Source organism: Amycolatopsis alkalitolerans, assembly GCF_006152065.1.
GTDB classification, from domain to species: Bacteria; Actinomycetota; Actinomycetes; order Mycobacteriales; family Pseudonocardiaceae; genus Amycolatopsis_E; species Amycolatopsis_E alkalitolerans.
Genome location: NZ_VDFW01000040.1, coordinates 1 through 55,561, shown reverse-complemented (window position 1 = coordinate 55,561; position 55,561 = coordinate 1). Strand labels below are relative to the sequence as shown.

At 70.9% G+C, this 55,561-nt stretch carries 60 protein-coding genes and 1 pseudogene (1 of these 61 cut by a window edge); 32 read left to right on the top strand and 29 right to left on the bottom strand.

Going from position 1 to position 55,561, the window contains the following annotated elements:
- Positions 1 to 187, bottom strand: partial view of a GtrA family protein gene (locus tag FG385_RS30260; RefSeq protein WP_139100215.1) — the 5' end (the start) only. 362 nt of this gene lie to the left of the window's left edge; the window shows 187 of its 549 coding nt (coding positions 1-187); the start codon lies at positions 185 to 187; the stop codon falls past the left edge of the window.
- Between the two features lie 24 nt (positions 188 to 211).
- A complete protein-coding gene (locus tag FG385_RS30255; protein WP_139100214.1) occupies positions 212 to 2,398 on the bottom strand; it encodes a sigma-70 family RNA polymerase sigma factor in 2,187 nt (728 codons plus the stop codon).
- 218 nt (positions 2,399 to 2,616) lie between these two features.
- Between FG385_RS30255 and FG385_RS30250 the strand changes: the two genes are divergently transcribed.
- From FG385_RS30250 to purE, 5 genes are all read left to right on the top strand, one after another.
- Positions 2,617 to 3,480 (top strand): GGDEF domain-containing protein, encoded by an 864-nt coding sequence (locus FG385_RS30250; RefSeq protein WP_407645571.1) that lies wholly within the window; start codon positions 2,617 to 2,619, stop codon positions 3,478 to 3,480.
- Positions 3,481 to 3,555: 75 nt separating this feature from the next.
- Positions 3,556 to 4,872, top strand: coding sequence for a glycosyltransferase 87 family protein (locus tag FG385_RS30245; protein ID WP_235022880.1), 1,317 nt, complete (start codon positions 3,556 to 3,558; stop codon positions 4,870 to 4,872).
- Positions 4,850 to 5,992: a glycosyltransferase 87 family protein gene (locus FG385_RS30240; RefSeq protein WP_139100213.1), complete on the top strand. Its 1,143-nt coding sequence runs from the start codon at positions 4,850 to 4,852 to the stop codon at positions 5,990 to 5,992. Before FG385_RS30245 ends, FG385_RS30240 begins: the two co-directional genes overlap by 23 nt.
- Before the next feature lie 6 nt (positions 5,993 to 5,998).
- On the top strand, positions 5,999 to 7,195 hold the full coding sequence (locus FG385_RS30235) for a 5-(carboxyamino)imidazole ribonucleotide synthase (protein WP_139100212.1): 1,197 nt from the start codon (positions 5,999 to 6,001) through the stop codon (positions 7,193 to 7,195).
- A gap of 42 nt (positions 7,196 to 7,237) precedes the next feature.
- Positions 7,238 to 7,708, top strand: coding sequence for a 5-(carboxyamino)imidazole ribonucleotide mutase (gene purE, locus FG385_RS30230; RefSeq protein WP_139100223.1), 471 nt, complete (start codon positions 7,238 to 7,240; stop codon positions 7,706 to 7,708).
- On the opposite strand, the gene FG385_RS30225 is transcribed toward purE, so the two are convergent.
- Complete coding sequence (locus tag FG385_RS30225) at positions 7,688 to 9,316, bottom strand: class I adenylate-forming enzyme family protein (RefSeq protein WP_139100211.1); 1,629 nt, start codon at positions 9,314 to 9,316, stop codon at positions 7,688 to 7,690. The genes purE and FG385_RS30225 overlap by 21 nt on opposite strands.
- 91 nt (positions 9,317 to 9,407) lie before the next feature.
- On the opposite strand from FG385_RS30225, the gene FG385_RS30220 reads away from it, so the two are divergent.
- Positions 9,408 to 10,577, top strand: coding sequence for an acyl-CoA dehydrogenase family protein (locus tag FG385_RS30220; RefSeq protein WP_200834732.1), 1,170 nt, complete (start codon positions 9,408 to 9,410; stop codon positions 10,575 to 10,577).
- 19 nt (positions 10,578 to 10,596) lie between these two features.
- On the opposite strand, the gene FG385_RS30215 is transcribed toward FG385_RS30220, so the two are convergent.
- Genes FG385_RS30215 through FG385_RS35365 form a run of 3 tightly spaced genes read right to left on the bottom strand, consistent with a single transcriptional unit; the run spans position 10,597 to position 11,758 of the window.
- A complete protein-coding gene (locus FG385_RS30215; RefSeq protein WP_139100209.1) occupies positions 10,597 to 11,160 on the bottom strand; it encodes a hypothetical protein in 564 nt (187 codons plus the stop codon).
- Positions 11,161 to 11,205: 45 nt separating this feature from the next.
- Positions 11,206 to 11,613, bottom strand: a complete 408-nt coding sequence (locus FG385_RS30210) for a hypothetical protein (RefSeq protein WP_139100208.1) — start codon at positions 11,611 to 11,613, stop codon at positions 11,206 to 11,208.
- A 13-nt stretch (positions 11,614 to 11,626) separates the two neighbouring features.
- On the bottom strand, positions 11,627 to 11,758 hold the full coding sequence (locus FG385_RS35365; RefSeq protein WP_268815957.1) for a hypothetical protein: 132 nt from the start codon (positions 11,756 to 11,758) through the stop codon (positions 11,627 to 11,629).
- A gap of 61 nt (positions 11,759 to 11,819) precedes the next feature.
- On the opposite strand from FG385_RS35365, the gene FG385_RS34110 reads away from it, so the two are divergent.
- Positions 11,820 to 11,963 (top strand): hypothetical protein, encoded by a 144-nt coding sequence (locus FG385_RS34110; RefSeq protein ID WP_160148921.1) that lies wholly within the window; start codon positions 11,820 to 11,822, stop codon positions 11,961 to 11,963.
- Between the two features lie 63 nt (positions 11,964 to 12,026).
- A complete protein-coding gene (locus FG385_RS30205) occupies positions 12,027 to 13,421 on the top strand; it encodes an MFS transporter (protein WP_235022879.1) in 1,395 nt (464 codons plus the stop codon).
- Between the two features lie 10 nt (positions 13,422 to 13,431).
- Here FG385_RS30205 and FG385_RS30200 read toward each other — a convergent pair whose 3' ends face one another.
- The 3 genes from FG385_RS30200 to FG385_RS30190 all read right to left on the bottom strand — a co-directional run bounded on the left by FG385_RS30200 (position 13,432) and on the right by FG385_RS30190 (position 16,762).
- Positions 13,432 to 14,103, bottom strand: coding sequence for a TIGR03089 family protein (locus tag FG385_RS30200; RefSeq protein WP_139100207.1), 672 nt, complete (start codon positions 14,101 to 14,103; stop codon positions 13,432 to 13,434).
- Positions 14,104 to 14,159: 56 nt separating this feature from the next.
- Positions 14,160 to 15,380, bottom strand: coding sequence for an LCP family protein (locus tag FG385_RS30195; protein WP_407645570.1), 1,221 nt, complete (start codon positions 15,378 to 15,380; stop codon positions 14,160 to 14,162).
- Between the two features lie 86 nt (positions 15,381 to 15,466).
- A complete protein-coding gene (locus FG385_RS30190) occupies positions 15,467 to 16,762 on the bottom strand; it encodes an LCP family protein (protein ID WP_139100206.1) in 1,296 nt (431 codons plus the stop codon).
- A gap of 117 nt (positions 16,763 to 16,879) precedes the next feature.
- Between FG385_RS30190 and rfbB the strand changes: the two genes are divergently transcribed.
- Positions 16,880 to 17,872 carry a dTDP-glucose 4,6-dehydratase gene (rfbB, locus tag FG385_RS30185; RefSeq protein WP_139100205.1) on the top strand — a complete coding sequence of 331 codons (993 nt, stop codon included), beginning with the start codon at positions 16,880 to 16,882 and terminating at the stop codon, positions 17,870 to 17,872.
- 7 nt (positions 17,873 to 17,879) lie between these two features.
- Positions 17,880 to 18,770 (top strand): dTDP-4-dehydrorhamnose reductase, encoded by an 891-nt coding sequence (gene rfbD, locus FG385_RS30180; protein ID WP_139100204.1) that lies wholly within the window; start codon positions 17,880 to 17,882, stop codon positions 18,768 to 18,770.
- Here the strand turns inward: rfbD and FG385_RS30175 are convergent.
- Genes FG385_RS30175 through FG385_RS30165 form a run of 3 tightly spaced genes read right to left on the bottom strand, consistent with a single transcriptional unit; the run spans position 18,746 to position 23,313 of the window.
- A complete protein-coding gene (locus FG385_RS30175; protein ID WP_139100203.1) occupies positions 18,746 to 19,831 on the bottom strand; it encodes a glycosyltransferase family 4 protein in 1,086 nt (361 codons plus the stop codon). The two genes, rfbD and FG385_RS30175, sit on opposite strands and share 25 nt — an antisense overlap.
- Complete coding sequence (locus FG385_RS30170) at positions 19,824 to 22,328, bottom strand: glycosyltransferase (protein ID WP_139100202.1); 2,505 nt, start codon at positions 22,326 to 22,328, stop codon at positions 19,824 to 19,826. Before FG385_RS30170 ends, FG385_RS30175 begins: the two co-directional genes overlap by 8 nt.
- Before the next feature lie 37 nt (positions 22,329 to 22,365).
- Positions 22,366 to 23,313, bottom strand: a complete 948-nt coding sequence (locus tag FG385_RS30165) for a glycosyltransferase family 2 protein (RefSeq protein ID WP_139100201.1) — start codon at positions 23,311 to 23,313, stop codon at positions 22,366 to 22,368.
- Between FG385_RS30165 and FG385_RS30160 the strand changes: the two genes are divergently transcribed.
- A complete protein-coding gene (locus tag FG385_RS30160) occupies positions 23,294 to 24,313 on the top strand; it encodes a glycosyltransferase family 4 protein (RefSeq protein ID WP_139100200.1) in 1,020 nt (339 codons plus the stop codon). The genes FG385_RS30165 and FG385_RS30160 overlap by 20 nt on opposite strands.
- A 42-nt stretch (positions 24,314 to 24,355) precedes the next feature.
- Complete coding sequence (locus FG385_RS30155) at positions 24,356 to 25,504, top strand: glycosyltransferase family 4 protein (protein ID WP_139100199.1); 1,149 nt, start codon at positions 24,356 to 24,358, stop codon at positions 25,502 to 25,504.
- 67 nt (positions 25,505 to 25,571) lie between these two features.
- Here the strand turns inward: FG385_RS30155 and FG385_RS30150 are convergent, their stop codons facing one another.
- The gene (locus tag FG385_RS30150) at positions 25,572 to 26,114 is read right to left on the bottom strand and encodes a DUF3800 domain-containing protein (RefSeq protein ID WP_139100198.1); all 543 of its coding nucleotides are present in this window, start codon (positions 26,112 to 26,114) and stop codon (positions 25,572 to 25,574) included.
- 192 nt (positions 26,115 to 26,306) lie between these two features.
- Between FG385_RS30150 and FG385_RS30145 the strand changes: the two genes are divergently transcribed.
- Complete coding sequence (locus tag FG385_RS30145) at positions 26,307 to 27,176, top strand: glycosyltransferase family 2 protein (protein WP_139100197.1); 870 nt, start codon at positions 26,307 to 26,309, stop codon at positions 27,174 to 27,176.
- 2 nt (positions 27,177 to 27,178) lie between these two features.
- Here FG385_RS30145 and FG385_RS30140 read toward each other — a convergent pair whose 3' ends face one another.
- Positions 27,179 to 27,526, bottom strand: coding sequence for a hypothetical protein (locus tag FG385_RS30140; protein WP_200834731.1), 348 nt, complete (start codon positions 27,524 to 27,526; stop codon positions 27,179 to 27,181).
- Between the two features lie 141 nt (positions 27,527 to 27,667).
- Here FG385_RS30140 and manB point away from each other — a divergent pair, with 141 nt between their 5' ends.
- Both manB and FG385_RS30130 read left to right on the top strand, forming a co-directional pair.
- The gene (manB, locus tag FG385_RS30135; protein ID WP_139100196.1) at positions 27,668 to 28,747 is read left to right on the top strand and encodes a mannose-1-phosphate guanylyltransferase; all 1,080 of its coding nucleotides are present in this window, start codon (positions 27,668 to 27,670) and stop codon (positions 28,745 to 28,747) included.
- Positions 28,747 to 29,643 carry a DNA-3-methyladenine glycosylase family protein gene (locus tag FG385_RS30130; RefSeq protein ID WP_139100195.1) on the top strand — a complete coding sequence of 299 codons (897 nt, stop codon included), beginning with the start codon at positions 28,747 to 28,749 and terminating at the stop codon, positions 29,641 to 29,643. The genes manB and FG385_RS30130 overlap by 1 nt, the downstream gene beginning before the upstream one ends.
- Here the strand turns inward: FG385_RS30130 and FG385_RS30125 are convergent.
- From FG385_RS30125 to FG385_RS30105, 5 genes are read right to left on the bottom strand one after another with little or no spacing between them, the layout of a single operon-like run.
- A complete protein-coding gene (locus tag FG385_RS30125; protein WP_139100194.1) occupies positions 29,636 to 29,995 on the bottom strand; it encodes a GntR family transcriptional regulator in 360 nt (119 codons plus the stop codon). The two genes, FG385_RS30130 and FG385_RS30125, sit on opposite strands and share 8 nt — an antisense overlap.
- The gene (locus FG385_RS30120) at positions 29,992 to 30,519 is read right to left on the bottom strand and encodes an NUDIX hydrolase (protein ID WP_139100193.1); all 528 of its coding nucleotides are present in this window, start codon (positions 30,517 to 30,519) and stop codon (positions 29,992 to 29,994) included. Before FG385_RS30120 ends, FG385_RS30125 begins: the two co-directional genes overlap by 4 nt.
- Positions 30,516 to 31,910 (bottom strand): coenzyme F420-0:L-glutamate ligase, encoded by a 1,395-nt coding sequence (locus tag FG385_RS30115; RefSeq protein WP_139100192.1) that lies wholly within the window; start codon positions 31,908 to 31,910, stop codon positions 30,516 to 30,518. Before FG385_RS30115 ends, FG385_RS30120 begins: the two co-directional genes overlap by 4 nt.
- Positions 31,846 to 32,841: a 2-phospho-L-lactate transferase gene (cofD, locus tag FG385_RS30110; protein ID WP_139100191.1), complete on the bottom strand. Its 996-nt coding sequence runs from the start codon at positions 32,839 to 32,841 to the stop codon at positions 31,846 to 31,848. The genes FG385_RS30115 and cofD overlap by 65 nt, the downstream gene beginning before the upstream one ends.
- A complete protein-coding gene (locus FG385_RS30105; protein WP_139100219.1) occupies positions 32,838 to 33,566 on the bottom strand; it encodes a GNAT family N-acetyltransferase in 729 nt (242 codons plus the stop codon). The genes cofD and FG385_RS30105 overlap by 4 nt, the downstream gene beginning before the upstream one ends.
- Positions 33,567 to 33,674: 108 nt before the next feature.
- Here FG385_RS30105 and fdxA point away from each other — a divergent pair, with 108 nt between their 5' ends.
- Positions 33,675 to 33,995: a ferredoxin gene (gene fdxA / locus FG385_RS30100; RefSeq protein ID WP_139100190.1), complete on the top strand. Its 321-nt coding sequence runs from the start codon at positions 33,675 to 33,677 to the stop codon at positions 33,993 to 33,995.
- Positions 33,992 to 35,077, top strand: coding sequence for a succinyldiaminopimelate transaminase (dapC, locus tag FG385_RS30095; RefSeq protein ID WP_139100189.1), 1,086 nt, complete (start codon positions 33,992 to 33,994; stop codon positions 35,075 to 35,077). Before fdxA ends, dapC begins: the two co-directional genes overlap by 4 nt.
- A gap of 69 nt (positions 35,078 to 35,146) precedes the next feature.
- On the opposite strand, the gene dapD is transcribed toward dapC, so the two are convergent.
- Both dapD and FG385_RS30085 read right to left on the bottom strand, forming a co-directional pair.
- Positions 35,147 to 36,127: a 2,3,4,5-tetrahydropyridine-2,6-dicarboxylate N-succinyltransferase gene (gene dapD / locus FG385_RS30090; RefSeq protein ID WP_139100188.1), complete on the bottom strand. Its 981-nt coding sequence runs from the start codon at positions 36,125 to 36,127 to the stop codon at positions 35,147 to 35,149.
- Between the two features lie 76 nt (positions 36,128 to 36,203).
- Positions 36,204 to 36,617: a hypothetical protein gene (locus tag FG385_RS30085; protein ID WP_235022877.1), complete on the bottom strand. Its 414-nt coding sequence runs from the start codon at positions 36,615 to 36,617 to the stop codon at positions 36,204 to 36,206.
- 87 nt (positions 36,618 to 36,704) lie between these two features.
- Here FG385_RS30085 and dapE point away from each other — a divergent pair, with 87 nt between their 5' ends.
- Genes dapE through FG385_RS30070 form a run of 3 tightly spaced genes read left to right on the top strand, consistent with a single transcriptional unit; the run spans position 36,705 to position 39,119 of the window.
- Positions 36,705 to 37,763 (top strand): succinyl-diaminopimelate desuccinylase, encoded by a 1,059-nt coding sequence (gene dapE, locus FG385_RS30080; protein ID WP_139100186.1) that lies wholly within the window; start codon positions 36,705 to 36,707, stop codon positions 37,761 to 37,763.
- A 16-nt stretch (positions 37,764 to 37,779) separates the two neighbouring features.
- On the top strand, positions 37,780 to 38,550 hold the full coding sequence (locus FG385_RS30075) for an LOG family protein (RefSeq protein WP_139100218.1): 771 nt from the start codon (positions 37,780 to 37,782) through the stop codon (positions 38,548 to 38,550).
- Entirely contained in the window at positions 38,550 to 39,119 is a 570-nt protein-coding gene (locus FG385_RS30070) for an LOG family protein (protein ID WP_139100185.1), read from the top strand. The genes FG385_RS30075 and FG385_RS30070 overlap by 1 nt, the downstream gene beginning before the upstream one ends.
- Positions 39,120 to 39,143: 24 nt before the next feature.
- On the opposite strand, the gene FG385_RS30065 is transcribed toward FG385_RS30070, so the two are convergent.
- Positions 39,144 to 39,815, bottom strand: a complete 672-nt coding sequence (locus FG385_RS30065; RefSeq protein WP_139100184.1) for a lysophospholipid acyltransferase family protein — start codon at positions 39,813 to 39,815, stop codon at positions 39,144 to 39,146.
- A 109-nt stretch (positions 39,816 to 39,924) separates the two neighbouring features.
- On the opposite strand from FG385_RS30065, the gene FG385_RS30060 reads away from it, so the two are divergent.
- The 3 genes from FG385_RS30060 to FG385_RS30050 are packed head-to-tail and all read left to right on the top strand — an operon-like array spanning position 39,925 to position 41,236.
- Positions 39,925 to 40,221 carry a DivIVA domain-containing protein gene (locus tag FG385_RS30060; RefSeq protein ID WP_139100183.1) on the top strand — a complete coding sequence of 99 codons (297 nt, stop codon included), beginning with the start codon at positions 39,925 to 39,927 and terminating at the stop codon, positions 40,219 to 40,221.
- A complete protein-coding gene (locus FG385_RS30055; protein WP_139100182.1) occupies positions 40,218 to 40,673 on the top strand; it encodes an SRPBCC family protein in 456 nt (151 codons plus the stop codon). Before FG385_RS30060 ends, FG385_RS30055 begins: the two co-directional genes overlap by 4 nt.
- Complete coding sequence (locus FG385_RS30050; protein ID WP_139100181.1) at positions 40,670 to 41,236, top strand: DNA-3-methyladenine glycosylase I; 567 nt, start codon at positions 40,670 to 40,672, stop codon at positions 41,234 to 41,236. Before FG385_RS30055 ends, FG385_RS30050 begins: the two co-directional genes overlap by 4 nt.
- A gap of 2 nt (positions 41,237 to 41,238) precedes the next feature.
- Here FG385_RS30050 and FG385_RS30045 read toward each other — a convergent pair whose 3' ends face one another.
- Positions 41,239 to 42,033, bottom strand: a complete 795-nt coding sequence (locus FG385_RS30045) for an enoyl-CoA hydratase-related protein (protein WP_139100180.1) — start codon at positions 42,031 to 42,033, stop codon at positions 41,239 to 41,241.
- Positions 42,034 to 42,207: 174 nt separating this feature from the next.
- Here FG385_RS30045 and FG385_RS30040 point away from each other — a divergent pair, with 174 nt between their 5' ends.
- Together FG385_RS30040 and FG385_RS30035 are read left to right on the top strand one after the other, a co-directional pair.
- On the top strand, positions 42,208 to 42,375 hold the full coding sequence (locus FG385_RS30040) for a DUF3117 domain-containing protein (RefSeq protein ID WP_081617745.1): 168 nt from the start codon (positions 42,208 to 42,210) through the stop codon (positions 42,373 to 42,375).
- 72 nt (positions 42,376 to 42,447) lie between these two features.
- Positions 42,448 to 43,839, top strand: a complete 1,392-nt coding sequence (locus FG385_RS30035; protein WP_139100179.1) for a leucyl aminopeptidase family protein — start codon at positions 42,448 to 42,450, stop codon at positions 43,837 to 43,839.
- Here the strand turns inward: FG385_RS30035 and FG385_RS30030 are convergent.
- The gene (locus FG385_RS30030) at positions 43,830 to 44,747 is read right to left on the bottom strand and encodes a LysR family transcriptional regulator (protein ID WP_139100178.1); all 918 of its coding nucleotides are present in this window, start codon (positions 44,745 to 44,747) and stop codon (positions 43,830 to 43,832) included. The genes FG385_RS30035 and FG385_RS30030 overlap by 10 nt on opposite strands.
- Positions 44,748 to 44,855: 108 nt before the next feature.
- On the opposite strand from FG385_RS30030, the gene FG385_RS30025 reads away from it, so the two are divergent.
- On the top strand, positions 44,856 to 45,992 hold the full coding sequence (locus tag FG385_RS30025) for an MFS transporter (RefSeq protein ID WP_139100217.1): 1,137 nt from the start codon (positions 44,856 to 44,858) through the stop codon (positions 45,990 to 45,992).
- On the opposite strand, the gene FG385_RS30020 is transcribed toward FG385_RS30025, so the two are convergent.
- Both FG385_RS30020 and FG385_RS30015 read right to left on the bottom strand, forming a co-directional pair.
- On the bottom strand, positions 45,967 to 46,740 hold the full coding sequence (locus FG385_RS30020) for a helix-turn-helix transcriptional regulator (protein WP_139100177.1): 774 nt from the start codon (positions 46,738 to 46,740) through the stop codon (positions 45,967 to 45,969). The genes FG385_RS30025 and FG385_RS30020 overlap by 26 nt on opposite strands.
- A 91-nt stretch (positions 46,741 to 46,831) precedes the next feature.
- Positions 46,832 to 47,464 carry an O-methyltransferase gene (locus FG385_RS30015; protein ID WP_139100176.1) on the bottom strand — a complete coding sequence of 211 codons (633 nt, stop codon included), beginning with the start codon at positions 47,462 to 47,464 and terminating at the stop codon, positions 46,832 to 46,834.
- 176 nt (positions 47,465 to 47,640) lie between these two features.
- Here FG385_RS30015 and sigE point away from each other — a divergent pair, with 176 nt between their 5' ends.
- From sigE to tatB, 4 genes are all read left to right on the top strand, one after another.
- Positions 47,641 to 48,264 carry an RNA polymerase sigma factor SigE gene (sigE, locus tag FG385_RS30010; RefSeq protein WP_139100175.1) on the top strand — a complete coding sequence of 208 codons (624 nt, stop codon included), beginning with the start codon at positions 47,641 to 47,643 and terminating at the stop codon, positions 48,262 to 48,264.
- Positions 48,261 to 48,908: a zf-HC2 domain-containing protein gene (locus FG385_RS30005; protein ID WP_139100174.1), complete on the top strand. Its 648-nt coding sequence runs from the start codon at positions 48,261 to 48,263 to the stop codon at positions 48,906 to 48,908. Before sigE ends, FG385_RS30005 begins: the two co-directional genes overlap by 4 nt.
- An 80-nt stretch (positions 48,909 to 48,988) precedes the next feature.
- The gene (locus FG385_RS30000; RefSeq protein WP_139100173.1) at positions 48,989 to 50,506 is read left to right on the top strand and encodes a S1C family serine protease; all 1,518 of its coding nucleotides are present in this window, start codon (positions 48,989 to 48,991) and stop codon (positions 50,504 to 50,506) included.
- 42 nt (positions 50,507 to 50,548) lie between these two features.
- Entirely contained in the window at positions 50,549 to 50,950 is a 402-nt protein-coding gene (gene tatB / locus FG385_RS29995) for a Sec-independent protein translocase protein TatB (RefSeq protein WP_139100172.1), read from the top strand.
- A gap of 15 nt (positions 50,951 to 50,965) precedes the next feature.
- Here the strand turns inward: tatB and FG385_RS29990 are convergent, their stop codons facing one another.
- Genes FG385_RS29990 through FG385_RS29980 form a run of 3 tightly spaced genes read right to left on the bottom strand, consistent with a single transcriptional unit; the run spans position 50,966 to position 53,980 of the window.
- The gene (locus FG385_RS29990) at positions 50,966 to 52,120 is read right to left on the bottom strand and encodes an Mrp/NBP35 family ATP-binding protein (RefSeq protein ID WP_139100171.1); all 1,155 of its coding nucleotides are present in this window, start codon (positions 52,118 to 52,120) and stop codon (positions 50,966 to 50,968) included.
- Positions 52,121 to 52,176: 56 nt separating this feature from the next.
- Complete coding sequence (locus FG385_RS29985) at positions 52,177 to 52,695, bottom strand: DUF1003 domain-containing protein (RefSeq protein ID WP_139100170.1); 519 nt, start codon at positions 52,693 to 52,695, stop codon at positions 52,177 to 52,179.
- The gene (locus tag FG385_RS29980; RefSeq protein WP_139100169.1) at positions 52,688 to 53,980 is read right to left on the bottom strand and encodes a magnesium transporter MgtE N-terminal domain-containing protein; all 1,293 of its coding nucleotides are present in this window, start codon (positions 53,978 to 53,980) and stop codon (positions 52,688 to 52,690) included. The genes FG385_RS29985 and FG385_RS29980 overlap by 8 nt, the downstream gene beginning before the upstream one ends.
- Positions 53,981 to 54,303: 323 nt before the next feature.
- On the opposite strand from FG385_RS29980, the gene FG385_RS29975 reads away from it, so the two are divergent.
- Together FG385_RS29975 and FG385_RS29970 are read left to right on the top strand one after the other, a co-directional pair.
- Positions 54,304 to 55,128, top strand: a complete 825-nt coding sequence (locus FG385_RS29975) for a slipin family protein (RefSeq protein ID WP_139100168.1) — start codon at positions 54,304 to 54,306, stop codon at positions 55,126 to 55,128.
- 311 nt (positions 55,129 to 55,439) lie between these two features.
- A pseudogene (locus tag FG385_RS29970) lies at positions 55,440 to 55,561 on the top strand (acyl-CoA dehydrogenase family protein); the annotation flags it as partial.

Genomic DNA, 55,561 nt, shown 5'->3' with positions numbered 1-55,561 from the left:
CGGCCAGGATCAGGGCCGTGACCGGATTCCCGCGCAGGATCGTGAACTTCAGCGTGTAGTTCACGACGTTGGTCAGGATGAAGGACACCCCGCCGACCACCGCGAACTTCAACAGCTCACGGTGCTTGATCAGCAGTGCGCGCACGGGCCGGGGCAGCACCCCGAGAACCGTGTCGATGGCGGTCATGATGCCGGAGCGTACTCCGGCCGATCACCACGGGATCCACGGCAGCCACCACCACGGCCGGTGCTTCGACGGTTCGGCCGGTGTCGTGGTCGTCGTGGTGGTGGTGGTGCTCGACGTGGTGGTCTCGTCCGGCGTCGAAGACGTCGTGGTCGTCGTCGCCGTGGTCGTCGTGGTGGTCGTCGTCGTTTCGTGCGGCAGCGGCAAAGGCGCAACCGGCGTCGAGGCCGGGGGCGTGCTCGTCGGCTGCACGCCCGGCGTCGGCGCGACCGGCTGGCAGAGCGGGTTGTCCCAGCCCCAGCAGCCGCATTCGACCGTCTTCGACTGCGACGCCTTCCCGAGCGTGGCCGTCACGGTGACCGGCTGATCGTCGTACGGGAACGATTCGAGCCAGAACCACAGCTTCAGATGATCCCCCGGCGCCAGCGGCTCGTTGCTCGTGCAGGTGGTGGTCGGACCGGAGGTGCAACTCGCCCGCGGGCCGGGCGCGACCTGGGCCCGCTGGTCGATCGTCACGGTCGCGGGCTTCGTGCTCTCACCGGTGTTCGTGACGTCCACGCTCACCCAGGACGGATGCTCCCAGGGCCACGGCGCGTTCCAGCTTGCTTCGACCGCCAGGCTCACCCCGTCCGCGGGCTGTGGCTTGACCTCGACCGGGACGGAGACGGCGACCCTGATCGCCGACCCAGCCGAGACGGTGCCGGTGACCTCGCCCGGCTGGGCGTCGGAATCGGCGAGCAGCCGGAACGTCAGTACGGCTGTCTCGCCGGGCTGCAGCCCGCGGGCGGTGGAACAGGTGACCGAGCCGGTGCCCGACGGGCAGTCGACGTTCAGGGGACCGCTCTGATCCTGGGCCTGCACGGCGAAACCGCGGCTGCCGACCGTGCCGCCGCCACCGCCGGGGCCGACCGCCTGGACGCCGTTGGGCAGGGTGAGCGTCGCCGAAACGGGATCCGACACGCTGCCGCCGTCATTGCGCACCGTGATCGGCAGCTCGACCGGGGTGCCGGAGTTCGGGTCGAGTTCGACCCCACCGGGCGGCGCCTGCGCGGTCAGGTGCGGCGGCGCCGGCGCAGGTGGGGGCGGCGGCTGCGGGGCAGGCGTCGGCGCAGGCGGGTTCGGCGCCGGGGGCGGGACGACCGCGGGGGCCGGTGGTGGTGCCGGCTGCGCCGGTGGTGCGACCACCGCGGGCGGGGGAGCCGGCTGCGCGGCGGCCGACGGGATCTGCTGGTTGCCCCCGCCGGCGGTGAGCGCCACGGCGACCGCGGCGGCGATCGCCACCCCGGAGGCGGCGACACCGAGGAACTGCCGGGGACCGGCGGCCGCGGCACTCGCGGCCCCACCCGCCGAGCCGGCCGACGCGGCGGCCACCGTCGCCGTCGCGGCGGACGCCTTGGCGCCCGAGGCCGCGAGGTAGGCGAACACCGCGCCGCCGAGCACGATCGGGGCGACGACGGCGCGCAGCGCGCCGTTGACGTCGGCGAGTTCCGCAGCCAGGGCCCGGCACCGGTCGCATTCGTCGAGATGGGTCTCGACCTGGGCACGCTCGCGTTTGGACAGACCGTCGCGCGTCCAGGCGCCGAGCCGGTCCGCGGTGGCACGGCACCGTTCCGTGGAGGTCTCGGCGAGGTGCACCTGCAGGTACGCCTGCCGCAGCCCCTCACGCGCGCGGTAGGCCAGGGCCGACACGCCGTTGGGGGTCAGGCCCAGCAGCGGCGCGACCTCGGCCGGGGTCTGCCCTTCGATCTCGGTGTGCCACAGCACGGCCTGCCACCGCTCGGGCAGCCGGGCGTACGCCTTCGCGGCCATCGTGCGCTCGAGGCCCGCGACGGCGGTGTCGGAGAACGGCACGGTCAGCGCCTCTGTCGCGGCTCCGCCGGCCCCGCTCAGCGTGGTCATGTCGTCGTTGAGGTCGAGACGCTTGTCCTTGCGCGTCTTGTCGTAGGCCGTATGCCGCAGCGCGGTCAGCAGGTACGCGCGGAACGCGGTGTCCGGGCCCTTGCCGGCGCGCAGCGTGTCGAGCACCTTGGCGAACGCGTCGGAGACCAGGTCGTCGGACTCCGCCTTCGAGCGGGCAAGCTGGCGAGCGAGGTTGTAGGCGGCACCGACGTGGCGTTCGTAGAGGGTGCCGTACGCGGCCAGATTCCCGCTGCGGACCGCGGCGATCAGTTCGGCGTCACTCTTGTCGTCGAAATCCGCAGGAACGGTGGACACTGGTCTCCTTCTGTCCAGGCATTTGTAACGGCGGCCCCCGCTCCGCCTATCAATCCTGACGTCGCGCACCGATCAGTGTGACGGACGTTGTCACGCAGGTCACGCTCCGGGGTCGCGGATGACACCAAGGGTGCAACGAGATCACCGGAAATCCCGTCACAGCGGCGGGCTTGCGGCGTCACCTCGATGCCAGGACGGGAGCGAAAGGACGGTCGCGAGTGGATGTACCGGCCAGCGGCGGGGACGAGCCCCGGCGGGGGAGCTGGAGGCCGCGCGGTGCGCTGACCGCCCCGGAGACCGATCGCAGCCTGCGCGAGCTCCGCGCGAAATGGCGCACGGCGAGCCTTGCCTCGGGGTGGCGCTTCCCGAGCGACTGGGCGCTGCCCGAGGTGGACGCGGTGTGCGCGGCGGCGATCCGCGGCGGCGCGACGGAGGTCCCGCTGGCCGGGCTCGCCAGGGCGAGGGCGGCCGCTGGCGCCGGGCTCGCCGAGGTCCTGACCGATCTCGCGGCGTTACACGCCGTGCTCAGCGACCCCGACGCGGAGGACGGATTCGTCTCACCGGATGTCGACGCCCTCCCCTCCCGGATGCTCAGGGTGACGGCACTCGCGTGGGCCGACGTCGCGATGGACCAGCTCGCGCATCTGGAGGTCGTGGACCCGCTCACCGGACTGCCGACCGCCGCGTACCTGCGCACCCGGCTCGACGAGATCTACCGCGAGGCCGCGGCCGGCGAGCGGGCGGTGGGCGAGGACTACACCCTGCTCGTGGTCGGGCTCGACCTGTCCACTGTGGCCGGCTGGCACCGGGCCACCGGGATGATCCTGCTCGCGGAGGCGTTGCGCGCGGTCCTCGACGGCGGCGAGACCATCGCTTCGCTCGGCCCGTCCACGCTCGTCGCGGTACTGCCCCGGGACGGCCAGATCACCTCGAGGGCGATCCATCTGCGTCGCGCGCTGCACGAGCGGTTGAGCGTCGACAGCCAGCTGGACGGCATGGCGGGGCCACGGATCCGGCTGGTGCGGCTGCCCGGAACCCACCACGCGGCCTGCGAGCTGCTGCACCGGCTCGCCCGTTCTTGACCTTCGCGCCCGGTTCGGCGACGCCAACCTGGGGCTTGTGCGCCGGCAGCTGCCGATTCGTGATTTCCTGAAGGGGTGACCCAGTCAGTGCCCGCAGCCGGCAGCGAGACGCTGGAGCGCCCGTCACCACGTTTGGCGCTGCGCACGTCGCTCGCCCGCCTGTCGATGCGGCCGCGGTCGATGACGCTGCTCGCCGCCGGGCCCGCGATGGCCATCCTGATCGGGGTCGTCGCCTGGATCCTGGACTGGCGGCTGGGCGTGGACAGCGCGGTGTATCGCGCGGGCGCTCTCACGCTGCTGCACGGTCAGCCGCTCTACGAGTCCAGCACGCTGGCGCCCGAGCCGTGGTGGGCGCTGCTGCCCTTCACCTACCCACCGACGGCCGCGCTGCTGTTCGTGCCGCTCGCGATACTGCCGACGCAGGTCGCATGGGGTGTGCTGACCGCCGTGTCGGTGCTGGCGATGGCGCTGGTCATCCGGGTGGCGATCGGTTCGCTGCCCAAACCGGTCGCCGGACCGCGCTGGTGGTCCTCACCCGCGCGCGCGACGCTCGTGTTCTCCGTCGTGCTGGTGGTCCTGGAGCCGGTGTGGCGCACCATCTTCCTCGGCCAGATCAACCTGGTGCTGATGGCGCTCGTGGTGCTCGACGTCCTCGTCGTGACCGCGCGCGGCGTCCCCGTCGGGGGGATCATGGTCGGCGTCGCGGCGGCGGTGAAGCTGACGCCGCTGGTCTTCGTGGTGCACCTGTTCCTCACCGGCAAACGCGCCGACGCCGTGCGCGCGCTGCTCACCTTCTTCGGACTGCAGGCGCTCATGCTGCTGCTGATCCCGGGCGACACGATCCGCTACTGGACCACGACGATCTACGACACCAGCCGGATCGGGCCGGTGCTGTGGGCGGGCAACCAGTCGCTCAACGGCCTGCTGAACCGGGTCACCGACCTCGCGCCATGGGCGTCCAACGCGGCGCTGGGGCTCAGCGCGGTCCTCGCGATCCCGGCGATCTGGCTGATGCTGCGCTTCCACCGGCGTGGCCAGGCGCTGCCCGCGCTGCTGGTCACCGCGTTCTTCGGGCTGCTGGCCTCGCCGATCTCGTGGTCGCACCACTGGGTGTGGGTGGTGCCGCTGATCGTGCTCCTCATCGCGCGGCTGCCGCAGAGCACGCCCGCGACCGCCTGGCGCCGCTGGCTCGGTACCGGCGCGGTGATCGCGGTGTTCATCTCGTGCGTGCTGCTGTTGCTGCCCAACGGCCGCAATATCGAACTGCACTGGAAGTTCTGGCAGGGCGTGCTGGGCAACGCCTATATCCTGATGCCGCTCGTGCTCGCCGCCGTACTGGTCGCGCGCTGGGCCTGGTCACGGTATCGCCGTGTCGACCCGGCTGCACGCTGATCCCGGCCGCGCGCTGATCGTCCTGCTCGCCGCGGGCGCGCTCGCGCTGGGCTTCCGCGGCTGGCTCGCGGGCTGGCGGCTGGGCGCGGACAGCGCCGTGTACCGGGCCGGCGCGCTGACCTTCCTGCACGGCGATCGGCTCTACACCCTGGAGCGGCTGACGGCCCTGCCGTCCTGGGTCGCGCTGCCGTTCACCTACCCGCCCGCCGCCGCGCTGCTGTTCGTGCCGCTCGCCGCGCTGCCCGCGGGGCTGTCCTGGGGCATCGTGTCGACGGCCTCGGTGATTTCGCTGGCCGTTGTCCTGTACGTGTGCCTTCGGCCGTCGCGGTGGCTCGCCGTCGCCGGTCTGACCGTGGCCGCGCTCGCGCTCGAACCGGTGTGGAAGACGTTGTTCCTGGGGCAGATCAACCTGGTCCTGCTCGCGCTGGTCGTGGTGGACGTGCTGGCCAGGCCGCGGTGGTCCGGTGTGCTGGTGGGCATCGCGGCGGCGGTGAAGCTGACGCCGTTGATCTTCGTCGCGCATCTGTTCGTGGTCGGTCGGTGGCGCGACGGGCTGCGCGCGCTGGGCACGTTCGTCCTGCTGCAGGCCGTGATGTTCGTGCTGATGCCGGGCGACGCGGTGCAGTACTGGACGCGTGAGGTGTTCGATCCGGCCCGTATCGGCGGGGTGCACTGGATCTTCAACCAGTCGCTGTCCGGCCTGCTCCACCGGGCGGCACACGACGCGCCGTGGTCGACGAAGGCCGCGTTGCTGATCGCGGCGGTGCTGGCGGTGCCCGCGGTGTGGCTCGTGCGAAGGCTGCACCGGCGTGGCGAGGAACTGGCCGCGTTGCTGGTGACCGCGTTCCTCGGCCTGCTCGCTTCGCCGGTTTCCTGGTCGCACCACTGGGTGTGGGTCGTGCCGCTGATCGCGCTTCTGGTCGCGAAGCGGCAGTGGGTCTGGACCGCGGCGGTGGTGGTGCTCTTCGCGAGCTGTGTCGTGATGCTGGTGCCCAACGGCGGGGACACGGAGTTCACCTGGGGCCTCGGCTGGTCGGTCCTCGGCAACGCGTACGTGCTCGCGGCAGCACTCGGGATCCTCGGCCTCGCGGCCCGTGAGCTGCGTCTCCCCGTATCCTGACTGTTCGTGGATCCTCGTACCGGTCTTCCCGTAGTCGGCATGGTGGGCGGCGGCCAGCTCGCCAGGATGACCCATCAGGCGGCGATCGCGCTCGGCCAGTCGCTGCGGGTGCTGGCGCCGGATCCGGACGACGCCGCGGCCATGGTCACCCCCGACGTGACGATCGGGCAGCACACGGACTTCGAAGCGTTGCTGGCCTTCGCGAAGACGGTCGACGTGCTGACCTTCGACCATGAGCACGTACCCGGTGAACACCTGCTCGCGATCGCGATGAACACCGACATCCCGATCCGGCCGGGCCCGGACGCGCTGGCCTTCGCGCAGAACAAGCTGATCATGCGGGAGCGGCTGGCGGCCGAGGACTACCCGTGCCCGCCGTTCGCCGAGGTGTCCGAAGTGGACGACGTGCTGAAGTTCGGCGCCGAGCATTCGTGGCCGGTCGTGCTGAAGGCGGCCAGCGGCGGCTACGACGGCAAGGGCGTGTGGATGCTCGGTTCCGACGTCGAGGCCCGTGAGCTCGTGCCCGAACTGCTCGCCGCGGGCACCCCGCTGATGGTCGAGCGGCGCGTGGAGATGCGGCGCGAGCTGTGCGCGCTCGTGGCCCGCTCGCCGTTCGGGCAGGGCGCGGCCTGGCCGGTGGTCGAGACCGTGCAGTCCGACGGGATCAACACCGAGGTGCTCGCCCCGGCCCCGGGCCTGACCGCGCGGAAGGTCCACGAGGCGCAGGATCTCGCGCTGCGCATCGCGGACGCGCTGGGCGTGGTCGGCGTGCTCGCGGTCGAACTGTTCGACAGCGACGGCGGGCTGATCGTCAACGAGCTTGCGATGCGGCCGCACAACTCCGGCCACTGGACCATGGACGGCTCGCGGACCTCGCAGTTCGAGCAGCATCTGCGGGCGGTGCTGGACTACCCGCTGGGCTCGACGGAGCTGGTCGCGCCGACGGTGATGGCGAATGTGCTCGGTGCGCCGGAGCTGCCCGAGATGGGGCCGGACGAGCGGCTGCACCACCTGTTCGCGCGGTTCCCGGACGCGCGCGTGCACCTGTACGGCAAGGCGGAGCGGTCGGGGCGCAAGCTCGGGCACGTCAACTTCACCGGCCGCGAGATGGACGAGCTGCGCTCGCGTGCGAAGCTGGCCGCGCACTGGCTGTCGCATGCGGAATGGCTCGACGGCTACGACATCCATGGACATGCACAGTAAGGAGTGATCGTGAGCTCAGCGGCGCCCGACGTGGGCGTGATCATGGGCAGCGATTCGGACTGGCCGACGCTGGAGGCCGCCGGGCAGGCGCTGGACGAGTTCGGCGTGCCCTACGAGGTCGGCGTGTACTCGGCGCACCGGACCCCGCAGCGGATGCTCGACTATGCGTCCTCGGCCGCCGGCCGGGGGCTCAAGGTGATCATCGCGGGCGCCGGTGGCGCCGCCCATCTGCCGGGCATGGTCGCCTCGGCGACGGTGCTGCCGGTGATCGGCGTGCCCGTGCCGCTGAAGTACCTCGACGGCATGGACTCCCTGCTCTCGATCGTGCAGATGCCGGCGGGGGTACCCGTGGCGACGGTCTCGATCGGCGGCGCGCGCAACGCCGGGCTGCTGGCGGTCCGTATCCTGGCCGCCCACGACCCGGCGCTACGCGAGCGCATGGCCACCTTCCAATCGGAGCTGGAAAAGCTCGTGCTGGACAAGGACTCCGCGCTACGTGAGAAGCTGTCGTAGCTCCCGCTTCAGTATCTTCCCCGCGGCGGAAACCGGGATCTCGTCCACGAAGTACAGTTCCCGGATCCGCTTGTAGGGCAGCACGTTCTCGTTCACCGCGGTCAGCAGGATCTCGTCGGTCACCTCCTCGTCGGCGCGGACGACGAACGCCACCGGCAGCTCCCCGACGTCCGCCCGCTTGCGCCCGACCACCGCGGCCGACCGCACGCCGGGCTGCGCCAGCAGCAGCTCCTCCAGCTCCCGCGGGTACACGTTGTATCCCTTGTACAGCAGCATGTCCTTCTTACGATCCACAATGGACAGATAACCGTCCTCGTCGAGCACGCCGATGTCGCCGGTGTGCAGCCATCCGCCGACGAGCGCGGCGGCGGTCTCCGCCGGGCGGTTGTGATAGCCGATCATCACCTGCGGGCCGCGGATGCACACTTCGCCCTGCTCACCCGCGGGCACCGGCTCCTCACCGCCTTCCGCGGGCACGATCTTCACCTCCGTGTCGAACACCGGCACCCCGACCGTGCCCGGTTTCCGGGTCCCGGAAGCGGAAGTCGGGCCGCTGGTGGCGCCCATGGTCACTTCGGTGAGCCCGTAGCCTTCGCTGATCACGGCGTCCGGGAACCGGCGCCGGAGCGCCCGGATCATCTCGTGCGGCATCGGCGCCGCGCCGGAACTGAGGGAGCGCACGGACGACAGGTCCCGGGTGTGGAAGTCCGGGCACGCCAGCAGCGCGGCGAACAGCGCGGGCGCGCCACCGATCGTCGTTATCCGCAGGCGTTCGGCGTCGGCGAGGTATCGGACCGGGTCGAAGCCGTCCTGGAGCGCGATCGTCGTGCCGGTCAGCATCGGCACGTTGAGCCCGCCGATCGTGCCCATCGCGTGAAACCACGGCGTGAGGTTGATGCCGGTCCCGGTGCCCAGCCGCCCCGGCCACTCGTCCTCGCTGCCGATCTGGTCGAGCGTCAGGTTTCCGCCGGCGTCGAGCGCGGGTACGCACCCGCTGCCCCAGCAGGCGTACTGCAGCGAGTTGACCACCACGTTGCGGTGTGGCAGTTCGACACCCTTCGACCGGCCCGTTGTGCCACCGGTGTACGCGAGGTGCGCGAGCCGGGTGCGCACGTCGATCCCCACGTCCGGACGGGTTTCCGGTTGCCCGGCGTGGAACTCGTCGAAGTCCTCGCCGATGGTGACGACGAGGCGCACCGGGGTGTGCTGCCGGATCGCCGCAAGCGCTTGCGCGGCCTTGCCGATGCTGATCGCCGCGACCGCGCCCGAGTCGCTGAGCTGCGCCGCGAGGTCGGCGGGCGGCAGCAGCGGGTTCGCGGGGGTGAAGGTGGCGCCGGCGAGCAGGATCCCGAAGTACGCGACGGGGTAGGCGAGGCAGTTGGGGGCGTGGATCGCGACGGTGTCACCGGGTTCGATGCCGTTCGCGCGCAGGGCGTTGGCGAACCGGCAGGCTGCGCGGTACACCTCGGCGAAGCTCAGGTGCTGGTCGTGGTGGCGGTAGGCGACGCGTTCGCCCCAGCGCGCGGCGGCGCCGGCGACGATCGCGCCTACGGGGACTTCGGGGTACTCGAGCGAAGCGGGCATTTCATCCGGGATGGTGATCGGCATCACTCCACCATAAGCTTCGAGTGCGGCCAAGGACACAAGAGTGGCCTGTGAACGAGCGCTAACCTGACGGAGAAGTCTTGCCGCGAGGAGGGTGACACCGGTGTCTGACGGTCCGGGCCTGTACCAGCTGCCCGAAGAGCATGAGGAGCTGCGCGCCGCCGTGCGCGCGCTGGCGGAGAAGGAGATCGCCCCGCAGGCGGCCGAGGTGGACGAGCAGGAGCGGTATCCGGTCGAGGCGCGGGACGCGCTCGTGAAGGCCGGGTTCTCGGCGGTGCACATCCCCGAGGAGTACGACGGCCAGGGCGCGGACGCGATCGCGGCGTGCATCGTGATCGAGGAGGTCGCGCGGGTCGATGCGTCGGCTTCGCTGATCCCGGCGGTGAACAAGCTGGGCACGCAGCCGATCATCCTGTCGGCGTCGGAAGAGCTGAAGAAGCTGGTGCTGCCCGAGATAGCCGCGGGCGCCTCGGCCTCGTACGGGCTCTCGGAGCGCGAAGCCGGTTCGGACACGGCGTCGATGCGCACCCGCGCGCGGTTGGAGGGCGACGCGTGGGTGCTGAACGGCACGAAGGCGTGGATCACCAACGCCGGCGAGTCGACCTGGTACACCGTGATGGCGGTGACCGATCCGGACGCGCCGAAGAAGTCGAACGGGATCTCGGCGTTCGTGGTGCACAAGGACGACCCGGGCTTCTCGGTGGGGCCGAAGGAGCGCAAGCTCGGCATCAAGGGCTCACCGACGCGGGAGATCTACTTCGAGAACTGCACGATCCCTGCGGATCGGATCATCGGTGAGCCGGGCAGCGGTCTGAAGACCGCGCTGGCCACGCTGGACCACACCCGCCCGACGATCGGCGCGCAGGCGCTGGGCATCGCGCAGGGCGCGCTGGAGGCTGCGGTCGCGTACGTGAAGGAGCGCAAGCAGTTCGGCAAGGCGATCGGTGAGTTCCAGGGCGTCCAGTTCATGCTGGCCGACATGGGCACGAAGATCGAGGCCGCGCGCCATCTGGTGTACGCCTCCGCGGCGGCTTCCGAGCGCGGCGACGAGCGCGCGGGCTTCATGGCCTCGGCGGCGAAGACCTACGCGAGCGATGTGGCGATGTCGGTGACCACAGACGCCGTCCAACTGTTCGGCGGCGCCGGTTACACCCGCGACTTCCCGGTCGAACGCATGATGCGCGACGCGAAGATCACCCAGATCTATGAGGGGACGAACCAGATCCAGCGCATGGTGATGGCGCGGGCGCTGCTGAAGGGCTGAATTCTGACGCTCGCCCGGTTCAGCCGAGCCCGAGGCTGGTTTCCGCGGTGGTCCAGTCGGCGGCGATGGTGTGCTGGGCCGCGGCGAGGGTGATCTTGCCGTCGCACACGGCGCGGTGCAGCGCGTTCTCGACCTTGTCCTTCGCGTTGGGACTGCTGCCTGGCTCAGGCCACAGATTCCGCGGGTCCGAGGGTGCGCCGCCGAGTTCCAGGGAGATCAGGTGGTCTTCCTCGTAGTCGCCGAGATTCCGGTCGCTGTCGCCATACCCGTTGATCCCTTGGCGCTTCAGTTTCTCCGTGTACGACTCGGGCGGCCGGACCGTCTTCGTCCAGCCGGACCGGCAGACGGTGGAGCGGATGTCCGCTTGGGTGACGGCGGGGTTGGTCGCGCCGGGCGTGCAGGACGGATCTGGCAACGGTTGCCGGTTCTCGGTCCGGATGTGGCAGCCGGAGGTCTTCACCGGACCCGCCGCGCTGCTGGCAGGCGTTGTGGGTGAGCCTGCGCCGGGGACGTGGCAGGCCGCCACCCCGGTCATCAGTACCATGGCCGCCGCCCCCATCGTCCACCGTTTGCTGATCGCCATGGCGGGAAAGCTTGCCACAGCCCGGAACTCCGGTCGCGCACCGCGCTAGGTGTACGGGACAACCACCTCCGGCAGTTTCAGCCGCGGCACGATCGCATCTCGCGTGCCGTTCGTGGCGTTGAAGCAGCCGACGACGCCCATGACGATCTCGGCAGGCGGTCCCTCGCCGTAATCGAAGTGCAGCACCACGACCGACCATGGATTGAACGGGCACCGCATCACCCCGCGCTTCGCCCGGTTCAGATCGTCCACCAGACGCACCAGATCGGCGTCATCGACCCGGCCGTGCCGGGTGCGGAGCATGGTGCCACCTTGCCCACCGAGGCCCATCCCCGGCGTCACCCGTGGTCCGTCGTAACGGCAGGCGAAGGCGGCGACGGGCGTCGGCGGGACGAACAGGTCCTCGGTGCCAGGCCGGAGCGGGCGACGCCGTCGCCAATCCGCGTAGCGCACCGGCCAATCCGGCTCAGGCATCGAAAGCCGCGACGAGCCGCTTCGGGGCCTGCTTGAACACCGGGACGTGGAACCGGAAGTGGCTGGCCTCCTCGACGCCGGGCAGCGCCAGCGCCCAGCGGCGGATCTTTTCCGTGGTGGTCACGAATGCACCATAAGCGGGTTTTCACACGGCCGTCCCATGGCACATACGGCACCCTGGAGCCATGGCGAAGGATGCCACCCCCATTCTGGCGTTCGCGGCGATCCTCCTGGGCATCGTCGCGGCCGCCGCCAACGCCGACGCCTGGTGGTTCCTCGCGGGCGTCATCGCACTTGTGTTCCTGATCGAGAAACCCGCCGACGCCTGAACCCTCGGTCATCACGCGGACAACCCACCGGTTTAGTAGTTAGTAACTGGTAACTTGTCACGCGTGGCTGAACCGATGAGCACCCGCGACGGACTCTCCACCCGGCCGGCCGGACGGCTGAGCGCCGCGCTGGTGTGCACGGCGCTGTCGGGAGCGGTGATCGGCAGCGTCGGAGCGCCCCTCATCACCCCGGTCGCCACGGGCATGCACGTGTCCCTGGACGCCGCGCAGTGGACCTTGACGGTGACGCTGTTCAGCGGCGCGATCGCGGGCCCGGTCCTGGGCAGGCTCGGCAGTGGCCCGTACCGCCGTGTCACGATCTTGGCCACCCTGGCCCTGGTCATGGCGGGTGGGCTGCTGACGGTACTTCCGCTTCCGTTCGCGGCGTTGTTGATCGGACGCGGCTTGCAGGGGCTCGCGGTCGCGGTCGGCGCGCTGCTGATGAGTGTCGCCCGCACGCACCTGCCACTCGAGCGCTCGGCATCGACGATCGCCGCGTTATCGGTCGCGACGACAGTCGGCATCGGCGTCGGCTACCCGGCGATCAGCCTTCTCGACCAACTCGCAGGCCTACGCGCCGCATACGGGTTCGGCCTCCTCCTGTCCGCGGCCGCGCTGGTCATCGCCTGGCGGACACTGCCCATCGAGGCGGCTGGGAAGCTGCCCCGGATCGACGTCACCGGCGCCCTGCTCCTCGCGCTCGGCACCCTCGGGTTCCTCGTGGTCATCGCCGACCCCTCGATCTGGGTGACGGCGTGGCTGGCCGGTGGCCTCCTGGCCGGCTCCGCCCTGGTCCTGGCCCTGTGGGCGTTCATCGAACTGCGCACCACAACGCCATTGGTGGACCTGCGGCTGCTCGGTCAAGGGCATGTCCTGCGCGCGAACCTGGCGGTACTCGTGGCCGGGACAGGTTTGTACCTGCTGTTCAGCCTGTTCACCCGCTACGTGCAGACCCCCGCCGTCGCCCACTACGGATTCGCACTCCCGGGTGTCGCCGCGGGTGCGGCGCTGATCCCGTTCTCTCTGCTCGGATTCGTCGCAGGAAAAGCGGTGCCGCGTCTCATCGCGCGCATCACCGAACCCTGGACATACGCGCTCTCGATCGTGATCGCCGTCGCCAGCGCACTGCTGTTCGCCGCCGCCAGCCAGTCGCTCACCGCCGTCCTCGCCGCGATCGCCCTACTCGGCTTCGGCGTCGGAGGCGTCTTCGCGGTGATGCCCAGGCTCGTCCTCGTCGGGGTGCCCCATAGAGAAACAGCCAGCGTGCTCTCGATCAACCAGATCGCCCGCAGCATCGGAATGAGCATCGGCAGCGCACTCGCCGGATTCCTGCTCGCCGCCACCACCCCGGACGGCGCCATGCTCCCCACCCAGAACGGCTACCTCACCACGGCACTGTGGGCGCTACCCCCACTGGCCGCCAGCGCACTCATCATCGCCACGAACCGATCATCCTGACCCGCGACGCCTAAAGATCGGCCGTCGTGCGTTCGGCCCGCCGGTGATCGGCCAGTTTCGCCGGGTCCGGGTTCGACACCTGCACCAGGTGCGCCCCGGCGGCAAGCGGCGAGACGAATCCGTGCAACACCCCGTCCGGCACGGTCCATTCCACTGTGGACAGCACACGTGCGCCGGGCTCGACGGTGTCGACGCGGGCGAGCACCTCGTCCACTGTGGACCCCGCGAGCGCGGGCGTGTCGCCGGAGATCGGCGTCAGGGGGGAGAAGTCGTCGCCGGCCGACCGCGCCTCGGCGAGGTAGTCGAGCGCCCCGTCCGGAGGTGGTGAGGCGAGACCCCGACCCATCGGGTCGAGCGCGACCACCGCCGTGACACCGGACACGAGCGAGCCGGGCCCGACGAAGGTGACCCGTGCGTCGTCGGCCTGCGAGACGACTTGCGCCCCGCACCACCATGCGCCGAGCAGCACCCCCGCGGTCTGCCAGTGCGCGGGCAACCGCACGGCCACCGCATCGCCCGGCTCCACGTCGAACTCCTCGACCAGCCAGTTCGCGGTCTTGGCCGCCCAGTTCGTCACCGTCGCGACCGACAGTTCGACCCGGGTGCCCGCCGCGTCGTCGTAGTGCGTGATCAGCGGGCGCGACGGCGACAGGCCGCGGAGGAGGTGCTCAGTCAGGCTCACGAAGCCCAAACTAGTTCAGCGGACTCGGGTGAGCTTGGCTCGGGGTGCCCGGGGCGCTAGTTCACGCACGGCACGCCGTCGATGCTGGCCTGCAGGTAGTACGCCGCCGGAGCGACACCGCCGGCCGCCGCGCCGCCGCCGCCCGTGCGCCCGGCCAGGCCGGCGATGAACTGCTGCACCGCCTTCGGGTCCACTTCGACGATGCTCTGCCCGTCGGGGCTGCGCCCGTTGATCGTGATCACCGGGATCGTCTCGAAGCTCACGTCGCCGGACGCGAGCCCCTTCGCCTTGTCCGCGAACTGCAGCAGGTCGAAACCGGGATCGAGGACAAGCGACCTGCGCAGCGCGTCGGTCAGCTGGCTGAGCTTGCCCGGGTTCGTCAGCACCCCGGCGGAGAGCACCTTGTGCAGCGCGGAGCCCAGGAACGTCTGCTGCCGCACGATCCGGTCGAGGTCACCGCGGGGCAGGTTCTTCCGCTGGCGCACGAAGGAAAGTGCCTCCCCGCCGGTGACGGTGTGCAGGCCCGCGCTGAAGTCGGCGCCGGAGTCCTTGTCCTGGGTCGCGTGGCTGAGGCACACCTGGACCCCGCCGAGTGCCTCGGTGATCAGGTAGAACCCGAACAGGTTCACCTCGGCGTAGTGGTCGATGCGCACCTGCGTGAGATTCTGAATGGTCTGGACCAGTGCCCTGCGGCCCGCGTCGTCCGAGTCCCGCTCGACCGCCGCCTGGTCGCGCATCCCCGACGCGCGCAGTCTGGCCGCGTCGGCCGCCTTCGCGACGCCGAACACGGAGTTGATCTTCGCCTGGCCGCCGCCGGGCACGTCGACATAGGTGTCGCGCGGGATGGAGATGGCGGTCGGCTTCCCGCCGTTCTTCGGCACCCGGAGGATGATCAAGGTGTCGGTGTTGATCCCCGTGGTCTGCTCGGTGCGCAGCGTCTTCAGCACCGACAGCGGCAGCGGGTTGCCCTGCATGTCGGTCCGCGAGTCGACGCCGACCAGCAGGATGTCCTCCGCGCCGTCGTCGGCAGGCGGCGCCTTGACATCGGGCGTGTCCGGTTCGGCGAGCACGTCCGACGTGTGCAGGTCGCCCTGCGCCTGGTGATACGTCAGGTAGGCGTAGCCGGTGGCCACGAGCGCGATCACCGACAGCAGGCCGAGCACCGTCATGCCCACTGTGCGCGGGACCGAACGCCTGCGCGGCGGCGGTCCGGCGGGCGCCGTGCGTGGGTAAGGCGTCGGCTTCGGCCGCTCCGTCGCCTCGTCGTCCTGGTCCAAACCGGTGTCTCCCCCTGCTCCCTGTTCCGTGACAGGTTACTAATCCGACCGAAAGTAGGCGGACACGGCACAGTAAGGCACCGCGTTCAGTTGACGCAGGCGAGTTCACCACCGGTGATGGGCGGCGCGGCGCTCGTCGTGGACGCCGGCGGCGTGCTGGTGGAGGTACTCGTCCGTTTGGCCGAACTCGGTGGCGCGGATGTCGGACTCGGCGTGCTGGGCGCCGAGTTCGGCGTCGCGGAGCCGCGATCGCCGGTGAACCCGCCGACGAAGTCGTGCACCTGCGCCGGGTCGACGCGCAGCACGTCGGCGCCGCCGATCGTGGCGGCACCGGCCACCGGGATGGTGTGGAACTCGACATTGCCACTGTTGAGCCCGCGCATCTGGGCGGCGAACTGCACCAGGTCCCAGTTGTTCGAGAGCACCACGGACTTCTTCACGGCGTTGATCACGTTCCCGGCCTTCGCCGGGTTCGCCAGCACGTCGCGTGAAAGCACCTTCCGGGCGATCCCGGACAGGAAGGCCTGCTGGCGGGCGATGCGGTCCAGGTCGCCGTTCGGCAGGTCGTAGCGCTGCCGGACGAACGCGAGCGCCTGTGCGCCCTCGATCGTCTGGTGGCCCCCCGGCAGGTCGACCCCGGACTTTGGCTCGTGCACCGGCCCCTTCAGGCACACCTCGATCCCGCCGAGCGCCTTCGTGACCTCGTAGAAGCTCGCGAGGTTCACCTCGGCATACCGGTCGATCATGCCGGGCTTGCCCATGAGGTTCTCGAGCGTCGCGATGAGGTTGCGACGGCCGGCGACGTCGGCCTGCCGGTCGGCCTCCCGCACGTCCGTGCCATCGCTCAGCAGCTGCTGGAACCTGTCGTTGTAGGCGTAGACGAAGGCGCTGTTGAGCTTGTGCTTGCCGTACCCGCCGGCGAGTTGCACCCACGAATCACGCGGGAACGAGATGGCGACCGCGCGCCGGCCGTTCTGCGGGATGTGCACGAGGATCATCGTGTCGGTGTTCTTCGGGCCGTCGGCCTTCCCGGCGTGCAGCATGTCCAGCACCTCGCGGGGCAGCGGGTTGCCCTGCGCGTCGGTGCGGCTGTCCATCCCGACCAGCAGGATGTCGACCGCTCCGTCGAGCGGGACCGCGTGCAACTGGTTGTCGTCGAACACCTGGCTGGTGGCGAGGCCCTCGTTCGGGTCACCGATGAACTGCCAGGCGTACCACGTCGCGGCGAGGACGGCGACCGAGAAGAGGCTGACGATCGCCTTGCCGCCCCGCAGCGCGAACACGCCGAACCAGGGTTTGCGCCGCCGCGGTGCGGGGATAGGAGGCGGCGGCCAGGCGGGTTCTTCTGGAGTGTCCTGGCGGGTGCTCACCCCGTCGGTCACGCTTGCTCCTCCCGGCCCAGTGTGAATGGTTCCAGATTACTGTTCCCTCTGTAGGGACGTTTCCGGGCTGCGTTACGTTGCCCCGGTCGGGTAGGCCGAGTGTGCTGGAGGGCGACCATGCGGGTGCTGGTGACCGGGGGAGCGGGTTTCATCGGATCGCATTACGTGCGGCAGGCGATGTTGGGCGCGTATCCGGCGCTGGCCGGCGCCGAGATCGTGGTGCTCGACAAGCTGACGTACGCGGGGAACCGGGCCAACCTCGCGCCGGTCGAGGACGGCGAGCGTTTCCGTTTCGTGCAAGGGGATATCTGCGACGGTGCGCTCGTGGCGGAGGTGATGAGCGGGGTCGATCTGGTGGTGCATTTCGCCGCCGAGTCGCATGTGGACCGCTCGATTGTCGGCTCGGCGGACTTCGTGCTGACCAACGTGCTCGGCACGCAGACGCTGTTGCAGGCCGCGCTGGGCGCGGGGGTCGGCAAGTTCGTGCACGTGTCCACCGACGAGGTGTACGGCACGATCGCCGAGGGCTCGTGGCGCGAGGACCACGTGCTGGAGCCGAATTCCCCCTACTCGGCCTCGAAAGCGTCTTCGGATCTCCTGGCCCGCGCGTTCCATCGCACGCACGGGTTGCCGGTGTGCGTGACCCGGTGCTCGAACAACTACGGGCCGTACCAGTTCCCGGAGAAGGTCATCCCCCTGTTCGTGACGAACCTGCTCGACGGGGCGAAGGTCCCGCTCTACGGTGACGGGCTGAACGTCCGTGACTGGCTGCATGTGGACGATCACTGCCGCGGGATCCAGCTGGTGGCCGACGGCGGCAGGCCTGGCGAGATCTACAACATCGGCGGCGGCACTGAGCTGGCCAACCGCGAGCTGACCGAGCGGCTGCTCGCGGCGCTCGGCGCGGACTGGGACCGGGTCGAGCAGGTGCCGGACCGGCTCGGCCACGACCGGCGGTATTCGGTGGACATCACGAAGATCAGCACCGAGCTGGGGTACCGGGCAGAGGTTCCGTTCGAGCAGGGTTTGGCCGACACTGTGCGGTGGTACCGCGAGCATCGTTCGTGGTGGGAACCGCTCAAGAACAGGGCCGCGCTGATAGGGAAGTGATTCGCAGATGCTGAGTGTGCTGGTGCCCGGCGGGACGGGCCAGCTCGGCCGCGATCTCGCCGCGCTTTCGTCCCCGTCCCTGGAGATCGTCGCGCCCGGGTCGGCGGAGCTGGATCTGACCAGCACGGGCGCGGTCGTGGCCGCCGTCGTCGAGCTCGCCGAACGCGCGCGTGCCGCGGGGCACCAGCCACTGGTCGTCAATGCCGCCGCGTACACAGCCGTCGACGCCGCCGAGACCGACGAGCGGCGCGCGTTCGCGGTCAATGTGGACGGTCCCCGCGTGCTCGCCGCGGCATGCTCCTCACGGCGTGTGCCGCTCGTGCACGTATCGACCGACTACGTGTTCCCCGGTGACGCGGACCGGCCATACGAGCCCGAAGACCCCGTGGGCCCGCGCACCGCGTACGGCCGCACGAAGGCGGCGGGGGAGGACGCGGTACTCGGCTCGGGTGCTCAGTCGTGGATCGTGCGCACCTCGTGGGTGTACGGGGCGACCGGGGCGAACTTCGTGAAGACCATGGTGCGCCTGGAGGGCGAGCGCGAGACGGTGTCCGTTGTGGATGACCAGCACGGATCGCCGACCTGGTCGGCAGATCTCGCCGCGGGCCTGATCGAGCTCGGCGAGTCCATTGTGGAGACCGGTGGGCCCGCCCGGCGTGTGCTGCACTGCACGGGCGGCGGTGAGACGACCTGGTTCGGGTTCGCCAGGGCGATCTTCGAGGAGCTGGGGGCGGATCCGGCACGCGTCAGCCCCTGTACCACGGAGGAGTTCCCGCGCCCTGCGCCGCGGCCCGCCTATTCGGTGCTGTCGAACAAGTCCTGGGCGGACTCCGGGTTGACGCCGCTGCGCCCGTGGCGCGAGGCGCTCGCGGCCTACTTCGCGGCGGCGCGCCGGTAGGCGGCGACGGTCGCGTCGGCGCACCGGCGCCAGGTGAAGCCGGCGGCGTGCGCGCGGCGTTCGACGGACATCGATGCGACGCGGGGCTCGGTGACGGCCTGCCCCAGCGCCTCGGTGAGCGCTTCGACGTCGTGGTAGGGCACGAGACGTGTGTAGCCGCCCGAGATTTCCCGCAGCGCCGGGATATCCGTGCACACCACAGGTACGTCGCAAGCCAGCGCCTCGAGCACGGGCAGCCCGAAGCCCTCGTCGCGAGAAGGCAGGACGAGCGCCGACGCGCCCGCGACCACGTTCCGCAGGTCCACTTCGGACAGATAGCCGGTGTGCTGGGCCCGCCCGGAAACCCACGCTGGGCCGGGGCCGGCGAGCACCACGGGCGGCAGCGACGGGTCGGCCGCATGCGCCTTCAGCAGCCAGTCGAGTCCCTTGCGCGGGCCGGCCGCGCCCACGAACAGCAGGTATTCGGACGGTAGTCGGAGCCTGGCGCGCATCTCGTCGCTCGGCGGCCGACCGGTGAACCACGCCGCGTCGACCCCGAGTGGCGTGACTTCGACCTTCTCGCGCGGCACGCTCAGCCGCTCCGCGACCGCGTCGGCGACCGCGGCGGTCGGCGTGCAGATGACCCTCGCCTGCGCCGCGCCCTGGCGCACCAGTTCGGGCAGTTCCCGGTCGCTGGGCGGCAGCTCCTCGGGCGCGTCGAGGAACGCGAGGTCGTGGATGGTGAGTACACCGGCCGCACGCAACGCCCTGGGCAGTACGAAATTGGTGCCGTGCACCACGTCCGTGAGCCCCGCGAACAGTTCGACCGGCGGAAACGAGGAGCGCAGCCAGGCCTTGCGCAGCAGCCGGGCGGCGACCGGGGTGCCGCGCGCGCGGGCGCCGTGCGGCAGCACGTGCCGCAGGCGGCGCCAGCCGCGCAGGGTGAACGCGACGATCCGAGTGTCCACATCGGACCGTGACGCCAGCTCCTCGGCCAGCGAAGCGGTGTAGCGGCCGATGCCCGTCCGGTCACCCAGCAAGGGAGTTCCGTCGAGCAGGACTCTCAGTGGTCGGTCAGGCACGGCCGCGCGCCACTTTCTTCAACCGGCCGGCCACGCGGCGGGCAAGCTCCTTCGGGCCGCCGTCGGCGAGGTACTCCCGCACCAGCGCCAGGTCTCGCCGGACGAGTTCCGTACCCCGCAAGGGATCCGTGACCACGAGATCACCCGCGCCGGGCAGCCGGTCGGCGGCCGGGCGCGGATCCCGGCAGTACCGGACGAGTGGGGCGAGGGCCTCCGGCCAGGCGTATCGCTGCGCCACCTTCGCGATGCGTTCCTTGCATCCGGCGGCGAACTCCTCGTCGTACATCGCGCGTTCGAGCGCGTCCGCAAGGGCTTGCTCGTCCTCGGCCGGGACCACCACGCCCAGCCGCTCCTCACGAACCAGGTCGGCGAACGCGTCGCCGTCGGTGGTGACGATCGGCAGCCCCGCCCACAGGTAGTCGAGCACGCGGGTGCGGAACGCGAACGTGGTCTCGACGTGCTCGAAATGCGTGGTGACCCCGCAGTCCGCGTCGAGCAGCCAGTTCTGCCGCTCGCCGTAGGGCACCCAGTGCTCGTTGAAGAACACGTGCTTCCCGGTGAGGCCGAGCCGGTCGGCCAGCCGCACGGTCCGCGCGCCGATGTCCATTTCGGCGACCTCGGGGTTCGGATGCTTCATCCCGAGGAACACCAGGCGGGCGTCCGGCTGCCGCTTACGCAGCCGGTCGATCGCGCCGACCAGGGTGAGCGGGTCGAACCAGCTGTACACCCCGCCGGCCCACAGCACGACGTGGTCGGTCTCGGCGATACCGTCGAGGGTCGCGCGCAGGCCGGGGGCGGTGCGCACGGGCGGCTCGGCCGGAAGTCCGAACGGGACGACCGAAAGCAGTGACTGCGTGGTCGGATCGGCGTCGTAGAGCCGGGGCGTGAGCCGGCCGAGCGCGGCGAGGTGGCCGAGCCAGAAATGCCGCTGCCGCTCGGAGGCGCACAGGAAGAAGTCGCCGCGTTCGAGCTGCGCGTCCAGTACCTTCGTGATCCCGACGAGATCCGCCGCGCGCTGGTCGTCCGGCGCGCTCTTGCCCTGTTCGAGCAGCTCCAGGTGCATCGGGTCGTAGAGGTCGCAGACGACGAGCTTGTGCGATTCCTTCAGCGCCGGCGCCATTTCCAGCACATGACCCTGCAGGACCACGATGTCGGCCCACTCGATCGGCTCGGTCAGGTCGCGCTTGCGGGCGGCGCTGACCGGGAACGGTGCGGGCGGGGGAGTGGCCAGCGGATTGACCGTGACCAGCCGGACGTCGTGTTCCGGCGCGAGGATCGAGGCGATGTTCCAGGCGCGGATCGCGGGCCCGGCCATCCGGTCGGTGATCGCGTCGCCGGTGATGACGAGGACCTTGCGCCGCTGCCCGAAAACACTTTCGACACCGAACGCCTCGACCAGGATCTCGTGCGCGGCGAGGTAGCGAGGTAACGGGTACGCGGGTTCCAACGCCTTGCGCAGCAGGGGAATCAGATCGCCGTCGGTGCGCACCCTGGCGGCCTGCTCGGCTTCGCGGGACTCGGCGAGCGAAGGCAGGAGCTCGACGAACTGGTCCACCGCGAGTACGCCGGCAAGCGTGGTGCGCGGGATCTCGACCGGCGCCGTGTCGATCGGGCCGACGCCGCGACCCAGGTCGAGCTGGGTCGCGTCCAGTTCGCCGCGCGCGGTGGCGCGCCGGATCGTGAGCGCGAGCGCCGCGGGCAGGACCCGCGCGAGGGCCTGGTCGGAGACGTTCTTGTACAGCGCGGCGAGCGCGTTGCGTTCCAGCAGGAACGTCTCGCGGCCCGTCTCCGGAGCGTCCACTTCGGACATCGTGCCGTGGTGGCGGTGGTAGGCGAGCGAGCCGGGCACGTACCGCACGCGCCAGCCGCGCAGGTTCAGCCGCCAGCCGAGGTCGACGTCCTCGTAGAACATGAAGAACCGCTCGTCGAATCCGCCGAGCTCGGCGAACACGCTCGCCCGGACGAACATCGCGGAGCCGGTCGCGAAGAGCACGTCCTTGGCGACCTCGTGCTCGGCGGCGGGCAGCTCGGCCAGCGGGCCGCCCGCGTGCCGCTTGTAGCCCATGCCGAACCAGGTCAGGCCCGCGTCGACGAAATCGGCGCCGGTGCCGTCCCAGTCGACGACCTTGCTCGCCACGGCGGCGACCGTCGGGTCCGCGGCCAGCGCTTCGACCGCCGCGCGCGCCCACCGCGCGTCCGGGCGGGCGTCGTTGTTGAGGAACGCGAGCACGCTGCCCTCGGCCTGCTGGGCGCCGAGATTGCAGCCGCCGGCGAAACCGAGGTTCTCGGGCGCTTCGATCAGGCGCACGTCCGGCGCCGCCGCCTTGATGCGCACGGCATCGTCGCCGCCGGAGGCGTTGTCGACGCAGATGACCTCGAGCCGCGGGTAGTCGAGGTCCCGCGCGAGCGCGCGCAGGCACGTGATCGTGTCCTCGGCGCCGCGGTAGTTCACCACGATCACCGAGACCAGCGGTAAAGGTGTCGCCCCCTGGGTCACCGCGCGCCCTCCAGCTCGACTTGATGCTGGGGAGAGACTAGCGAGGTGTCCAGTTTCGCCAGACCTGCCCTCGTCCGATGGTGGCGAACCGGCCGATCCGGCGGCGGGCACGGAGGGTGGCGGGCAGCCTGAGCAGCACTTCGGCGAGCACCCGAGCACGCAGGGACAGGCGGAAGTTCCCGGCGCGCGGTGGGTTACGGCGCAGCGGGAGGGCGGCCGTGATCGCGGCGAACCGCGCCAGTTCGCGGGCGGCGACGGCGGCGGGCGCGCACCGCAGGAGCATGAGCAGCCGGTTGCGTTCGTTCCACCGGTGAAACCGCGGTGAACCCGGTTGAGTGCTCACTCCGTGACGGTGGGTCACACGCGCCGCGGGGACGGCGAGAATTTCGTGCCCGGCAAGGCGCAGCCGCCACGCCGTGTCGGTGTCCTCGTAGTAGCAGAAGAAGCTCGCCGGGACGCCCCCGACGGCACGCAGGATGCCGGTGCGCACAAGCGCGGCGCCCCCGCAGAAGCCGAACACGGGTTCGCCGAGCGCGTCCGCGCCGTAACCGTCCGCGGTGAGCCGGACGCCGACAGACTGCGGCGCGCCGTCCGGCCGATCGAGCCGGGCGCTCGCGGCGGCCGCGGTGCCGAGCGCGTCCTCCAGCGTGCCGAGCCACGCCGGATCCGGTACGGCGTCGTCGTTGAGCCAGGCCATCAGCGGGGTGTCCACAAGCGACAGCGCCGCCGCCATCGCGCCCGCGTAGCCGGCGTTGCGGGGCAGGCGGACGACCTGCGGCTTCGACGGGTGCTCGGCGAGCAGCCGTGCCGTGCCGTCGTCGGACGCGTTGTCCACCACCAGGGTCCGATGTGGACGATCCTGGGCAGCCAGCGCGTCGAGGCAGGCGGTGATGTGCCCGGCGCCGCGCCATGTCACGACCACCACCGTCGAGCTCACCTCGGTCACGGCGAGCACAATACGGCTCGTGCCGGAACTCGTGGTCATCGCCGAGCAGCTGCTGGCGCCGGTCCCCGGCGGGACGGGCCGCTACACCGCCGAACTGCTGCGCGCGCTGGCCGCCACCGCCCCGCCCGGCTGGGAGGTCACCGGCGTCGTGGCCCGCCATGACGTGGGGGTCGAGGGCGTCCGGATGCTGCCGCTGTCGCCCCGGGCGCTGGTCGGCGCGTGGCAGCTGGGGCTGCGGTACTGGCCGGGCGGCGATGCCGTCCACGCCACGACACCCCTCGCGCCGCCGCGCGGGCGGGTCTCGGTGACCGTGCACGACACCGTGCCGTGGACCCATCCCGAGACGCTGACCCCGCGCGGCGTCGCCTGGCACCGGGCGATGATCCGGCGGGCGGCGCGGCGGGCACGCGGGCTGGTCGTGCCGACGCGGGCGGTCGCCGAGGACCTCCGCCGATGGGTGCCGGTGCGGGTGCCGGTGCACGTGGCCGGGCACGGCGTCGCGCCCGCGCTGGCGACCGGCGTTGACGTTCCCGACCTGCCAGGACGTTACGTACTCGCGGTCGGCACACTCGAACCGCGCAAGGGCGTCGACGTGCTCCTCGACGCGATGGCGGAGCTGGATGTGCCTTTGGTTCTGGTCGGCCAGCCGGGCTGGGGCGGGGTCTCGGTGCGGCGCGACGGCGTCGACGTCCGGGTGCTGGGCCGGTTGCCGGACGCCGAGTTGGCGACTGTGCTGCGGCAGGCCGGCGTGCTCGCGGCGCCGAGCCTCGCCGAGGGGTTCGGCCTGCCCGTGCTGGAAGCGCTGGCCGCCGGGGTGCCCGTCGTGCACTCGGACGCGCCTGCCCTCGTCGAAGTCGCCGGGGGCGCGGGCGTCTGCGTCCCGCGCGGGGACGCGAAGGCGCTGGCGGCGGCCCTGCGGGAGGTGCTCTCCTCGCCGCGGCCCGAGTTGGTCGCGGCGGGCCGGGCACGGGCCGCGGAATTCTCGTGGGAGCGGGCGGCGGAGGCGGTCTGGGCGATTCACGAACGGCCGAGATTGTGAGTTCCTGACCAAACGGACTTCGAACGGTCGTACTCTGCACGGGTGGGAAGAGGCGAACCGAGCGTCCTGATCGATGCCACCGCCGTGCCCGCGGACCGGGGTGGAGTAGGTCGCTATGTCGATTCCCTCGCGCAGGCGCTGGACGCCGACGGGGCCCCGGTCAGCGTGGTGTGCCAGCCGCGGGACGCGGAGCTGTACGCGAGGCTCGCCCCCCGGTCGCGCATCGTGCCGGCGGGCCCGTCCACGGTCACCAGGACGGCGCGGCTCGCGTGGGAGCAGACCACGCTGCCGATGCTCGCGCGACGGCTGAACATCCAAGTCGTGCACTCTCCGCACTACACGATGCCGCTCGCCAGCCCGGCCGCTTCGGTGGTCACCCTGCACGACGCGACGTTCTTCACCGATGCCGTGCTGCACTCGTCGGTGAAGGCCCGGTTCTTTCGCGGTTGGACGACCGCGGCGCTGCGGCGAGCGACGATGTGCATCGTGCCGAGCCGCGCGACGGCGAACGAGCTGATGCGCGTGACGCGGGCGCGGCCGCGGGCGCTGGAGATCATCGAACACGGCGTGGACGTGGAGCGGTTCCACCCGCCCTCGGCCACCGAGATCGAGGCGGCGCGCGCGGCGATCGGCCTGGAGACCACGCCGTACGTCGCGTTCCTCGGCGCGCTCGAGCCGCGGAAGAACGTGCCGGCCCTGATCCGCGGTTTCGCGAAGGCGGTCGAGCACAGGCCGGACCCGCCCGCGCTCGTGCTCGCGGGCCAGCCGGGCTGGGACACGCAGGTCGAGAAGGCCCTGGAGGCGGCGCCGCTGCGGCTGCGGGTGATCCGGGCCGGGTACCTGCCGTTCGAGACGCTGGCCGGGTTCCTTGGCGGGGCGGAGCTGGTGGCGTACCCGAGCCTCGGGGAGGGGTTCGGCCTGCCCGTGCTGGAGGCCATGGCCTGCGGTGCGTGCGTCCTGACCACGCGGCGGCTGTCCTTGCCGGAGGTCGGTGGTGACGCGGTGGCGTACTGCGGCGTCGGCGCGGGCGACGTGGCGGCGGCCCTCTCGGAACTCCTGGACGACCCGGCGCGATGTGCGGACCTGGCCGAAGCAGCCGTGCGGCGGGCGAAGGAGTTCTCCTGGGCCATGAGCGCTGAACGGCACCGTGAGGTGTACGGAAAGGCATGGCAGGCCCACCGGCGGGAGTGATAGGCTTGGTGATGCGAGGCCCCCTTAGGGCCGAGAAGTGAGCCCGTGACGCGTCCGGACGGTCGTCTCACGGGCTTTGCGCTGTCTGGACCTTGATCACCTTGGACACGATCGGCATGACTCGGCGGCGCCAGTCACCGCCCGCGCCATAACACCAGGCCACGGCATCGGGGATCCACAGCAGCGGGGCGGATGTCGAATTCAGGTGCGTGTGTGTCAGGTCGGTTTTCTGGCCGAGCGCCCGGTAGATCGTCGCCCTGTCGTGCTTGTCGCGATGATCGCGGCTGTCCAGCACCATTCGGTGCGCATCCAGCTCGACGAGGTCGTGCACCACCTGTTCGAGGCACCTTTGACGGTCCTGTTCCTCGGTCTTCGGCGTGCGACCGGTTTCGTAGATGAACGTCGCGAGTGGCAGTTCCGCGATCCGGTCGGCGAGCAATCGCCTCCGAGGTGGTTTCTCCGTCTTGAAATGCAGCTCTCGCTGGCCGGGCAGCAGCAATCCCGACAACCGCTTTCGCGCAGGTGCGAGTGCGGCCGGGTCGATGATCGCGACGCAGATGAAGTAGCGGCGGTCCCGTCCGGACTCGTCGATGAACGCGTCTACTGGCACCCGGACATCGTGGCGTGCGGGTGCGACAACTTTGCGCGCGGTCGCGGGGTGACGCGGAGTGGTAACGCGTCAGAATGGCGTGGTCGGCTGTGAGCCCGTGACGCGTCCGGACGGTCGTCTCACGGGCTTTGCACTGTCTGCCCTCCGGCGCAGGGCGCACCCCCGCGCGACACCGTGTGCGAACCCGGCACAATGACCCGGGTGACCGAGCCGACACGTTATGGCGACGGGCTCGCCGTCGTCGTGGTGACCTACTTCCCGGGCGACGACCTGGCCCGGTTCCTCGACACGCTCGAGAAGGCGACGACACGCGACGTCCGGGTCGTGCTCGCGGACAACGACTCCACCGACGACGCCCTCGACCGGGCCGCGGAGCGGGAGTACGTGCACCTGCTGCGCATCGGCGAGAACCTCGGCTACGGCGGCGGCGCGAACCGGGGCGTGGCCGAGCTCGACGAGAGCTACGGCTGGGTCGTCATCGTCAACCCCGACCTCGAATGGGAGCCCGGCTCACTCGACGTGCTCCTCGAAGCCGCCGGGCGCTGGCCGCGCGGGGGCGCGTTCGGGCCGCTCATCCGCGAGACCGACGGCACCGTCTACCCCTCGGCCCGCCTGCTGCCCTCGCTCGGTCGCGGTATCGGGCACGCCGTGTTCGGCAAGGTCTGGCCCGCCAACCCGTGGACCCGCGCCTACCGCCAGGAACGCACCCCCGTCGAACGCGTCTCCGGCTGGCTTTCCGGCTCCTGCCAGTTGCTGCGCCGCGAGGCCTTCGATTCGGTCGACGGGTTCGACTCGCGCTACTTCATGTACTTCGAGGACGTCGATCTCGGCGACCGCATCGGCCGCGCCGGCTGGCAGAACGTGTACGTGCCTTCGGCGGCGGTAACGCATATCGGCGGCAAGGCGACATCCCGGGCACCGAAGAAGATGCTGGCCGCGCACCACGAAAGCGCGTACCGCTACCTCGCCGACCGTCACCGCGGCCCGGCCTGGAAACCGGTGCTCGCCGCGATCAAGCTCGGCCTTGCGCTGCGGCTCAAGCTCGAGACCCGCGGCCGGTAACGTCAGAGACCTTCGAGACGGCGGGAAAGGTCGGAGCGGCCAGTGACCTTGGTGGTAGTCGGGATGAGGCCCTCGACCTCTTCCTCCTGCGGCTCCCTGGCGACCGGCGGCATAACCCTCGTGCCCGGCTTCTCGGCGAGGCTGCCCTGCACCGAGTCGATCACGGACGAAGGCACGACAGCGGTGGTATCCGGATCCTCGTCGCGATCGATCCTGTCCACGACCGAACGCGGGATCTGCTGCGTGTTCGCTGCGTCCATCGGCGAGACCGCGTCCTCGGGCGTCACCACGAAGGCGCCGCGCGCCCGTGCCCGGGCCAGCAACGCGTCCGCTCGCTCGCGGGGGTCCATCCCCTCGGCCTCCCGACTCGACCTGAGGCCCTCTCCGACCAGGGCCGCCCGTGTGCTGTCTAGGGTAGGCCCTCGGGGGCCCCGCCGTCAGCAAATCGCGCGGCTTGTCGCCCGGCAGGTGCCCACCAACGGGAGGAAGTTGTGACGCCAACACGAGACGTGGACGCCGTGGTGCTCGTGGGTGGCAGGGGCACCCGCCTGCGCCCGCTCACGTTGTCCGCGCCCAAGCCCATGCTGCCGACCGCGGGCGTGCCGTTCCTGACACACCTGCTGTCCCGGATCCGGGCCGCGGGCATCACGCACGTCGTGCTCGGCACTTCTTACCGCGCCGAGGTCTTCGAGGAGTTCTTCGGTGACGGGGCTTCGCTCGGCCTCGAAATGGAATACGTGGTCGAGGACGAACCGCTGGACACCGGCGGCGCGATCCGCAACGTCTACGACCGCCTTCGCGCCGAGCACGCGGTGATCTTCAACGGCGACATCCTGTCCGGGGCCGACCTCGGCGCGCTCATCCGAGCGCACTGCGAAGCCTCCGCCGACGTCACCCTGCATCTGCAGCGCGTGGCCGACCCGAGCCGTTTCGGTTCGGTGCCCACGGACGAAAACGGCCGGGTGACGGCCTTCCTCGAGAAGACGCCGAACCCGCCGACGGATCAGATCAACGCCGGCTGCTACGTCTTCCGCCGGTCAGTGGTCGAGTCCATTCCCGCGGGCCGCCGCGTGTCGGTCGAGCGCGAGACGTTCCCCGGCCTGCTCGCCGCCGGGGCACACGTGCACGGGTTCGTCGACGCGTCGTACTGGCTGGACGTCGGCACTCCCGAGGCGTTCGTGCGCGGTTCGGCCGACCTCGTCCGTGGGGTGGCCCCGACCTCGGCCCTGCCGGGGCCCGTGGGCGAGTCGCTCGTGCTCGACGGCGCGAAGGTCGACGATGGCGCGGTTGTGGGTGGCGGTTCGACCATTGGTGCCGGGGCCGCGATCACCGCGGGTGCACAGGTCATGGGCTCGGTGGTGTTCGATCGGGTGACGGTGGCCGAGGACGCGGTGGTCGAGGATTCCGTGCTGGGTGCGGGCGCGCACGTGGGCAAGGGCGCCGTCCTGCGGGGTGTGGTGCTCGGCGACGGGGCGACCGTCGGCGCCGGGTGCGAACTGTTGCACGGCGTCCGGGTGTGGCCCGAGATGGTGCTCCCCGACTCCTCGATCCGGTTCTCGAGCGACTGCTAGTGCGCTACCGCCCACCGTTCACTGTGGACCTCGGCGCCGTGCTCGCCCCGCTGCGCCGGGGCAAGGGCGACCCCTGTTTCCGGGCCGAGGAGTCCGGGGTCACCTGGCTGACCGGCAACACGGCGGCCGGACCGGGCACGCTGGCGTTGCGCCGCTTCGCCGACGCCGAGGTCGAGGCACAGGCCTGGGGGCCGGGCGCGGACGGGCTGCTCGAAGGCCTGCCCGCGCTGCTCGGCGCGGACGATGACGACAGCGAATTCGTCGCGCACCACGATCCGGTCGCCCGCGCCCGCCGTGCGATGCCGGGGCTGCGGCTCGGCTCGACCGGCCGGGTGTTCGACGTGCTGATCCCCGCGGTGCTGGAGCAGAAGGTCACCGGCTACGAGGCCCGGCGGTCGTGGCGCGAGCTGTGCCGGTGGTACGGACAACCCGCGCCCGGCCCGGCGCCCGCGGGCATGCGGGTGCCGCCGACCCCGCGCGCGATCATGTCCATCGTGGACTGGAAATGGCACCGGGCCGGGGTGGACCTGTCCCGCCGGCGGGCGCTGATCTTCGCCGCCCAGGTCGCGCACCGGCTGGAGCGTGCGGCCGGGCTGCGGGGTGCCGAAGGCCGCGCGCTGCTGCGGAAGGTGCCGGGCATCGGGGTGTGGACCGCGGCGGAGGTCGCGCAGCGTGCCTGGGGCGACCCGGACGCGGTCAGCTTCGGTGACTTCCACATCCCGGCGATCGTCGGCTATGCCCTGCTCGGCGAACCGCTCGACGACGACGGGTTGGCGGACGTGCTGGCGCCGTACTCCCCGCAACGCCACCGCGCGGTCCGCTACCTCGAGGCCGCCGGGCACACGCGGCCGCGGTTCGGGCCGCGGTTCGCGATACGCGACTACCGGGCTATGTGAGTTCGAGCGCGGCTCGGGCGATGGCCAGCGCTTCTCCGGGCGAGATTCCCAGCGCCCGGCAGGTCGTGGCGTAGGTGGAGGCCGCGTCGCGGGCCAGGCGCCGGGACTCGTCGCCCGATGAGGACACGAAACTGCCCGCTCGCCCGCGCGTCTCGATCAGACCCGCCTCCTCGAGCTCCCGGTAGGCGCGGGCGATGGTGTTCGGCGCGATCCCCACGTCGGCTGCGAGCCGGCGCACTGTCGGGAGCTTCGTGCCGACCGCCAGCCTGCCGTCGTTGATCTGCTCCGCCAGCGAGGACCGCACCTGCTCGTACGGCGGTACCGGCGAGGCGCCGTCGATTGAGATAGTCATCGGGCCGCCGCGAGCAGTTCGGCCAGATCCTCCGAACCCGCGGGCAGCGCGCCGACCGGCCACCAGCGCAGGTCGTCGGACTCCTCGCTGCGCACCGGTTGCGCGCCGCGCGGCGCCCGCACCGCGAACCGCACGTCGAAATGCCGCGTCGGCAGCCCGAGCGAGCAGGTGATCGGGTGCACGTCCAGGTGCACCGGCTCCGGCTCCAAACGCAGGTCCGCGATCCCGGACTCCTCTTGAGCCTCGCGCAGCGCGGCCCCGGCGAGCGTGGTGTCCGTGGGCTCGCAGTGCCCGCCGAGTTGCAGCCACCGGCCCACTCGCGGGTGCAGGGTCAGCAGCACGTGCTCACTGTCGGCGTCCAGCAACACGGCGGAGGCGGTGATGTGCCCCGCCTCGCACGAGCGCTGGCACGCGTCCTCACGGGCGGCCAGGAAACCGAGGAACGCCTGCCGTAAGGACTCCTGCGCGGGCGTCGCGGGACGCCACTTGTCCAAAGTGGATTTCGTATCGACGTGCAGGGTCACAACTCCACCAACCCGTCACCGGGCGCGGCGGGCACGCGCGGCCCGGCCGGGGACAGCGGATGCCCGATCGCCACCGCGCCCAGCGGCTGCCAGCCCGCGCCAAGGCCGAGTACCTCGCGCGCGACGTCCGCCGCGAAGATCGTCGAACCGATCCAGCAGGACCCGAGTTCCTCCGCGGCCAGCGCGATCAGCAAGCCCTGTACCGCGGCGCCGCCCGCGACGGTGAACATGGTGCGCTCGCAGTCGTTCCGGCGGGCGTCCGGGTACGTGTGCGCGCCCCCCGGCACCAGGAACGGGAGCACGAGTTCGGGTGCGTTGAACAGGATTTCCCCGCGGCTGACCCGTTTCGCGATCTGCTCGTCGGTGAACTCGTCCCCGCTCAGGTCCGCCCGCCACGACTCCCGCATCGCCTCGAGCAGCTTCGTGCGCAGCCCGCGATCACGCAGCCAGACGAACCGCACCGGCTTCGTATGGTGCGGCGCCGGAGCCGTCAGCGCCGCGGTGATCGACCGGCGCAGCACCTCCGGATCCACGGGCTCGTCGGCGAACTCGCGCACCGAGCGGCGGACGAGCACGGCCTCGCGCCGCCCCTGCGCGATCGCTTCCGCGGCCCCGAGGCGGAACAGGTCCTCCTCGACCGGTCGCACCAGCTTGCGTGCGGTCGATCCGTCGTCCACAAGCGACAGTCCACGCACGACGGCGACGGGGATGGCCTTCAGTTTCCCCTTGACCAGGTCCGCCGCCGCGGCCACCTCGTCGGCGACGGCGATCTCGGTGACCTGTAGCTCGTTGCCCTGGGCGTCGACCTCGCCCTCGTAGGAGTGCAGCACCTTCAACCCGGACGAACCGATCGCGGCGTCCGTCTGCCCGACGCGCCACGCGCGGCCCATCGTGTCGGTGATGACCACCGCGACCTCGACGCCGAGCCGTTCCCGCAGGCCGTTGCGCAGCGCGAGCGCGGAAGCGTCGGGATCCGCCGGCAGCAGGGCGATCTCGTCACCGTGCACATTGGACCCGTCCACCCCGGACGCGGCCTGCACGACACCGATGCGGTTCTGCGTGATCAGGGTGCGGCCGAACCGGGCGAGGACCCGCACCGCCTCCTGCTCGACGAGCTTCCGCCGCGCCTCGTCGCGCGCTTCGGGATCCGAGGGCACCCGGATCAGCCGGCCCTCGATCTTCGACACGATCTTGCTGGTGACCACCACGACGTCGCCGGAGCGCAGCCAGCGGGCCGCGTCCGCGATCGCCCCGGTCAGGTCGTCGCCGGGCCGGAACTCCGGCAGGCCCGCGACCGGCAAGATCTCCAGCCGGTCCGAAGAATGCTCAGCCAAGGTCCACTCCGGACAGTTCGAGCGCCGCGCGGGCCATCGCCGCCGTCGCGTCGACATCGGTCATCAGCAGCGGCACGGCCCGCACCGCGACACCGGGCACGTGCACGGTTTCGCCGGAGGCCACCAGCCACCCGTCGAGCAGCCCGTCGCCGGAAGTCTGGCGCGAGCCGTAGTGGCGCCCGACCGCCTCCGCCGAGGTCTCCACGCCGATCGCGGTCAGGCACGCGTCCGCCATTCCCCGCACCGCTTTCCCGCCGATGATCGGCGAGACGCCCACCACCCCGGCGGCCGTCTTGCGCATGGCCTCCCGCACGCCGGGCACGGCCAGCACCGTCCCGACCGAGACCACCGGGTTCGACGGCGCGAACAGCACGGCGTCGGCCTCGTTGATCGCGTCCAGCACGCCCGGCCCCGGCTTCGCCTCGTCGGCGCCCACCGGCACGATCGAATGCGCGGGAAGCCCGGCCCGGTAGCGCACCCACCATTCCTGGAAGTGGATGGCCTTGCGCTGGTCGGGCTGATCCGGATCGTCCACCACGACATGCGTCTCGACCCGGTCGTCGGTCATCGGCAGCAGGCGCACGCCAGGCCGCCACCGGTCGCACAGCGCCTCGGTGACCGCCGAGAGCGGGTAGCCCGCGCGCAGCATCTGGCTGCGGATCAGGTGCGTGGCCACGTCCTTGTCGCCGAGCCCGAACCAGTCCGGCTCGGCGCCGTACGCGGCCAGTTCCTCCTTGACCACCCAGGTTTCGCCCGCGTGGCCCCAGCCTCTTCCGGTGTCGATCCCGCCGCCGAGGGTGTACATGCACGTGTCGAGGTCCGGGCAGATCCGCAGCCCGTGCATCCACACGTCGTCACCGGTGTTCACCAGCGCCGTGATCTCGTGTTCCGAGTCACCGGGGCCGGTCGCGGGCAGGCCGAGCGCGGCCTTCACGCCGAGCAGGAACCGGGCGCCGCCGACCCCGCCGGCTACTACGACAACCTTCACAGCGTCCGATCCTTCCACGCCGGAACCCAGTACCGGTACCGATGGTGCTCGCGGAACCCGAGCGTCTCGTACAGCGAGAGCGCGGGGGTGTTGCCGACCGCGACTTGCAGCACACCCTCGGTCGCGCCGCGTCCGGCCGCCCACGCTCCGGCGGCGGCCATGAGCGCGCGGGCAAGGCCCTGCCGCCGGTGCTCCGGGCGCACGGCCAGGCGCGAGATGTGCAGCAGTTCACCGGCGATCGCGGCCCGGACGGCACCCGCGGTGGTCTTCGCCATGCCGTAGCCGACTTCGCCGGTGGTCAGGACATGGCGTTGCGCGGGCGTCGGCTCGGTCGTCCCGGCCGCGAGCTCCCACCAGTCCGGCGACGGTTCGGGCAGGAACGACACCCCGTCACCACCCGTGCCCAGCGGGCCGACGAGCACCGACACGACGTGCCCGGCCGAGTGCCCGGTGTTCGGCACCCAGCCGGCCGCCTCGATCGCCCGCTCCGTCTCGCTCCCCGAGACGGCCTGCACGACCGGCGGGATGCCGTGAACGTGGGCGAAGTCACATACTCGGTCCAGTGCCCGGGGCACCGGCATCCCTGGGCTGCCGAGCGCCAATGCGCTGTTCGCGCGGCCGGTGAACCCGGAAGCCGCACGTAGCCGCCAGTCGCCGAGGCGCTCTTCGGTCACCGCGCGCCAGGCGCCGGCACAGTGCAGCTCGATGATCTCGCTGGGGTCCATGGTCACCACGCCAATGTATTAAGGGTGCCCTTACCTGGGAATGCCGGGCTACGGACGCGTAATGTCCGAGGCCGTAGCTGGATCTCATTCACACAGCAGGAGTGCGCAGTGACCTACGTGATCGCCGAGCCCTGCGTCGACGTGCTCGACAAGGCGTGCATCGACGAGTGCCCAGTCGACTGCATCTACGAGGGCGACCGGATGCTCTACATCCACCCCGACGAGTGCGTGGACTGCGGCGCGTGCGAGCCGGTGTGCCCGGTGGAAGCCATCTACTACGAGGACGACGTCCCCGACGACTGGGCCGCCTACACCAAGGCGAACGTGGACTTCTTCGACAAGCTCGGGTCGCCCGGCGGGGCGTCCAAGGTCGGCAAGACCAGCGACGACCCGCAGTGGATCAAGGACCTGCCCCCGCAGGGCGAATGATCGCACTGCCCGACTTTCCCTGGGACTCCCTCGCCGGGGCCAAGGCGACCGCGAACGCCCATCCGGGCGGCGTCGTCGACCTGTCCGTCGGTACGCCGGTGGACCCGGTCGCGCCCGCCATCCGTGACGCGTTGGCCTCGGTGTCGGAGATCCCCGGCTATCCCCAGACACACGGCACGCCCGCGTTGCGTGCCGCCGCGGTCGAGGCACTGCGTCGCCGTCACGGCGTGACGGGGCTCGAGCCCGACGCGGTGCTGCCCACCATCGGCTCCAAGGAGCTGGTGGCGTGGCTGCCGAAACTGCTCGGGATCGGTCCCGGTGACACGGTGGTGATCCCGGAGCTGGCGTACCCGACGTACGAGGTCGGCGTGCTGCTCGCCGGGGCGTCCGTGCTCCGTTCGGACAGCCTCTTCGCCCTCGGGCCACAGCGCCCGGCGATGATCTGGCTCAACTCGCCGTCCAACCCGACGGGGCGCGTGCTCGGCCCCGACCACCTGCGCAAGGTCGTCGAATGGGCGCGTGAGCGCGACGTGCTGGTGGCCTCCGACGAGTGTTATCTCACGCTCGGCTGGGAGGGCGAGCCCCTTTCGATCCTGCACCCGTCGGTCAACGATGGCAGCGTGACGGGGCTGCTGGCGCTGCACTCGCTGTCCAAGTCGGCCAACCTGGCCAGCTACCGGGCCGGGTTCGTCACCGGTGACCCGGCGGTCGTCGCGCGGCTGCTGGAGGTGCGCAAGCACGCCGGCATGATCATGCCGCGGCCCGTGCAGGAGGCGATGACCGTCGCGCTGGCCGGCGACGACGTGCTGGGCACGCAGCGCGAGCGCTACCTTCGCCGCCGGACGGTCCTGCAGAAGGCGTTGCAGGGCAACGGCTTCCACATCGACCACTCGGAGGCGGGGCTTTACCTGTGGGCCACCAGGGGTGAGGACGCCTGGCAGACCGTGGACTGGCTCGCCGAGCGCGGCATCCTGGTCGCTCCCGGCACCTTCTACGGGCCGAAGGGCGGCAAGCACGTCCGCGTCGCGCTGACCGCCACGGATGAGCGGGTCGAGGCCGCCGCCGAGCGCCTCGCCCGGTAGGCGCAAGCGCTTCCACGGCGTCTTCTTCGGACAGTTCCGGTAGGACGGTGTGCCATCTCCGGACGAACCTCAGTTCGCGTGCAGAGCCGCGTTGAGTTCGACGGTCGCGCCCGCGCGGGGCACGACCTCGACCGAGCCGGTCGCGGAGTTGCGGCGGAACAGCGCGTTCGAGATGCCCGACAGTTCCCGCGCCTTGACCGAGCGGCCTTCGAGGACGACCTTCGTACCCGCCGTGACGTAGAGGCCGGCCTCGACCACCGAGTCGTCGCCGAGTGAGATACCGACGCCGCCGTTCGCGCCGATGAGGCAGCGCTCGCCCAGCGAGATGACCTCCTTGCCGCCGCCGGAGAGCGTGCCCATGATCGACGCGCCACCGCCGACGTCGGTGCCGTCGCCCACGACGACCCCCGCCGAGATGCGGCCCTCGACCATGGAAGCGCCGAGCGTGCCGGCGTTGAAGTTGACGAAGCCCTCGTGCATGACCGTGGTGCCACCGGCCAGGTGCGCGCCGAGGCGGACCCGGTCGGCGTCGCCGATACGGACGCCGGCGGGCAGGACGTAGTCGACCATGCGCGGGAACTTGTCCACGCTGTAGACCGTGACCGCGCCGCGGGCACGCAGCCGCAGCCGGGTGACCTCGAAGCCCTCCACCTGGCACGGGCCGTGGTTCGTCCACACGACGTTGGCGAGCAGCCCGAAGATGCCGTCGAGGTTCTGGCCGTGCGGCTGGACGAGCCGGTGCGAGAGCAGGTGCAGGCGCAGGTAGACGTCGTGCGCGTCGGCGGGCGCGTCGGCGAGGCTGGCGACACTGGTGCGGACGGCGATCACCTCGACCCCGCGGTCGTCGTCCGGGCCGAGCATCGCCGCGGCGGCCTCGCCGAGCGCTTCGACGGTCTGGTCGTGCGAGAGCCGCTCCGACCCGGTGCTGCCCGGTTCGCACAGCTTGGGGTGCGGGTACCAGGTGTCCAGCACTGTGCCGCCGGTGGTGACGGTCGCCAGCCCGACGCCCTGGGCGCCGGTGGTCTCGGGATTCGGGGTCGCTTCGCTCACCGCCCCACGGTAACCGACCGCCCGTCTGTTGCCTGACACACCAGCTGCGTCGAGTCGCGCTGTGCCGGTCGCGGGTTCAGCCGTTGGCGATCTGGGTATCGATGACCTGCTTGATGTCACGCACGCTGTCCGCGATCGCGCGCAGCGTCGCGGAGCACGGATTTCCCGGGGCCTCGACGGCATCGCACTGCGCTGCACGGTATGCCGCGACATTCTTGTCGAGCGCGTCCGCGAGGGCATTGAGGTTGGGGTGTTTCGCGCTCACCTGCTGTCGCACCATGCCCACGGTCCCGCCGAGTTCGGTCACGTACTTCGCGCAGCCCTTCGGCGCCTGCTGTTCCGGGGCGGTGAAGCACGTGTCGGCCGTGTAAACCCGGAGTTTGGTCGCCAGGGCCGCCGGGTCCGTGGCGACCTCGCCGCCGCCTTTCGGTGTCGGCCCGGCCTCGCTGCCACAGCCGGCAAGCACGAGTGCGAGGGCGAGGACGGCCATGGTCTTTCGCGTGCGCACGCTGCCACCGTACGCGCACGGAATCGCCGGCCCTCACCGAGGCGCGTCGCGCCACAGTAGCCTCGCCGTATGGACCTGCGGGCAGACCCAGCCGATATCACCGCCGCTCTGGTGGACATTCCGAGCGTGTCGGGTGAGGAGGCGGCGATCGCCGACGCCGTGCAGGCTGCGCTCACCGACCAGGCCGGGCATCTGGAGATCGTGCGCAACGGCGACGCGGTGCTCGCGCGGACGAACCTCGGCCGCGCGGCGCGGGTGATCCTCGCCGGGCATCTGGACACCGTGCCGGTGAACCGTAACCTGCCGCTGCGGCACGACGGAGACACGTTGCACGGGCTGGGCACGGTGGACATGAAGGGCGGCGACGCGGTCTTCCTGAGCCTCGCCGCGACGGTGCCCGAACCGCGCCACGACGTGACGTTCATCTTCTACGACTGCGAAGAGGTCGAGGCGGTCCGCAACGGTCTGGGGCGGATCGAGCGGGAGTTGCCGGACTGGCTGCGAGCGGACCTGGCGATCGTCGGCGAACCCTCGAACGCGGTGATCGAGGCCGGGTGCCAGGGAACGATGCGCGTCGAACTGCGCACCTCCGGTCGCCGGGCGCATACGGCGCGGGCGTGGATGGGGGAGAACGCGATCCACGCGCTGGCCGAACCGATGCGGAGGCTGGCTTCGTACGAGGCTCGTGACGTGGAGATCGACGGGCTGCTCTACCGCGAAGGGCTGCAGGCGGTCGGGGTTTCGGGTGGGGTGGCCGGGAACGTGGTGCCCGACGAGGCGGTGCTGAGGGTCAACTTCCGATTCGCCCCCGACCGTTCGGCGGAACAGGCGGAAAAGCATGTGCGCGAGGTGTTCGACGGTTTCGAGCTGTCCGTTGTGGACCTTTCGCCGGGAGCCCTGCCGGGCCTGTCCGCCCCCGCCGCGGCGGAACTCGTCCAGGCCGCGGGCGGCCGGGCGGCGGCGAAACTCGGCTGGACCGACGTCGCCCGGTTCGCGGCGCTGGGCATGCCGGCGGTGAATTTCGGCCCCGGCGACCCGACGCTCGCGCACACCCGGGAGGAATTCGTGCACGCGGCGGAAATCAGGAAGGTGGCCGGTGTCCTGCGGGAGTTCCTCGCGGGTCGGTAACCTCACGGAGGTGACGATGGACGAACCCGCCGAATACCCCGAACACCCTCGGGAGAAGCACCGGGGCCCGGTCGTGTTGCGCCGCGGCCGCCGAGAGGAAGCCAGTACCACCGACCAGCGACTGCTCGACGCGCGCGGGCCCAGCGACTGGGTGCACACCGACCCGTGGCGCGTGCTCCGGATCCAGGCGGAGTTCGTCGAAGGGTTCGGCGCGCTCGCCGAGGTTCCGCGCGCGGTCACGGTGTTCGGCTCCGCCCGCACCCCGCGCGAGCATCCCGAATACGAGCTTGGCCGCAAGATCGGCGGCGCGCTCGCGGATGCCGGGTTCGCGGCCATCACCGGCGGCGGGCCGGGCTCGATGGAGGCGGTCAACCGCGGCGCGTCCGAGGCGGGCGGGCTGTCGATCGGGCTCGGTATCGAACTTCCGTTCGAACAAGGGCTGAACCCGTGGGTCGATCTCGGGGTGAACTTCCGGTACTTCTTCACCCGAAAGACGATGTTCATCAAGTACGCACAGGCGTTCATCTGCCTGCCAGGCGGGTTCGGCACCCTCGACGAGCTGTTCGAGGCGCTGACCCTGGTGCAGACCAAGAAGGTCACGAAGTTCCCGGTTGTCCTCTTCGGACGGTCGTACTGGGGTGGGCTGTACGACTGGGTGAAGGAAACCGTCCACGGCGAGGGCAAGATCGGGGAGAAGGATCTGGCCCTGCTGCACGTGACCGACGACATCGACGACGCGATCCGCATCGTGCAGGAGTCGTACAAGGCTTGGGAGGACACGCACTAGTGCGCCGGATCTGCGTTTTCTGTGGTTCGTCCCCGGGTCGGGACCCGGTGTACGCCGAGCAGGCCGCGGTGCTCGGCAAGCTGCTCGCCGAACGGGGTATCGCCCTCGTGTACGGCGGCGCGAGCGTCGGCATCATGGGCGTGGTCGCGGACGCGGCGCTGGCGGCGGGCGGCGAGGTGATCGGCGTGATCCCGAACCATCTGATGCGGGTCGAGATCGCGCACGACGGCCTGAGCGAACTGCACGTGACCGCCGACATGCACGAGCGCAAGGCCAAGATGGCCGAGCTCGCGGACGGCTTCCTCGCGTTACCCGGCGGCGCGGGAACGCTTGAGGAGCTGGCCGAGATCTGGACGTGGGCGCAGCTGGGGTTGCACTCGAAGCCACTGGGCCTGGTCGACGTCGCGGGCTACTACCGGCCGCTGCGCGAGTTCGTGGACCACATGGTGACCGAGGGTTTCCTGCGGCAGGAGCACCGCGACCTGGTCTTCGTCGATCCCGATCCGGTGGTGCTGCTCGACGTCTTCGAGACCTACCAGCCCCCCGACGTCGCCAAGTGGACCAGCTGACGCCCCCTCCTCGCGGGGCCGGGGTCAGGCGGCTTCGCCGGGGCGTTTGTGGTACTTGTCCACGTACTCCAGTTCCGACAGTTCGAGGATCTTGTACATGATCTCGTCGGTGATGGCGCGGCGGATGGCCGGGGAGTTCTCCATACCCTCGTACCGCGAAAACTCCAGCGGTTCACCGAAGCGGACGCAGACCTTCGCCAGCCGCGGGACCTTCTTCCCGATCGGCAGCATCTTCTCCGTCCCGGTCAGCGCCACCGGCACCACCTGCGCGCCCGTCGCCAGCGCCAGCGCGCCGACACCGGTGTGCCCGCGGTGCACCTTCCCGTCGAGCGACCTGGTGCCCTCCGGGTAGATCCCGAACGCGCCCCCCTCGTCGAGGACCTTGCGCGCCGCCTCCAGCGCCGCCATGCCCGCCGCCGCGTTGCCGCGTTCCACCGGGACGTAGTTCAGCGCCCGCAGGAACGCCGCGAACACCCGGGACCGCGGACCTCTGCCGGTGAAGTACTCCGCCTTCGCCAGGAACGACACGGGCCTCGGCGCGATGACCGGGATGAGGAACGTGTCCACCGCCGCCCGGTGGTTCGACGCGAAGATGACCGGGCCGGTCCGCGGCACCTTCTCCGCACCGTGTACCTCCGGCCGGTAGATCAGGCGCACCAGCGGCGCCAGCCCCCGCCGGATCAGCAGCTGCAGCAAGACTCCTCCAGGTTCTCCGGGTCCAGCATGACACCCGAACCCGCCCGGTTCCAGGCACCCATCCACCGTCTGGACGAGCGCGCCGGGCCGCTGGTGTCACAATCGTGGCGTGACGACCGCGCTGATCTACCTCGTAGTCATGCTGCTCGTGGCGGCCGTGGTGTTCCTCCTCGCCGCCGTCGTGTTCGGCCGAGGTGAAGAGCTCGCCCCGCTGCCCCCGGGCAGCTCGCCGACGCGCCTGCCCGTCCGCGACATCACCGGCGAGGACGTGCAGGCCGTGAAGTTCCAGCTTGTCGTGCGCGGTTACAAGATGTCCGAAGTGGACTGGGTGGTCCGCAGGCTCGGTACCGAGATCGACTCGCTGCGTGCGAAGGTCGCCGAGCTGGAGAAAGAGACCTCCAGATGACCGACCTCGTCTTCTCCATCGAGGTCGCGGCGCCGGCGGGCACGACGTGGCTCGCGTTCACCGACTGGCCCCGCCAGCACGAGTGGATGATCGGCACCGAAGTACGGGTCACGGAGGGGGACGGGCGCAGCATCGGCTCGCAGCTGGCTGCGTTCACGGGGCTGCGGGGGCTCGGCTTCACCGACACGATGGAGATCACCACGTGGGAGCCGCCCGTCCGCTGCACGGTGCGCCACCTCGGCACGCTCGTGCGCGGGAGCGGGGCGTTTCATGTGCACGCGAAGGGCCCGCAGACCTCGACGTTCGTCTGGTCGGAAAGCCTCGACGTGCCGTTCGGGCTCTTCGGGCGGCTCGGCTGGCCGGTCGTCCGCCCGCTGTTCGGCCTAGGGCTGCACCGCTCGCTCAAGCGGTTCGCGACGTTCGCGGAGAACTACACGATGGGGGCGGTGTGACCGCTGAGCTGGGCGACGACGGTGTCGCCCGCTGCCCGTGGGGCAACAGCGCGCCCGACTACGTCGCGTACCACGACACGGAGTGGGGCGTCGAGCTGCACGGCCGGGACGCGCTGTACGAGCGGTTGTGCCTCGAGGCCTTCCAGTCCGGCCTCTCGTGGATCACCATCCTCCGCAAGCGCGAAGCCTTTCGCCGGGCGTTCGCGCGGTTCGCTCCGAAGAAGGTCGCGAAATTCGGCGAAGCGGACGTGGCGCGCCTGCTCGCCGACGCGTCCATCATCCGGAACCGGCGGAAGATCGAAGCCGCGATCACCAACGCCCGTGCGGTCCTGGACCTGGACCGCCCGCTGGACGAGCTGCTGTGGTCGTTCGCGCCGGCCGGGGCGCGCCCCCGCCCGCGGAGCATGGCCGATCTCCCCGCGACGACACCCGAGTCGGCGGCCATGGCCCGCGAGCTGAAAAAGCGCGGTTTCGCCTTCGTCGGCCCCACCACGTGCTACGCCCTCATGCAGGCGACCGGCATGGTCGACGACCACCTTGAGGGCTGCTTCCGCGCGGCCTGACGCTATTTGCCCTGGAAGTCCGGCTTGCGCTTCGCGACGAAGGCTTCGACCGCCTCGCGGTGATCGGCCGTCGAGCCGAGCACGGTCTGGGCGGCGTCCTCGGCGAGCAGGGCGTCTTCGAGGCTGCCCTGCGCGGCGACGTCCAGCACCTCCTTGATCTTCGCGTAGCTGACCGTCGGGCCGGCCGCGAGTTTCGCCGCGATCGTGTGCGCCCGCTCGGCAAGCTCCTCGTCGGGCACGACTTCGCTGACCAGACCGAGTTGCTTCGCCTCCTCGGCCGGCACCGTGCGCGCCAGCAGCATCAGTTCGGCCGCGCGGCCGTAGCCGACCAGCCGCTGCAGTGTCCACGACGCACCCGAATCGGGTCCGAGCCCGACGTTCGCGAAGGCCATCAAGAAGTTCGCGGACGCCGCCGCGATCCGCAGGTCCGCGGCGTAGGCGAAGGCCGCGCCGGCACCGGCGGCCGGGCCGTTGACCGCTGCTATCACGGGTTTCGGCATTCCGGCGATCGTCCGCACGATGGGGTTGTAGTGCTCGCGGACGGTCCCCAGCGGCGCCGGATCGCCGGCCTGCAGCAGCCCGACGTGTTCCTTCAGATCCTGGCCCGCGCAGAACGCCTTCCCCGCTCCGGTGAGCACCACCGCGCGCACCTCCGGCGCCGCCGCTGCCTCCCGGAGCGCGTCGAGTAGCCGTTCCTTCAGCTCGACGGTGAGCGAGTTGTAGGCCTTCGGCCGGTGCAGCGTCAAAGTGCGCACGCCGTCGGCGTCGGCGGTCAGCAGCACGTCCTCGGTGGTCACTGGTGTCCTCCTGGCGTTCGGGCGGCCCGCGAGCCGCATACCAGCACCTATGCAAACACGAAAAGATCGGTCCGCGTTCGCACGCCCGCATTGATGAGGGAGAATGGCGTGCGACACCCGGTTGGCTCAGAATGCGCGACCCGGGCGCGCCGGTTGAGACGGAGGGAGCACGCTATGGCGGCCATGAAGCCCCGGACCGGAGATGGTCCCCTCGAGGTGACTAAGGAGGGGCGGGGCCTCGTGATGCGCGTTCCGCTCGAGGGTGGCGGGCGACTCGTCGTCGAGCTGTCGGCCGAAGAGGCCAAGGACCTGGGCGTGGCCCTGCAGGAGGCGACGAGCTGATCCTGTCCGCTCCCGTCGCCGGCTGACGACCGTCAGCCGGCTTTTCGCCGTCCCCTCCTGGAGGTTCTCCCGTTGGCGCGCTACCCGCTGCCGTCCGTACCCAGCCGCCTGATCGACATCGAGGTCGCCGACACCCCTCGCCGTGGCGCGCCGGTCGCGAGCCTGGTCGCCGGCAACGCCGGTGACGTGCGCGAGGGCGAGGGCGCATTCCGCTGGCTGGTCGGCGTCGGCGAAGGCACGGCGAGCGACCTCAGGACCGCGGGCGCGGCCCTCGCCCGCGCGGCACAGGCCGAGAACGGGAAACCGGTCAAGATCGCGCAGGTCGATCTGGGGGCGGAAACCGAGGGAAGCATCGTCGCGGAGCTGTCGATGGGTGCGCTGCTCGGCGGCTACCACTTCAAGGTCAGCACCCAGCCCGCGCCCGCCCTGCAGACCCTCCGGCTGCTCACGCCGTACGAGCGAGCCGTTCCGGAGTACGAAATGGTCCTTGGTCGGGTACGGACGATGGCGGCCGCCGCGGCGCTGGCCCGCGACCTGGCGAACGCGCCGTCCAACATCAAGAACCCGCAATGGCTCGGCGAGACCGCCGAACGGGTCGTCACGGATGTGCCAGGGCTGCGCGCGACGATCCGCGACGAGGCGTGGCTCGCGGAACAGAACTTCGGCGGCGTGCTCGCCGTCGGCGGCGGCTCGGCCAGCCCGCCCCGGCTGATCGAGCTGACCTACCGGCCACGCGGGGCCGCGCACCATCTGCTGCTGGTCGGCAAGGGGATCACCTTCGACACCGGTGGCCTGTCCATCAAACCCGCCGACGGTATGCACCTGATGCGGACCGATATGGCCGGTGGCGCCGCCGTCATCGCCGCGATCCGCGCGATCGCGACGCTCGGGCTCGACGTGCGGGTGACCGCGCTGGTGCCCGCGGCGGAGAACCACGTCTCCGGTGGTTCGTACCGGCCGGGCGACGTGGTGCGGCACTACGGCGGGATGACCACCGAGGTGAGCAACACCGACGCCGAGGGGCGGATGGTCCTCGCCGACGCGCTCGTCTACGGCATCCGCCGCTTCCGGCCGGACGCGGTCGTGGACGCCGCGACGCTCACCGGAGCCATGAAGGTCGCGCTCGGCCTGCGCACCGGCGGGCTGTTCGCCACCGATGACGAGCTCGCGGACCGGGTGCTCGCCGCGGGCGAGCGGGCGGGCGAAGCCTGGTGGCGGATGCCGCTGCTCGAGGCACATGCCGACGCGGTGCGCGGCGAACTGGCCGACGTCCGGCAGGCGCCGGGCGGCCCCGGCGGTGTCACGGCCGCGCTGTTCCTACGCGAGTTCACCCGCGGCGTGCCGTGGGCGCATCTGGACATCGCCGGCCCGGCGCGCGCGGAGACCGCGTATGCCGAGGTCGTGCCCGGGGCGACCGGGTTCGCCGCACGGACCCTGGTGGAGCTCGCCGCGTCCTACGCCTGAGCGCGCACGTAGTCCCGGAAGGACCGGGCGACCGGCGTGAGGTGATCGCCCGCGGGCCAGACCAGGCAGATGGTCCGGCTGACCTTGGGCGAAAGCGGGATTTCCACGACGCCGGCCGGGGTCGCCGACCCGAACTGCGGCAGCAAGGTGACCCCGAACCCGGCCGCGACGAGTCCGCGCACCGTGTCGGACTCCTGCCCCTCGAAGACGATCTCCGGCTCGAACCCGGCCGCGGCGCACAACCCGTCGGTGATCTGGCGGACCCCGTACCCGTGCTCGAGCATCACGAACGGCTCGCCGGCCAGCTCGGCGAAGCGGATCCGGCGGCGCTGCGCGAACCGGTGCGCGGCGGGCACGCACAGCAGCAGGTCCTGTTCCGCGATGGTGAACGATTCGAGGTCCGGGCTTTCCGGCACCGGGGCGACGAGCGCGAGGTCGAGTTCGCCGGCCGTCAGCCGGTCGAGGATGTGCTGGCGCGAGCCCTGCACCAGGCTGAAGCGCACGCCCGGATACCGCGCGCGGAACCCCCGCAACAGGCTCGGCACGAGCCAGCGGCCGAGCAGGTGCAGGAAGCCCAGCACGACGTGCCCGCTGGCCGGCTCGATCTCCTCGCGCGCCTGACGCGCACCCGCCTCGATCGCCGGGAGCGCGCGGCCGGCTGTTTCGGCGAGGACGGTGCCCACCCTGGTCAGCCGGACCCCGCGCCCCGCGGGCTCGGTGAGCGGGGCACCGACGACCTGGGCGAGCGCGGCCAGGCGACGGCTCACCGTCGGCTGCGGCACGCCCAGCAGCTCGGCCGCCCGGGTGATGTTGCCTGTTTCACGCAGAGCGGACAACAACGCCAGATTGGGTGCCAGCGCCGTCACGAGCCGCTGGTCAGCGGCCGCCGCTTCGCTCTCATGCATCATCGTATCGATTATGCCGATTTTCTGTATTAGACGTATCGGTTAGCTGAGCTTAGCTTCGATGAGGTGACCGCTGACCTGCTCGTTTCCGCTCCTCCTCGACCCCGGCGGGTGAAAATCGCCGTGGCAGCCGCGGGTCTCTCGTCGTTCGCGCTGCTGTACGCGCCGCAGCCGGTGCTGCCGCAGCTAGCGGCTCAGTACCACCTCGATCCCGGTAGCGCTTCGCTCGCGGTCAGCGTCGCCACCGGTGCGCTCGCGATCTCCGTGCTGCCGATCGCGGCGCTGTCGGAGATCGTCGGGCGGCGGCCGGTGATCCTCGTGTCGGTGATCGTTTCCGCGGTCTTGGGACTGCTGCTGCCGCTCGCGCCCTCCTACGGGGTGTTGCTGATCTTGCGTGCGCTGCAGGGGATCGCGATCGCCGGCTTCCCCGGGGTCGCCGCGGCGTACCTCGTCGAGCAACTGGGCACGACGGGGGTCGCGGCGGCGGTCGGCGCGATGATCGCGGGCAACTCGATCGGCGGCATGCTCGGCCGGCTCGCCGCGGGTTTCAGCGCCGACGTGCTCGGCTACCACGGCGCGCTCACGGTCGTGGGTGTGCTCGGATCGATCTTCTCGCTGGTGACGGTGTGGTCGCTGCCGCCGTCGTCCACAGTGCCGCAGGCGGCGCGGATGAGCGTCCTGACCGGGGTCGCCGCCGCGATCCGCAAGCCGATCCTGCTGGCCCAGTACGCCCTCGCATTGCTGGCCATGGGCTCCTTCGTCGCGGTCTACAACGCGGCCGGGTTCCGGCTGACCGGATCGCCGCTGAACCTCTCGCCCGCGCTCGCCTCGCTCATCTTCCTGGCCTACGCGATCGGTTCGGTTTCCTCGGCGACGGTCGGCCGCACGGTCGCGCGGTTCGGGAGGCTGCGCTCGGCCGTCGGCGCCTTGCTCATCACGGCCGTCGGGGCGTTGCTGACCGTGCCCGATTCCCTGGTGTCGATCGTGCTCGGGATGGTCGTGCTCACCGGTGGTTTCTTCGCCGCGCACGCGGTCGCGAACGGCTGGACCGCCGCGGAATCACCCGAGGGCGCGCGCGGCCAGGCGTCCGGCACCTACACGCTGACCTACTACCTGGGCAGCAGCTTCGGCGGCACCGCCGGCAGCGTGATCTACGGGCATGCGGGCTGGACATGGCTGGTGGTGACTGTCGTGTGCTGGCTGGCACTCGCGGCCGTCGCGGTCACGCTGACGGCACGGCGAGCGTGAGGCTCGAGGCGAGCGGCGGCACCGCGATCAGCACGGGCGCGTCCCATTCGGGCGCCACGTCGAGCCAGACCTCGCGGTGGTGGACCGGGGTACGAGGCGTGATGTGCACCGGTTCCGCCGCGGCCCCGGCGACCCCGCGCCCCGGTACCAGCTGATCCTCGGCGCGGGCATGGGCGGGCAGGGCCGTCGCGAGCACCCAGTACCGGCCCGGCGGGACGTCGACGAGCAGGAAGTTGCCGGTTTCGCCCAGGAGCGTGCCGGACACCGGCCGCCCGCGGGCCATCCGCCGCGGGAACAGCCCGACGTAGACCGCGGCGACCCCGATGGCCGCTTCCGCCGCCGCGCTCAACCGCGCCTTCCCGGTGACCACCCCACCGTCCCGGTCACGCCCGGGCACGATCACCGGCCGTGGCGGCGCCTGCGCGAGCAGTTCGGGCAGCTGCCGGAACCGGGCGGGCGACTGGCCGACGACCGCGGTGAACCGGGCCGTGAACGTGCCGACCGAGGTGAAACCGACCGCATGGCATACGTCGATGACGCGCTCGTCCGTCGACAGCAGCAGCCGCTTCGCGTGCTGGAACCGGTGCGCCGCGAGGAACTGCCCCGGCGGCTGGCCGACCTGCCGTTCGAAGGCGCGCGACAGGTGGAACGGGCTGTAGCCCACGTGATCCGCGACGTCGCACAGCGTGATCGGATCCTCGCAGTGACGGGCGAGGAAGCGAGCGGCTTCGACGACGACTTCCCGCACCGGCACCTCCTCAGGTCGCGGTACGCGCCACCGTAACCCCGGGCACCGACATTTCCACGTGCGCGGCGGTGGCCACGGACACGCCGGAGAGCTACGACCGCACCGCGGCCACCAGCAAACCGCCGCCGACCGGCAGCAGGGACGGCACGAGCCGCTCGTCGTCGCGGACCGCTCTCGCCAGTTCGCGCGAAGCCAGCACACCCGGATCGCGCCTCGCCGGATCGGATCGCGGCTCGAGCACCCCGTGGAACGCGATGATGCCGCCGCCACGCAGCAGGTGGACGCCGTGCTCGTAGTAGCTCGGGTACTCCGCACGCGCCGCGTCGACGAAGACCAGGTCGTAGCCGCCGCTGGTCAGGCGCGGCAACACGTCGAGCGCGCGGCCCATGATCAGCCGCGTGCGCCCCGGTGGGAACCCCGCCCCGGCGAACGTCTGGCGCGCCGCCCGGTGGTATTCGGGTTCGATGTCGATCGAGGTCAGCACGCCTTCCGGGGCCATCCCGCGCAGCAGGTGCAGGCCGCTGACGCCGGTGCCGGTACCGATCTCCACGACCGCCCTGGCCCGCAGGCTGGTGGCCAGGAAGCACAGGGCCGCGCCGGCCGCCGCCCCCAGCGGGGCGCAGCCGAGTTCCTCCGCGCGCAGGCGCGCGGCCAGCAGCGAATCGTCTCCGGGCAGGTAGCTCTCGACGTAATCACTGACGCCGGCGTGCGTCTCGGAGGTCACACCGGAGAGGTTAGCGCTGGTCGTCGCCAAAATCGTGCAAGACGTGCACACTTCTCTCAGGCGGCTCTCAGTCCGGTCTCACTAGACACATAAGGAGATCGGCCAAGCTACGTCTCATGGACGGGAACACAGCGCGGCCGGACCGCGTTGGGGCAAGCAGTAGGGAGAACAGCCTGATGGAGGTGCCTTCCCCGCCGATGCAGAAGAGCCCGATGACCGAGGAGCCCGTCGTCGAAGGCCGTCCGGTGACGGTGGACGAGGCGGAATGGACGCCGCCGTCCTGGGACGAAGTCGTGCGGGAACACGCCGACCGGGTGTACCGGCTCGCGTACCGCCTGACCGGTAACGCCCACGACGCCGAGGACCTCACCCAGGAGACGTTCATCCGGGTGTTCCGGTCCCTGGCCTCGTACAAGCCGGGCACGTTCGAGGGCTGGCTGCATCGCATCACCACGAACCTCTTCCTCGACATGGCGCGCCGCCGTTCGCGGGTGCGCATGGAGGGGCTGCCCGAGGACACCGACCGCATCGTGGGCGACGACCCGAGCCCCGAGCAGGTCTACAGCGACACCCATCTGGACCCGGACCTGCAGGCCGCGCTCGACGAGTTGCCGCCCGAGTTCCGTGCCGCGGTGGTGCTGTGCGACGTCGAGGGCCTGTCCTACGAGGAGATCGGCGCGACGCTCGGCGTCAAGCTGGGCACTGTCCGGAGCCGTATCCACCGCGGGCGCCAGGCGCTGCGCGCTTCGCTCGAGCGCCGGCGGGCGCTGAAGGAGCAGTCCGTGGAGGCCTCGGTATGACCGATCTGCGAGGCAGGGGACTGCTTCCCGAATCGCATCTCCTTCCCGACGTGGTCGTCGCGTTCGTCGACGGCGAGCTGTCGCTGGGGGCGCGGGACCGGGCTGCTTCGCATATCGCCGGGTGCCCGGGTTGCGCGGCCGAGGTCGCGGCCCAGCGGCAGGCCCGGGCCGCGGTCAAACACGCCGGGGCGCCCAGCATGTCCGCCGGTTTCCTGGCGAGCCTGCGCTCGATCCCCGAGCACACCGATCTTCCGACGTCCCCGGACAACCTCGCGGTCACCGAGGACGGGCAACTCGTCGCCATCCAGCGTCCCGACCGCGTCGCCGGCCTGCGGCAGATGCCGTCCACGCTCGGCGCCACCGCGCCGCTTGGCTCCGGTGCTCCGCTGGGCAACGGGGCCGCGGTGCTCAACTCGCACCGGTCCAGCTCGATGCGCCGCCGCGCCGCGCAGGGTGCGGGCGTGGTCGTCTCGGGCATCGTGCTGAGCGCGCTCGCGATCGTCGCGACCTCGAGCGGCAGCAGCACCGCCCAGACCCCGCCGCAGCCCGCCGGTCCCAACCCGGGTGTGCTGCGCGCGCAGTTCGGTGGTGCGCCGTCCGCGCCGGTCACCGCGACCACCACTTCGGTGGCGCCGGGCCGCTGACATCGGCTTCACCGTCGAGGCGGGAGAATCAGGTGGCGTAGGGTCGCGCCGAGCCGTGAAATCCGTCAACCCGGGGAACGATGAGTCAGCCGAACAATCCAGCGGAGAACTCCGGCGAGCCCCGGCTTGCCCCCAAACCTCTGGACCGTCCCCCGGTCGACCCCGCGCAGGCCGCCTCCTTCGCCAGGCCGCAGGGTGTCGACGGCGCGTTCGACAAGCTGTACAGCCCGTCGCGGAACGGTGACCAGGTCATCGCGAAGCCGCCGGCGCCCGAGTCGCTCGCCGAAGCCTTCGGCCGGCCGGCCGGCGCGGACGACGTGCGGCTCCAGCGACCCGCCGGAGAAGGCGAGAACGGTCGTGACCGGCCGCCGGAGTCGCCGCTGTGGTCCAAGACGGCGGACCCGTGGCGGGATCCGGGCGCGGCGGCGGTGCTCGGGGGCCCGGCGCTCGACGCCCGTGACGAGGAGCCGGACGACGAGGAACGGCCTCGCGGTGCGATGCTGTCGTTGCCCGAGGTGCTGTTCGGCCGCCGGGTGAAACCGGTCGCGCTCGGCCTGCTCGGGGTGATCTGCCTGCTGATCGGCGCGGTCGGCGGGCTCGTCGGCTGGTGGCTCGCCAGCACCGGCAACTCGCTCACCGGCAGCGCGACGATCTCGGAGGCGCAGGCGGCCAAGGAACGCCCGCCGGGTTCGATCGCCGACATCGCCCAACGGGTTTCGCCCGCGGTCATCTCGATCGAGGTGACCTCCGGTCAGTCCGGCAGCGTCGGCTCGGGCGTGGTGATCGACCCGAACGGGTACGTGATCACCAACGACCACGTGATCTCGATGGCCGCCGACGATCCACAGGCCAAGATCACCGCGGTGTTCACCGACGGCACCCGCACCGAGGCGAAGATCGTGGGCACGGATCCGAAGACCGACCTCGCGGTGATCAAGGTCGCGGTGCGCAATCCGGTGGTCATCCAGATCGGGAAATCGTCCAACCTCGAACCGGGCGACGCGGTGATCGCGGTCGGTTCACCGCTGGGCCTGCAGAACACGGTGACGGCGGGCATCGTCAGCGCGCTGCACCGGCCGATCACCGCGCAGGGCGAGAACGGCGAGCCGCCGGTCACCTACGACGCGATCCAGACCGACGCGCCCATCAACCGCGGTAACTCCGGCGGCGCGCTGGTCGACTCGACGGGGGCGCTGGTCGGGATCAACTCCTCGATCCGGACCGACAGCGGCGAGGCCGGGCAGGGCGGCAGCATCGGCATCGGCTTCGCCATCCCGGCCGACGACGCGATCAAGATCGCCCGCGAACTCATCAGCACCGGGCAGGTCAAGCACGCGGACATCGGCATCAACGCGGCCTCGGTGTCGGCGGACACCTCCGAGGGCGCGCAGGTCCTCAACGTCGCCGACGGGGGCCCCGCCGCGAAGGCGGGTATCGCCGAGGGTGACGTGATCACGCAGGTCGGCAACCGGCTGGTGCGGAACGCGGCCGAGTTGACCGTCGCGGTGCGGGAGCACAACATCGGCGAGGTCGTGCCCGTGCATCTGGTCCGGCAGGGGCGGCCTCTTGTCGTCGACGTAACCCTGGGTTCCGATTAGCCGGGTACGCTGACTTCGCAGGGGTCACGAGGAGGTTCGCTGGTGTTCGATAGCGTGGGCTGGGGCGAGATTCTGGTGCTCATCGTCGCCGGTCTGTTCATCCTCGGGCCGGAACGCCTGCCGGAGGCGGCTTCGTGGCTGGCGAAGGGCGTGCGAAAGGTGCGCGAGTTCGCGAGCGGGGCGCGGCAGCAGTTGCAGGACGAGATGGGCCCGGAGTTCGAGGAGTTCCGCAAGCCGCTCGAGGACCTGCGGCAGTTGCGCAACTTCGACCCGCGCCGCGCGATCACGAACCACCTCTTCGACGGTGACCCCGATCCGCTGGGCCTGAACGGCACGAGCGGTGGCAGCACGAAGCCGAACGGTTACCCCGCGATCTCGGCCAAGCCGGAGCCGGAAACCCTCAAACCAGGCGAAAAACCCCCAGTCGACCCCGACGCCACCTGACCCCTGCTGCCCGGCTCAGCGGCCCTTCGGCGTCACGTTCAGCATCATCCCGGCAAGGCCGCGCGCCCGGACCGAGAGCTTCTTCGCGACGTCCTTCAGCACCTTGGCAGCCGGCGCCTCCGGCTCGGACCGCACGATCGGCGTCCCGGCGTCGCCGTGCTCGCGCAGGCGCGGGTCCAGCGGGACCTGCCCCAGCAACGGCACCGTCGTGCCCGTCGACTTCGACAGCGAGTCCGCCACCGTCTGGCCCCCGCCGGCACCGAAGACCTCGACACGTTCCCCGGTCGGCGTCTCCAACCACGACATGTTCTCGATGACCCCGGCGAGCCGCTGCCGCGTCTGCATCGCGATCGCCCCGGCCCGCTCGGCGACCTCGGCCGCCGCCTGCTGGGGCGTGGTCACCACGAGGATCTCGGCGTTGGGGATCAACTGTGCCACCGAGATCGCGATGTCACCGGTGCCTGGCGGCAGGTCCAGCAGCAGGATGTCCAGGTCACCCCAGAACACGTCGGCCAGGAACTGCTGCAGCGCGCGGTGCAGCATCGGCCCGCGCCACACCACCGGCGTGTTCCCGGGGGTGAACATGCCGATCGAAATGACCTTCACGCCGTTCGCCTGCGGCGGCATGATCATCTTCTCGACCTTGGTCGGCTTCTCCGTCGCGCCCAGCATCCGCGGCACCGAGTGCCCGTAGATATCCGCGTCGACAACACCGACCGACAGCCCGCGTTCGGCCATCGCGACCGCCAGGTTGACCGTCACACTCGATTTGCCGACGCCGCCCTTGCCCGACGCGACGCAGTACACCCGCGTCATCGAACCGGGCTGGGCGAACGGGATCACCGGCTCTTCCGCGTCCCCACGCAGCGACTTCCGCAGCTCCGTGCGCTGCTCGTCGCTCATCACGTCGAGTTCGACCCGCACGTCGCGGACGCCCTCGAGCTTGCCGACGGCGTTCGTGGTGTCGCGGGTGAGGGTCTCCTTGAGCGGGCAACCCGCCACCGTCAGGTAAATCGAGACCGTGACGATCCCGGCTGTGTCGCCCGAGCCCACCGTGACGTCTTTGACCATCCCGAGCTCGGTGATCGGTTTCTTGATCTCCGGGTCGTAGACCTCCTTGAGCGCCGCGCGGACGTCCTCGACACTGGGGATCTGCTGCGTGCTGGTCATGCATCGAGAGTACTGCGGCCCGAAGCGCCCCGATGAGGGGCGGGTCGGGCCGGCGGCTATGTGCCGCTCACGGGCTCGGGCGACGCCCGGTTCCCCTTCTTCCGGGGCTTGGTGTTCAGGTCCTCGCGCAGCTTGTCCAGCTCGCCGCGCAGGTAGTCCCGCGTCGCGACCTCACCGATCGCCAGCCGCAGCGCCGCCAGCTCCCTGGCCAGGTATTCCGTGTCCGCCTTCGTCTGCGCGGCGCGGTTGCGGTCCTCGTCCAGCGACACCCGGTCCCGGTCGTCCTGCCGGTTCTGCGCGAGCAGAATCAGTGGAGCCGCGTACGCCGCCTGCGTCGAGAACGCCAGGTTGAGCAGGATGAACGGGTACGGATCCCAGCGCAGCGCCGCCGCGCCGAGGTTGATCCCGATCCAGACGACCACGAGGAGGGTCTGCCAGAACAGGTACTTGCCGGTGCCCAGAAATCGGGCCAGCCGCTCGGAGAGCCGGCCGAACATGTCGGGGTCGATCGACACGAGCCGGCGCGTTGACGCGCGAGGCTGGTCCAGGCGCCGCCTCGAGAGCAGTTCAGGCACGCTCCACCTCCTCGTTGTTCGTCACGTCGTGCAGGCCGGTCTCACGCCAGTCCTCCGGCAGCAGATGGTCGAGCACGTCGTCGACGGTGACGGCGCCCAGCAGGTGGTCCTGCGCGTCCACGACCGGTCCGCACGCGAGGTTGTACGCGGCGAAGTATCGCGTCACCTCCGAAAGCGAGTCACTCGGCCTCAGCGCGGGCAGGTCGGTGTCGACCGCGGCCGCGATCAGCTCCGCGGGCGGTTCGCGCAACAGCCGCTGGAAATGCACGACCCCGACGTAGCGTCCGGTCGGCGTGGCCTGCGGCGGGCGGCACACGAAGACCATCGTCGCCAGCGCGGGCGGCAGGTCGGCGTTGCGGATATGGGCCAGCGCTTCGGCGACCGTCGCGTCCGGGGTCAGCACGACGGGCTCGGGAGTCATCAGCCCGCCCGCGGTGTCGGAGGAGTACGCCAGCAGCCGTTTGACCGGCTCGGACTCCTCGGGCTCCATCAGGTTCAGCAGCCGGTTCTGGTCGGCGGGGGCGAACTCGGCGAGCAGGTCGGCGGCGTCGTCCGGGCTCATCGCCTCGAGGATGTCGGCCGCGCGCTCCTCCGCCAGGTGCTGCAGCAGCTCCTTCTGGTCGTCCTCGGGCAGTTCCTCGAGCACGTCCGCGAGCCGCTCGTCGTCCATCGAGTCCGCGACCTCGTGCTTGCGCTTGGTCGGCAGGTCCCGCACCGTCGCGGCGATGTCGACCGCCCGCATCGTGTCGAACAGCATGAGCAGCTGCCCGGCACCCTGCTGCTGGCCGGTCAGGTCGGTGAGGCCGAGCCCCGCCACCTCGTCCCAGCCCACGACCTGCAAAGAGGACCGTCGCCGGCTGAGGCCGAGCCGCCCGGAGCGCTCGCGGACGGCGAGCTTCGCGAGCACCCAGTCGCGCGTGCGCAGCGGCTCCATCGCCGCGTCCACGATGGCGACCCGCGCGCCGGTTTCCCGTAACGACACATGCGCGTCCGTGAGCTGGCCAAGCACCAGCACCTCATTGGGGCGCTGATGGAACTGGCGCATGTTGACCGAACCGGTGGCGAGCGTGACCGCGTTCGGTTCGATCGAGGTGACCCGCAGCATCGGCACGAACACGCGCCGCCGCGTGGACAGTTCGACGACGAGCCCGAGCACGCGTGGCGGTTGCTGATCAAGCCGCAGCCCGGCGACGAGATCGCGGACCTTGCCGATCGACTCGCCGTCCGGGCCGAACACCGGAAGACCGGCGAGCTGGGCAGCGAAAACCCTGTTCACGGGGGCCATACGCCAAGGTTATCGGTACCGTTCGGCCGACGCCCACCCCGCGGTTCGGTGAGTCGCGTGCCCGGCCGGCTCCCCGGCCGTCCTGTCTACTGTGGACTTCGAAATTCCGTTCCGTCACGATAAACGGCAGACCGTGTCAAATGGACGGTTGGGGCGGGTTCGCCGAGGCGGGCGGCCGGGTGCCGCCAGGCTGCCACCGGTCCCGGTCACGGCGGGTCCGCCCGGCCGCGATTCCGATATGCGCACGTCACCGGAATGCCGGGTCCCAACCGGTGTGACGGGAGTAACATCGACTCGCAGGGACCTACGTCCGGGGAGCTGCCATGGTGGTGGAACTCGTCTCCATAATCGCCGTCGCGGGTGTCGCCTGGCTCGGCGCGAGCGTCCGGGTGATCAAGCAGTACGAGCGTGGCCTCGTCTACCGGTTCGGCCGGGTGCGATCGCATGTGCGCGAGCCGGGGCTGGCGTTGCTGGTGCCGGCCGTGGACCGGCTGCAGAAGGTCAACATGCAGATCGTGACCCTGCCGGTGCCCGCGCAGGAGGGCATCACGCGTGACAACGTCACCGTGCGCGTGGACGCGGTCGTGTATTTCAAGGTCATCGATCCGGTTCTGGCCGCGGTGAACGTGCAGGACTACCGGTTCGCGGTGGGGCAGGTGGCCCAGACCTCGTTGCGGTCGATCATCGGCAAGAGCGAGCTCGACGATCTCCTGTCAAACCGGGAACGGCTCAACCAGGGGCTCGAGTTGATGATCGACAGCCCGGCGCTGGACTGGGGCGTGCATATCGACCGGGTGGAGATCAAGGACGTCGCACTGCCCGAGACGATGAAGCGCTCGATGTCGCGGCAGGCCGAGGCCGAGCGGGAACGCCGCGCCCGCGTCATCTCGGCCGACGGTGAGCTGCAGGCGTCGGAAAAGCTGTCGCAGGCCGCGGCCAGGATGGCGGGCACGCCGTCCGCGCTCCAGTTGCGGCTGCTCGAGACCGTCGTGCAGGTTTCGGCGGAAAAGAACTCGACGCTCGTGCTGCCGTTCCCGGTGGAGTTGCTGCGTTTCGTCGATCAGTACACGAAACAGCACCAGCCGCCGGAATCGGTCAATGGGCAAGCCCCCGCGGCGCGCCTCCCGGAGGACGAGAAGCCCACCTAGTCCGCCTTGATCTGGTGAATTTTCGCCGGTTCGTGGCAGCGGACCGACGTGTGCTCAGCCACTGTCCAAACCGGCCGCCGAGCACCACGAGTGAGCTCGGCATCATCCGCGAGTCCTATTCGGACATCTGGATGTGCCGCCTGGCCGGTGACCGCCGTGCTCGTCGGCACGATGCGCAGGCGCCAGCGGACCCCGTGAGGGTTCTCTCCCCCGCCGGCTACGCCCTCACTGGCGGGGGTACCCCCACTGCCCGGCGGCCCGACTAGGGGTCATACTCGCTGGTAACTCACCGGCAGACACAGGAGTCGAGCATGGCCCGCCTGGCCCAGACAGTCGGCCTCACCGAGGTGCAGGCCGAGATCCTGTCCACCGTCCGTTCGTTCGTGGACAAGGAGATCATTCCGCATGCCCAGGAGTTGGAGCACGCGGACAC

Coding starts and splice junctions, on each gene's coding strand:
- FG385_RS30145 (WP_139100197.1), top strand. CDS start 26,307: ATGACCCGGGTGACCGAGCCGACACGTTATGGCGACGGGCTCGCCGTC.
- dapC (WP_139100189.1), top strand. CDS start 33,992: ATGATCGCACTGCCCGACTTTCCCTGGGACTCCCTCGCCGGGGCCAAG.
- FG385_RS30075 (WP_139100218.1), top strand. CDS start 37,780: ATGGACGAACCCGCCGAATACCCCGAACACCCTCGGGAGAAGCACCGG.
- FG385_RS30030 (WP_139100178.1), bottom strand. CDS start 44,747: ATGATGCATGAGAGCGAAGCGGCGGCCGCTGACCAGCGGCTCGTGACG.
- FG385_RS30140 (WP_200834731.1), bottom strand. CDS start 27,526: ATGGACCCCCGCGAGCGAGCGGACGCGTTGCTGGCCCGGGCACGGGCG.
- dapE (WP_139100186.1), top strand. CDS start 36,705: ATGGACCTGCGGGCAGACCCAGCCGATATCACCGCCGCTCTGGTGGAC.
- FG385_RS30040 (WP_081617745.1), top strand. CDS start 42,208: ATGGCGGCCATGAAGCCCCGGACCGGAGATGGTCCCCTCGAGGTGACT.
- FG385_RS30165 (WP_139100201.1), bottom strand. CDS start 23,313: ATGACCACGAGTTCCGGCACGAGCCGTATTGTGCTCGCCGTGACCGAG.
- rfbD (WP_139100204.1), top strand. CDS start 17,880: ATGCTGAGTGTGCTGGTGCCCGGCGGGACGGGCCAGCTCGGCCGCGAT.
- FG385_RS30085 (WP_235022877.1), bottom strand. CDS start 36,617: ATGGCCGTCCTCGCCCTCGCACTCGTGCTTGCCGGCTGTGGCAGCGAG.
- sigE (WP_139100175.1), top strand. CDS start 47,641: ATGGAGGTGCCTTCCCCGCCGATGCAGAAGAGCCCGATGACCGAGGAG.
- FG385_RS29975 (WP_139100168.1), top strand. CDS start 54,304: ATGGTGGTGGAACTCGTCTCCATAATCGCCGTCGCGGGTGTCGCCTGG.
- FG385_RS34110 (WP_160148921.1), top strand. CDS start 11,820: ATGGCGAAGGATGCCACCCCCATTCTGGCGTTCGCGGCGATCCTCCTG.
- FG385_RS29990 (WP_139100171.1), bottom strand. CDS start 52,120: ATGACCAGCACGCAGCAGATCCCCAGTGTCGAGGACGTCCGCGCGGCG.
- FG385_RS30215 (WP_139100209.1), bottom strand. CDS start 11,160: ATGGCGATCAGCAAACGGTGGACGATGGGGGCGGCGGCCATGGTACTG.
- rfbB (WP_139100205.1), top strand. CDS start 16,880: ATGCGGGTGCTGGTGACCGGGGGAGCGGGTTTCATCGGATCGCATTAC.
- FG385_RS30115 (WP_139100192.1), bottom strand. CDS start 31,910: ATGTCGACGCGACGGCGGCGATGGCCCGCGCGGCGCTCGAACTGTCCG.
- FG385_RS30225 (WP_139100211.1), bottom strand. CDS start 9,316: ATGCCGATCACCATCCCGGATGAAATGCCCGCTTCGCTCGAGTACCCC.
- FG385_RS30055 (WP_139100182.1), top strand. CDS start 40,218: ATGACCGACCTCGTCTTCTCCATCGAGGTCGCGGCGCCGGCGGGCACG.
- FG385_RS30125 (WP_139100194.1), bottom strand. CDS start 29,995: ATGACTATCTCAATCGACGGCGCCTCGCCGGTACCGCCGTACGAGCAG.
- FG385_RS30000 (WP_139100173.1), top strand. CDS start 48,989: ATGAGTCAGCCGAACAATCCAGCGGAGAACTCCGGCGAGCCCCGGCTT.
- FG385_RS30005 (WP_139100174.1), top strand. CDS start 48,261: ATGACCGATCTGCGAGGCAGGGGACTGCTTCCCGAATCGCATCTCCTT.
- purE (WP_139100223.1), top strand. CDS start 7,238: ATGGGCAGCGATTCGGACTGGCCGACGCTGGAGGCCGCCGGGCAGGCG.
- FG385_RS30105 (WP_139100219.1), bottom strand. CDS start 33,566: ATGGACCCCAGCGAGATCATCGAGCTGCACTGTGCCGGCGCCTGGCGC.
- FG385_RS29980 (WP_139100169.1), bottom strand. CDS start 53,980: ATGGCCCCCGTGAACAGGGTTTTCGCTGCCCAGCTCGCCGGTCTTCCG.